The organism is Halogranum roseipondis (assembly GCF_059695585.1).
In genome coordinates this window covers 1-57,671 of sequence record NZ_JBUEED010000005.1, presented here as the reverse complement: position 1 = coordinate 57,671, position 57,671 = coordinate 1, and the positions used below count along the sequence as shown (strand labels likewise).

The 57,671-nt window shown below is 54.7% G+C and carries 45 protein-coding genes, 3 pseudogenes and 1 CRISPR repeat array; of the genes and pseudogenes, 31 read left to right on the top strand and 17 right to left on the bottom strand.

The window, feature by feature from the left end:
* Positions 1-16: 16 nt before the first annotated feature.
* On the top strand, positions 17-304 hold the full coding sequence (locus EOHIBHHM_RS20495) for a winged helix-turn-helix domain-containing protein (protein ID WP_497257773.1): 288 nt from the start codon (positions 17-19) through the stop codon (positions 302-304).
* 7 nt (positions 305-311) lie between these two features.
* Here EOHIBHHM_RS20495 and EOHIBHHM_RS20490 read toward each other — a convergent pair whose 3' ends face one another.
* Complete coding sequence (locus tag EOHIBHHM_RS20490) at positions 312-545, bottom strand: HTH domain-containing protein (protein ID WP_497257771.1); 234 nt, start codon at positions 543-545, stop codon at positions 312-314.
* 192 nt (positions 546-737) lie between these two features.
* On the opposite strand from EOHIBHHM_RS20490, the gene EOHIBHHM_RS20485 reads away from it, so the two are divergent.
* Positions 738-1,043 carry a hypothetical protein gene (locus EOHIBHHM_RS20485; RefSeq protein ID WP_497257769.1) on the top strand — a complete coding sequence of 102 codons (306 nt, stop codon included), beginning with the start codon at positions 738-740 and terminating at the stop codon, positions 1,041-1,043.
* The gene (locus EOHIBHHM_RS20480; RefSeq protein WP_497257767.1) at positions 1,040-1,228 is read left to right on the top strand and encodes a hypothetical protein; all 189 of its coding nucleotides are present in this window, start codon (positions 1,040-1,042) and stop codon (positions 1,226-1,228) included. The genes EOHIBHHM_RS20485 and EOHIBHHM_RS20480 overlap by 4 nt, the downstream gene beginning before the upstream one ends.
* A gap of 85 nt (positions 1,229-1,313) precedes the next feature.
* A CRISPR array of direct repeats spans positions 1,314-3,515; the repeat unit is 30 nt; unit sequence GCTTCAACACCAGCCTGGTACGTCTGAAAC.
* A 97-nt stretch (positions 3,516-3,612) separates the two neighbouring features.
* Here EOHIBHHM_RS20480 and cas2 read toward each other — a convergent pair.
* From cas2 to cas6, 8 genes and pseudogenes are all read right to left on the bottom strand, one after another.
* A complete protein-coding gene (gene cas2, locus EOHIBHHM_RS20475) occupies positions 3,613-3,873 on the bottom strand; it encodes a CRISPR-associated endonuclease Cas2 (protein ID WP_497257765.1) in 261 nt (86 codons plus the stop codon).
* Positions 3,873-4,868: pseudogene (gene cas1b, locus EOHIBHHM_RS20470) on the bottom strand (type I-B CRISPR-associated endonuclease Cas1b). The gene cas2 and the pseudogene cas1b overlap by 1 nt, the downstream one beginning before the upstream one ends.
* Before the next feature lie 3 nt (positions 4,869-4,871).
* Entirely contained in the window at positions 4,872-5,363 is a 492-nt protein-coding gene (gene cas4 / locus EOHIBHHM_RS20465) for a CRISPR-associated protein Cas4 (RefSeq protein ID WP_497257763.1), read from the bottom strand.
* Positions 5,360-7,750 (bottom strand): CRISPR-associated helicase Cas3', encoded by a 2,391-nt coding sequence (cas3, locus tag EOHIBHHM_RS20460; protein ID WP_497257761.1) that lies wholly within the window; start codon positions 7,748-7,750, stop codon positions 5,360-5,362. Before cas3 ends, cas4 begins: the two co-directional genes overlap by 4 nt.
* Entirely contained in the window at positions 7,728-8,456 is a 729-nt protein-coding gene (gene cas5b, locus EOHIBHHM_RS20455; protein ID WP_497257759.1) for a type I-B CRISPR-associated protein Cas5b, read from the bottom strand. Before cas5b ends, cas3 begins: the two co-directional genes overlap by 23 nt.
* Positions 8,449-9,429: a type I-B CRISPR-associated protein Cas7/Csh2 gene (gene cas7b / locus EOHIBHHM_RS20450; protein WP_497257757.1), complete on the bottom strand. Its 981-nt coding sequence runs from the start codon at positions 9,427-9,429 to the stop codon at positions 8,449-8,451. The genes cas5b and cas7b overlap by 8 nt, the downstream gene beginning before the upstream one ends.
* 42 nt (positions 9,430-9,471) lie before the next feature.
* A complete protein-coding gene (locus EOHIBHHM_RS20445; RefSeq protein ID WP_497257755.1) occupies positions 9,472-11,451 on the bottom strand; it encodes a hypothetical protein in 1,980 nt (659 codons plus the stop codon).
* The gene (cas6, locus tag EOHIBHHM_RS20440) at positions 11,451-12,188 is read right to left on the bottom strand and encodes a CRISPR-associated endoribonuclease Cas6 (RefSeq protein WP_497257753.1); all 738 of its coding nucleotides are present in this window, start codon (positions 12,186-12,188) and stop codon (positions 11,451-11,453) included. Before cas6 ends, EOHIBHHM_RS20445 begins: the two co-directional genes overlap by 1 nt.
* A gap of 674 nt (positions 12,189-12,862) precedes the next feature.
* On the opposite strand from cas6, the gene EOHIBHHM_RS20435 reads away from it, so the two are divergent.
* Positions 12,863-13,174, top strand: a complete 312-nt coding sequence (locus tag EOHIBHHM_RS20435) for a hypothetical protein (RefSeq protein ID WP_497257751.1) — start codon at positions 12,863-12,865, stop codon at positions 13,172-13,174.
* Between the two features lie 816 nt (positions 13,175-13,990).
* Here EOHIBHHM_RS20435 and EOHIBHHM_RS20430 read toward each other — a convergent pair.
* Positions 13,991-14,427: pseudogene (locus EOHIBHHM_RS20430) on the bottom strand (VOC family protein).
* A gap of 350 nt (positions 14,428-14,777) precedes the next feature.
* On the opposite strand from EOHIBHHM_RS20430, the gene EOHIBHHM_RS20425 reads away from it, so the two are divergent.
* Complete coding sequence (locus EOHIBHHM_RS20425; protein ID WP_497257868.1) at positions 14,778-15,062, top strand: helix-turn-helix transcriptional regulator; 285 nt, start codon at positions 14,778-14,780, stop codon at positions 15,060-15,062.
* A 2,052-nt stretch (positions 15,063-17,114) separates the two neighbouring features.
* Positions 17,115-17,567: a hypothetical protein gene (locus EOHIBHHM_RS20420; RefSeq protein ID WP_497257749.1), complete on the top strand. Its 453-nt coding sequence runs from the start codon at positions 17,115-17,117 to the stop codon at positions 17,565-17,567.
* Positions 17,568-17,628: 61 nt separating this feature from the next.
* Here the strand turns inward: EOHIBHHM_RS20420 and EOHIBHHM_RS20415 are convergent, their stop codons facing one another.
* Positions 17,629-17,922 (bottom strand): PadR family transcriptional regulator, encoded by a 294-nt coding sequence (locus EOHIBHHM_RS20415; protein ID WP_497257866.1) that lies wholly within the window; start codon positions 17,920-17,922, stop codon positions 17,629-17,631.
* Between the two features lie 393 nt (positions 17,923-18,315).
* On the opposite strand from EOHIBHHM_RS20415, the gene EOHIBHHM_RS20410 reads away from it, so the two are divergent.
* The 6 genes and pseudogenes from EOHIBHHM_RS20410 to EOHIBHHM_RS20385 all read left to right on the top strand — a co-directional run bounded on the left by EOHIBHHM_RS20410 (position 18,316) and on the right by EOHIBHHM_RS20385 (position 24,967).
* The gene (locus tag EOHIBHHM_RS20410; protein WP_497257747.1) at positions 18,316-18,639 is read left to right on the top strand and encodes a hypothetical protein; all 324 of its coding nucleotides are present in this window, start codon (positions 18,316-18,318) and stop codon (positions 18,637-18,639) included.
* Positions 18,640-19,186: 547 nt separating this feature from the next.
* Complete coding sequence (locus EOHIBHHM_RS20405) at positions 19,187-20,191, top strand: DUF4382 domain-containing protein (protein WP_497257745.1); 1,005 nt, start codon at positions 19,187-19,189, stop codon at positions 20,189-20,191.
* Between the two features lie 560 nt (positions 20,192-20,751).
* A complete protein-coding gene (locus tag EOHIBHHM_RS20400; RefSeq protein ID WP_497257743.1) occupies positions 20,752-21,858 on the top strand; it encodes a hypothetical protein in 1,107 nt (368 codons plus the stop codon).
* Between the two features lie 1,147 nt (positions 21,859-23,005).
* Positions 23,006-23,260, top strand: a pseudogene (locus tag EOHIBHHM_RS20395) (DUF7344 domain-containing protein); the annotation flags it as partial.
* Between the two features lie 82 nt (positions 23,261-23,342).
* Positions 23,343-24,641, top strand: coding sequence for an IS4 family transposase (locus tag EOHIBHHM_RS20390; protein WP_497257741.1), 1,299 nt, complete (start codon positions 23,343-23,345; stop codon positions 24,639-24,641).
* On the top strand, positions 24,581-24,967 hold the full coding sequence (locus tag EOHIBHHM_RS20385) for a DUF7344 domain-containing protein (RefSeq protein ID WP_497257864.1): 387 nt from the start codon (positions 24,581-24,583) through the stop codon (positions 24,965-24,967). Before EOHIBHHM_RS20390 ends, EOHIBHHM_RS20385 begins: the two co-directional genes overlap by 61 nt.
* Before the next feature lie 120 nt (positions 24,968-25,087).
* On the opposite strand, the gene EOHIBHHM_RS20380 is transcribed toward EOHIBHHM_RS20385, so the two are convergent.
* The 3 genes from EOHIBHHM_RS20380 to EOHIBHHM_RS20370 all read right to left on the bottom strand — a co-directional run bounded on the left by EOHIBHHM_RS20380 (position 25,088) and on the right by EOHIBHHM_RS20370 (position 29,290).
* A complete protein-coding gene (locus tag EOHIBHHM_RS20380; RefSeq protein WP_497257739.1) occupies positions 25,088-26,233 on the bottom strand; it encodes a hypothetical protein in 1,146 nt (381 codons plus the stop codon).
* 164 nt (positions 26,234-26,397) lie between these two features.
* On the bottom strand, positions 26,398-27,843 hold the full coding sequence (locus EOHIBHHM_RS20375) for a M99 family carboxypeptidase catalytic domain-containing protein (protein ID WP_497257863.1): 1,446 nt from the start codon (positions 27,841-27,843) through the stop codon (positions 26,398-26,400).
* 70 nt (positions 27,844-27,913) lie between these two features.
* A complete protein-coding gene (locus EOHIBHHM_RS20370) occupies positions 27,914-29,290 on the bottom strand; it encodes a right-handed parallel beta-helix repeat-containing protein (RefSeq protein WP_497257737.1) in 1,377 nt (458 codons plus the stop codon).
* 158 nt (positions 29,291-29,448) lie between these two features.
* On the opposite strand from EOHIBHHM_RS20370, the gene EOHIBHHM_RS20365 reads away from it, so the two are divergent.
* The gene (locus EOHIBHHM_RS20365; RefSeq protein WP_497257735.1) at positions 29,449-30,120 is read left to right on the top strand and encodes a winged helix-turn-helix transcriptional regulator; all 672 of its coding nucleotides are present in this window, start codon (positions 29,449-29,451) and stop codon (positions 30,118-30,120) included.
* A gap of 476 nt (positions 30,121-30,596) precedes the next feature.
* Positions 30,597-30,995: a DUF7522 family protein gene (locus EOHIBHHM_RS20360; protein WP_497257861.1), complete on the top strand. Its 399-nt coding sequence runs from the start codon at positions 30,597-30,599 to the stop codon at positions 30,993-30,995.
* A 39-nt stretch (positions 30,996-31,034) separates the two neighbouring features.
* Here the strand turns inward: EOHIBHHM_RS20360 and EOHIBHHM_RS20355 are convergent, their stop codons facing one another.
* The gene (locus tag EOHIBHHM_RS20355; protein WP_497257733.1) at positions 31,035-32,315 is read right to left on the bottom strand and encodes a hypothetical protein; all 1,281 of its coding nucleotides are present in this window, start codon (positions 32,313-32,315) and stop codon (positions 31,035-31,037) included.
* Between the two features lie 367 nt (positions 32,316-32,682).
* On the opposite strand from EOHIBHHM_RS20355, the gene EOHIBHHM_RS20350 reads away from it, so the two are divergent.
* The 3 genes from EOHIBHHM_RS20350 (at position 32,683) to EOHIBHHM_RS20340 (ending at position 35,512) form a co-directional block, all read left to right on the top strand.
* Complete coding sequence (locus EOHIBHHM_RS20350) at positions 32,683-33,642, top strand: transcription initiation factor IIB (RefSeq protein ID WP_497257731.1); 960 nt, start codon at positions 32,683-32,685, stop codon at positions 33,640-33,642.
* A 131-nt stretch (positions 33,643-33,773) separates the two neighbouring features.
* Complete coding sequence (locus tag EOHIBHHM_RS20345; RefSeq protein WP_497257730.1) at positions 33,774-35,225, top strand: lamin tail domain-containing protein; 1,452 nt, start codon at positions 33,774-33,776, stop codon at positions 35,223-35,225.
* Between the two features lie 2 nt (positions 35,226-35,227).
* Positions 35,228-35,512, top strand: a complete 285-nt coding sequence (locus tag EOHIBHHM_RS20340) for a DUF3006 domain-containing protein (RefSeq protein ID WP_497257728.1) — start codon at positions 35,228-35,230, stop codon at positions 35,510-35,512.
* A gap of 390 nt (positions 35,513-35,902) precedes the next feature.
* On the opposite strand, the gene EOHIBHHM_RS20335 is transcribed toward EOHIBHHM_RS20340, so the two are convergent.
* Positions 35,903-36,259 carry a helix-turn-helix transcriptional regulator gene (locus EOHIBHHM_RS20335; RefSeq protein ID WP_497257726.1) on the bottom strand — a complete coding sequence of 119 codons (357 nt, stop codon included), beginning with the start codon at positions 36,257-36,259 and terminating at the stop codon, positions 35,903-35,905.
* Positions 36,260-36,584: 325 nt separating this feature from the next.
* Between EOHIBHHM_RS20335 and EOHIBHHM_RS20330 the strand changes: the two genes are divergently transcribed.
* The 5 genes from EOHIBHHM_RS20330 to EOHIBHHM_RS20310 all read left to right on the top strand — a co-directional run bounded on the left by EOHIBHHM_RS20330 (position 36,585) and on the right by EOHIBHHM_RS20310 (position 42,700).
* Positions 36,585-36,929 carry a hypothetical protein gene (locus EOHIBHHM_RS20330; RefSeq protein WP_497257724.1) on the top strand — a complete coding sequence of 115 codons (345 nt, stop codon included), beginning with the start codon at positions 36,585-36,587 and terminating at the stop codon, positions 36,927-36,929.
* A gap of 60 nt (positions 36,930-36,989) precedes the next feature.
* Positions 36,990-38,798 (top strand): DUF8186 domain-containing protein, encoded by a 1,809-nt coding sequence (locus tag EOHIBHHM_RS20325; protein WP_497257722.1) that lies wholly within the window; start codon positions 36,990-36,992, stop codon positions 38,796-38,798.
* Positions 38,799-38,973: 175 nt separating this feature from the next.
* A complete protein-coding gene (locus EOHIBHHM_RS20320) occupies positions 38,974-40,335 on the top strand; it encodes a TrbL/VirB6 family protein (RefSeq protein WP_497257720.1) in 1,362 nt (453 codons plus the stop codon).
* 51 nt (positions 40,336-40,386) lie between these two features.
* Positions 40,387-41,769 (top strand): ATP-binding protein, encoded by a 1,383-nt coding sequence (locus EOHIBHHM_RS20315; RefSeq protein ID WP_497257718.1) that lies wholly within the window; start codon positions 40,387-40,389, stop codon positions 41,767-41,769.
* Between the two features lie 37 nt (positions 41,770-41,806).
* Positions 41,807-42,700 carry a TRM11 family SAM-dependent methyltransferase gene (locus EOHIBHHM_RS20310; protein WP_497257716.1) on the top strand — a complete coding sequence of 298 codons (894 nt, stop codon included), beginning with the start codon at positions 41,807-41,809 and terminating at the stop codon, positions 42,698-42,700.
* Between the two features lie 12 nt (positions 42,701-42,712).
* On the opposite strand, the gene EOHIBHHM_RS20305 is transcribed toward EOHIBHHM_RS20310, so the two are convergent.
* Complete coding sequence (locus EOHIBHHM_RS20305; RefSeq protein WP_497257714.1) at positions 42,713-45,130, bottom strand: PAS domain-containing sensor histidine kinase; 2,418 nt, start codon at positions 45,128-45,130, stop codon at positions 42,713-42,715.
* Between the two features lie 132 nt (positions 45,131-45,262).
* Between EOHIBHHM_RS20305 and EOHIBHHM_RS20300 the strand changes: the two genes are divergently transcribed.
* The 9 genes from EOHIBHHM_RS20300 (at position 45,263) to EOHIBHHM_RS20260 (ending at position 57,040) form a co-directional block, all read left to right on the top strand.
* On the top strand, positions 45,263-45,457 hold the full coding sequence (locus EOHIBHHM_RS20300; RefSeq protein WP_497257859.1) for a glycerophosphodiester phosphodiesterase family protein: 195 nt from the start codon (positions 45,263-45,265) through the stop codon (positions 45,455-45,457).
* A 199-nt stretch (positions 45,458-45,656) separates the two neighbouring features.
* Positions 45,657-46,196 (top strand): DUF7342 family protein, encoded by a 540-nt coding sequence (locus EOHIBHHM_RS20295; RefSeq protein WP_497257712.1) that lies wholly within the window; start codon positions 45,657-45,659, stop codon positions 46,194-46,196.
* A 147-nt stretch (positions 46,197-46,343) separates the two neighbouring features.
* A complete protein-coding gene (locus EOHIBHHM_RS20290; RefSeq protein WP_497257710.1) occupies positions 46,344-46,697 on the top strand; it encodes a hypothetical protein in 354 nt (117 codons plus the stop codon).
* Between the two features lie 157 nt (positions 46,698-46,854).
* Complete coding sequence (locus EOHIBHHM_RS20285; RefSeq protein ID WP_497257708.1) at positions 46,855-47,241, top strand: hypothetical protein; 387 nt, start codon at positions 46,855-46,857, stop codon at positions 47,239-47,241.
* Between the two features lie 102 nt (positions 47,242-47,343).
* Positions 47,344-48,231, top strand: coding sequence for a TraC-like domain-containing protein (locus EOHIBHHM_RS20280; protein ID WP_497257706.1), 888 nt, complete (start codon positions 47,344-47,346; stop codon positions 48,229-48,231).
* 62 nt (positions 48,232-48,293) lie between these two features.
* Positions 48,294-50,471, top strand: a complete 2,178-nt coding sequence (locus EOHIBHHM_RS20275; RefSeq protein ID WP_497257704.1) for a VirB4 family type IV secretion system protein — start codon at positions 48,294-48,296, stop codon at positions 50,469-50,471.
* 1,216 nt (positions 50,472-51,687) lie between these two features.
* Positions 51,688-54,645: an ATP-binding protein gene (locus EOHIBHHM_RS20270; RefSeq protein ID WP_497257702.1), complete on the top strand. Its 2,958-nt coding sequence runs from the start codon at positions 51,688-51,690 to the stop codon at positions 54,643-54,645.
* Complete coding sequence (locus tag EOHIBHHM_RS20265) at positions 54,642-55,538, top strand: bifunctional DNA primase/polymerase (RefSeq protein WP_497257700.1); 897 nt, start codon at positions 54,642-54,644, stop codon at positions 55,536-55,538. The genes EOHIBHHM_RS20270 and EOHIBHHM_RS20265 overlap by 4 nt, the downstream gene beginning before the upstream one ends.
* Positions 55,535-57,040: a primase-associated protein gene (locus EOHIBHHM_RS20260; protein WP_497257698.1), complete on the top strand. Its 1,506-nt coding sequence runs from the start codon at positions 55,535-55,537 to the stop codon at positions 57,038-57,040. The genes EOHIBHHM_RS20265 and EOHIBHHM_RS20260 overlap by 4 nt, the downstream gene beginning before the upstream one ends.
* The last annotated feature ends 631 nt before the right edge of the window (positions 57,041-57,671 follow it).

The window sequence follows — 57,671 nt, the reverse complement described above, 5'->3', positions numbered from 1 at the left end:
GCAGGCTTTCGAAGTCATGAGACGACCGCACGTAGATTGGATGACCCGTGCGGATGACGCGATACTGGAGTTTTTACTTAACGAGGGAAACCGCCAGCTAATAGCCACACCAAGTGTCATCGAAGTCAATATCGGCTATACACTTTCTACCGTTAACCAGCGACTTCGGAAGCTGAAATCTGCGGGATTGGTCGAATACCACGATGAAGAGCGAGGAATGTATGAGCTGACAAAGAAAGGTAGTGCCTACCTTGCCGGCGAGATTGAAGCAGAAGACCTGACGTTAGAGGATAACTTGAGTTGAAGCACGCTTACTCTCGAATCCACCAAACAACAGCCCTAGCACCCACTTTCTTTTGATCTACTTTTCCCTCCTCCGAGAGCTGAGCTAATTTTCGACCGACTGTATCACGTGAGACCTCTAATTGATCCGCGATCTCTTTTGCTGTCATCACCGGGTCGTCTGATGTTTCGAGTACTTTGAGAACTGCTTCGGCCGTCGTAAGCTCGGTGAACATTCCTTTTTCGTCACGGTTGTGGGTCATACTATTATCTACTAACCCACCTACGTAGCCCTTGCGACACCTGTCTACTGGAGATAACAACTCTGACAAAGCGGTACCTTTTTGACCATAAGACACGTGTCTCATGGTAAGGAAGACGGGTCCCTCTTGGGCGTGAGAATGCCCGCGTGCTGTAACACGCGGGACCGGTCTTCCAAAGGCACCAGAAGACCAATGTCAACTACGAAAGCCCTCGCACAAGAGCGTACCGCATCGTTAGCCAGCCACCTCACCAGCGCCCTCGCTCGCTCGTTCACCCTCGGCGTCGACGCCACCGGGTCGACCCATCACTATTACCGCCCCGCCGACGCCGTTGTCGTTTTCGACGGGCGCGAGTTCGATCACTACCAGCCGCTTGATGGCCGTCCGCTTCGGGAGTGGCGGGAGTTCGTTACCCACGAGCGTGGCTGGGACTCAATTGGGCAGTTTGCACAGCTCGGCCTGCAGGCCGATTTAGAGCGTAAGGAGGCCCACGCATGAGCGTACGCGAAGAGTTACAGATGCATCTCTCGCAGGCACTGTCGCGGACTGAGGATGCGGAGGTGCAAGCGCATTTGCACGCGGCGTTGGAGTCTACTGAGGAGTTACCGCCGACGCCGCTCGTCGAGTGTCCCGTGTGTGGAAAGGTCGGGTTGCCGGAGCGGATTGCAATGCATCAGTGTTGATGAGTTCTGTTCCTGGCGATTCTCAGTCTCTGTCGTGAGCTAGCCTCCATTTGTAGACTTTCGCCATCTCGCCCTCGTCGAGCATGCTTCAACACCAGCCTGGTACGTCTGAAACAAGACGATTGGTCGCTGAAAGACCTCGCCGAAGAGATTGCTTCAACACCAGCCTGGTACGTCTGAAACGGCGCGACGCGACAGCGCCCGGAGGGCCTGTAATGGCTTCAACACCAGCCTGGTACGTCTGAAACTATTTTGAGCTCCTCCTCTGGGAGCGTGAGATCGCCGCTTCAACACCAGCCTGGTACGTCTGAAACCTTCGCGCCGCCCACCACAACGACCACGACCATCCGCTTCAACACCAGCCTGGTACGTCTGAAACGCGATGATCTTCTCCGTGTCTCGAACTTGGCTCAGAAGGCTTCAACACCAGCCTGGTACGTCTGAAACGGCAGAGGACCATCCCGACGAGTTTCGCCGTGGAGGAGCTTCAACACCAGCCTGGTACGTCTGAAACGGTATGTCCGCTCAGGATATGCACGAAACGACCGCGGTGATGGCTTCAACACCAGCCTGGTACGTCTGAAACCAGATCGGTCATTCAGACTGCTGTCTCTGTCTGTCGCTTCAACACCAGCCTGGTACGTCTGAAACAAGCTTCAACGAGGTGTTCTGCAGTGAGTAAGCGGGCTTCAACACCAGCCTGGTACGTCTGAAACTACGACGCTTGGCGGGATCGGACTCACGACAATTGGCTTCAACACCAGCCTGGTACGTCTGAAACAACGCGAGGATATTAACGAGGCGATAGGCGTAATCGCTTCAACACCAGCCTGGTACGTCTGAAACTCCGCGATCGTGTTAAGTCCGTGTCCCGTAGTTAGGCTTCAACACCAGCCTGGTACGTCTGAAACTCGTCGACCGTCTCACGGTGGCTGTAGTACGACATCGCTTCAACACCAGCCTGGTACGTCTGAAACAGGCAGAGGGAGACGGCTATCGAGTCTTCTTCCGTTGCTTCAACACCAGCCTGGTACGTCTGAAACGTGTACGTTTCGTTCGACGAGATGGAGAGCGTGGTGGGCTTCAACACCAGCCTGGTACGTCTGAAACTTGGCGCTGCCGGTCGTGATCCGCGCTTGCTCGGTCGCTTCAACACCAGCCTGGTACGTCTGAAACGTGGGCGATCATGCGCTCGGAAGCATCGACGAGGGCTTCAACACCAGCCTGGTACGTCTGAAACATGATGACATACTGGAGCTGCTCCAGAACGATCGCTTCAACACCAGCCTGGTACGTCTGAAACCGTTCGCTCCCTGTGCCGGTACGCCTAACTCCTTGCTTCAACACCAGCCTGGTACGTCTGAAACACTGCCAAGGCGACGGCTTCCACTTAGCGAGTGATGGCTTCAACACCAGCCTGGTACGTCTGAAACAGGAGAGGCCTTCGAGGACTGAACGATGGATACTCTAGCTTCAACACCAGCCTGGTACGTCTGAAACGATCCTCAAGATGCATCATCAAGTGCCGACTGACGCTTCAACACCAGCCTGGTACGTCTGAAACGCTACCACGTCCCCGACGCCACGACGGTCACGTATGTGCTTCAACACCAGCCTGGTACGTCTGAAACTCGTCGATGTAGGCGGGGATAACCGTGCCACAAATGGCTTCAACACCAGCCTGGTACGTCTGAAACCGTCAACGGCGGCCTGAATCCCTGCCGCCCCATCATGCTTCAACACCAGCCTGGTACGTCTGAAACTATATTGAGCGAGTCCTCTTGCTAACGCTTCAACGCTTCAACACCAGCCTGGTACGTCTGAAACACCAGACACGGGTCCGCACCCCCGGTCTACTGTCGCTTCAACACCAGCCTGGTACGTCTGAAACTGGATTTGGCTCTCTCCTCGCAGGCTTGTTCGCTCGTGCTTCAACACCAGCCTGGTACGTCTGAAACAGAATGATGTTGTTCGTGAAGTTGCGAATCCCGTTGCTTCAACACCAGCCTGGTACGTCTGAAACTGCGTGATCTATCGCAACCCACGCGGGGATATCCTGCTTCAACACCAGCCTGGTACGTCTGAAACTCGGATGCGTGGTAAAAGGACGACCCAAGGTATAGCTTCAACACCAGCCTGGTACGTCTGAAACGAGGTTCCGATTCAAAACGGAGTCACACTCCACGCACGCTTCAACACCAGCCTGGTACGTCTGAAACGATCTACGCAACGGGACAATAGAGTATGTCATCATGTCGCTTCAACACCAGCCTGGTACGTCTGAAACCCCACCGAAAATACTAGTCTAAGACCCAATAAGCCTTGAGATTGAAGAGGGAATCACGTCGACCCCCAATAGCGGGTTCGTTTAAGTAGGTCTGCAGCTAGAGGATTCGATGGTCATCCATGGGATCGTCACCGAATACTTCACGCTCTAACCAATTATCGTCTCGAAGTCGGTAGAGGATAACCGACTCGGTTGGCTTCACTGTTGAGTTGATTTCCTCAGTCAAGGTTACCAACTGTGCCTCTGTCACCTCTCCCTCACACACCGAGTTCTGAACATGGGTAAGGTATCTCCGAAGTAGAGAAAGCATCAGTTGTGTGCGCTCAGCTTCCATGTCATAGACTGCAATTACGTACATTACCACCACCGAGCGAACGGCTCGTATGTTGCATCGCCGAGCATATGCTTGTGTAATTTGAACCCTTCTAACCGGAGTAGGTACTGGTACGATACGTGACGCTTGAGTGTTGGGTGCTTGACCGTCCGTTCTAACACCTCTTCGTACTCTTTGACGAAGAGTTTCCGCGCAGGGTCTTCTAGGAGACAGCCTTCAAGAGACTTATCGAAATCAGTGGCAGAAATCTGCCGGCGATTCAATAGACGGAGGATAAGCCGGTCAACAATGACTGGCTTGAATAGTTCACTCAGATCGAGACACAGCGAGTATCGTCGGTCACCTGGTTCGTGAAGATAGCTTATTGTCGGCTCTAAATGCGTAGAGTAGAGTTCTGTGAGGATAGAACTGTAGAGCAAACTGTTGCCGTAGGAAATGAGCGAATTAATTTCGTTCGGCGGCGGGCGATACTCTCGCGTCCCAAACGAAAGATCGTCTGGTGTAACTCGGTTGAACAATGCGTAATATTCACTTCTGATTGACCCTTCAACACCCAGTAGACGTGCCACACTATCGGCGGACTGAATGTTCTCTATCCGATTTTCGATTGCGTCTTGTATCTGGTCAAGACCGCTGTTCCTTCGGGCGTAATACTTCACATTTGCAAGCATTTCGTGGGCACTTCCTAAGACAAGCTTTCGAGCGATAGGGAGGCGTTTCTCCGAAGAGTCATAGTGAATTGCTTGCGCGACGGTAGATCTCCCCGAAACCAATGATTTCCGCGGCATATAGGTCCCAGCGTAGTAGTCTTACCAGTTGAAAACGTGCAAAACAATTCCGTTCTGGGTGAGAAAATTCAGCGCGCGTGTGTTGAATGTAATCTGCCCATGGCAGTAGATTGCGCCGATGTTCTCAACTGGGAGATAGTGAGGACCAGTGTCCTCTTCAGTAAGAACACGAAGTGTATTCTGGTCACGCTCGAGCCGCCCATTCTTGAATAAGTGGTAGTTCTGTTTCATTAGTTACACCCAACAGAAGTCGTGGTAGGCACACGTCTCACAAATGGGAATCTTCGTCGCATCTGGCGGTGTTTCACGCTCGATAATCCTCTCAATTTCCGGTAGAATTTTCTCCAAGTAGGTTTCATCTTCGTCCGAAAGTGTCACTTTCTCACGCTTTCGCTCGCGGGGGTATGCCATCTCCCCATCTACTACTACTCCCTTTTTGTATTTGAGGTACCAGAGATAGTATTTCAATTGCCAAATACCCGGATCTTCGAGGTTACTGGACAGTTTGACTTCTACGACAGTACCATCTTGTAGAATGTCAAGTGCGATGGCACCATCGATGAAGACACGCTTTTTCGCGTCTTCGTACGAGGTCTCGTCGATGCGTGACCCATGGGAAATCCCCGTGTTCGTCCGGTCCACATCAAGCTGATTCGCGTAGAACCAAAGTTCGCGATGACAGGTGTGGTAGTATTTTACCATCAACCCAGATATCTCACGAGTCATAGAATCCTCGACGTAACGGTAGACTCGGGAAGGCTAAACCCAGTATTTGAATTATACCACTCCCGATATCCGTGACTGTCGGCAGGGAGTCGGTACATATCTATCTCCTCGATATAGGGTAGTTTTCGAAGAGTCTGTGTTCGATCACTATCGGGTGCATACAACGAGACGTTCACTACCCGGTCAAAGAACGCAGGTTTGAGCTTCTGGACGCGTGACTTGCTGTGTGACTGGACTGCATTAAGATACTCCTCAAAGAGTTCGCGATCCGTCTGTGCAGTCTCTGGCCCAACAACGAAGACATCAGCGTCAAACGTCTCTGGAATCAACGTGATACGGGCGTCATCGAACTGCCACCGACGAAGCTCAGCGATAGACTCATCTGTCACTTTCACACGTCTCAGCTCATCGAAGTATTGTTGTACAGCTGTGTTGGTGACCGTCGACTCCGCCAAATCTTCACTGTCAAGAGTCCCGAGTACGCGTCGTGTTGCATCCAATCGAGGGCTGTCGTAAATGAGGGCTGCTGGGTCGTGACCATCGTCGTCAACCATTGAGACAATGTCAACAGTGCCGCCGCCTGACAAGGAGTGCCGATTACATCGCCCAGCCGCTTGAACAATCGAATCCAGCGGGGCAAAGTCTCGGATAACGCGGTCAAAACTGAGGTCAACTCCAGCCTCAACGACCTGAGTACTAATGACAATTCGCTGGGTATCTGTCGATTTGCGGAGGTTGCGGATACGTGACTCTCGGTCCAAGGGACGAACAGCACTCGAGAGATACTCCAGACGTGGCGAACTGTCTTCATGTCTGATCTGCTCTGAAATCTTCTCGAAGACTGACTGGGCAGAGTCAACGGTGTTGCAAATGACGAGGATATCTGGGCGGTCTGGTTCCGTCGCAGTTTCTACAACGCTAGTTGTCAGTTCTGACACGGAGAGTGACTCTCCAGTAACGCTCTGGTCGATAGAAAACCGAACGCGATCGAGTTGTTCGTAGTAGCGAGTGGAATCTTTAAGCAGTGGTTCTGCAGCGTCAAACATCCCTGGCTGCGTCGCCGTCATCGCGATGAACGTACAGTTCCAATCGTTGGCGAGTTGTTCGCAGACCTTCTGTATCACATCCCAGTATTTCACCGGGACTGCCTGTACTTCGTCAAGAATAATAACTGCATCTCGGAGGTTCGGAAGCTTGAGCGATTGACTATTTGATGGGACGATAAGACTCTCAATCAGCTGGACGAACGTTGTAGTCGTAATTTCGCTTTCCCACCGGTCGGTCAACATAAGACTCCGCCAGAAGTCGTCGTCCGTTTCAGTATCGTTCCCCTGTGTGAGATAATCGTTGTTCGACCGATAGTGGTGTTTGAGCAATGTCTCGGGCCCAACAGTAGCACTGTCAGTGCCGTGCTCGAGTACCTTTCTAAACTCGGTGAAGTTCTGGTCGATAATCGCCGTGTACGGGAGCGCATAGATGATCCGTGGTGGATCTGTGGCTTCGGACTGTTTCGTATCTCGAAGCTTGAGTGCGGCGTCGAATCCTGTGAACGTTTTCCCAAGCCCCGTCGAGAGTGTGAGTGAGAATGCCCAGGGGAGACTTTCAATTTCGTCCAGCCGGTCTTGTACTTCGATTCTGGCTTGCTCTCGGAGCTCGTTAATCGTCCCTGGTTCAGGCGCTTCGAACGTTTCTCGAACGTACTTATCGACAGCGTCGCCGTCAAGGCTCCGACGTTCTGGCAGTGTATAGCCCGACGCAACCAACTTGTCTGCAGCGACTAGCTGTGCGAAGAGTTCGATTTCCTCGACAGCAGCGGCAAGCGGTTGGTCAATTCTATCCGTGGATCCCGTGAGGGATTCGGGAACCTCCAGTCCGTAGGTCTTCTCCTCGACCCACTCGCAGAACTCCTTAACATCAAGTGGGACGCCAAGCGCGTCATATATCGCCTGGACAGCCTCTGATCGGGTGGAGATATCTTTTGCTTGCTTGTCATACGCTTCGAGTGGCGCGGTCTGGCCGTAGAACACGCGTCGGAACACACCGTGTTCACCGCTCGTATTGATGAGTGGTGAATGATGTCTGGTTACTGCAAGCCACCCCTGCGCACACTCGCGAGGCGCAAAGCCTGCAGCCTGAAGCGCGTAAAAACACGCAAGCCCAGATATCGAGCTGTGGTTCGTGAGGGTGCTCTGAGAGCGTTCTCCATGAAGGTACTCTTGGAAGTAACTCGTCGCCTTCCCAAAGTCATGGCAAGCACCGACAATGTATCGGAGTTCGCTCGTCTTTGCAGGGGGGCCTCGTGCGGCCTCCTCTGCGACTGCCTGCAGGTGCTCTTTGAGTTGGACGCCGGAGTGAGACAGCAGATCACCCGAAGACAACCGTCTCACCACCGACCCGCGCGTATTCCATGTCTCTGATCTTGAGAGGATCCCCCGACCGTTCGTATGTAACCGTTTGGTAGCCAGTTGATTGGCGACCGTCGTTAGTAGCCTGCATGAACCCCGGGACGCGCTCGGTCACGTAGTTTGCTCTTGGCTCAGGTACAAGGCCAATTTCAGAACCGGGAATCGCTGAGTTGATTTCTCTCTCTCCTGTTTCCCACTCGATAGGGTGACGTCCTCGATAACTCGTCGTAGCGATGTGCTCGCTGAGTCCAAGCGAGAGTGTGTAGTGGGACCGCCCAGCGTCAAGCGTTTGTTCAAGTGCGTCCATTGTTTCTGTATCGTCCAGTGAGACGTAGAACCGATAGGCTGGGTCGCAGAGTGTCTCAAAGACGTTCTGCTGGCGCGGCCCGGTGACGTGGCGTCCTGGGTGAGCGCCTTTCGTCTTCGAGGCACTCCCCTCGGTCGTCAGGATATTGATGGCAAACTGTTGCCGTCGGATAGGATTTAACACGCTGACTGCCACCCGACTGTTGTCGCGTTGGAACCGGTCGTAGTAGGTATCTCGACCGAGACCCAGGATTGCTGCGGTCATTCCTGCAATCGTGGTTCGTGGGGGAATACCGAACGACTGGGCTGGCGACGTCGTCTCTGGCTTTCGGAAGTGCGCGAAGTCGCCTTCAACGTCAAAGACGATACAGGTTTCACTCATACGTGACTGTGACCGAGTCTGCTCCAACAGCATCGCCAAGCGCTTGCTCGAGTAATTCGGGAGAGCTATGCTCGCCATCGTAAGAGACTTGAAGACGGCGGCTTGTGTGAACGGTCACGGACGCAACCCTCTTTTTCTCCCCCGCGAGCGTATCGACGAACTCGTCGATAACAACGTCGAGATCAGAGATATCACGCATTGCTTTCGGGTCCTCGACACGGGGATTGAGCGAAAGTGTCTGATGGAGATCGCCAAGATGGTAACTTTCTTCGGCGTACTCGACACGCGCAAGCAGACGTGGCTCGTGACCACGCTTCGAAGACGTGTTCGTCTCTGCTCTGAGCCCGTGCCAGAGTGCTTCCTCGAGGAGGTCGACGTCGTCCTCAGTCAGGCGAGTATCTTTGGCCGCGTGCTCGTCGATGACGCCATGGAACCGAATGAGTGCATATGCTAAGCGGTGGTCTGCAAACATGTTCCCACCGGCGCCGCCATCGTCACTATCGGCTGAGAGGACGGATGTCTTCCCGTGGGTCGTCTCCAGAACCGGGTGCATCGACCGGCCGAAATTGAACTGAACGGGTCCGGTGTATGACCCTTCGATTGGGGATTCATCGAACGCCATACTATCACCGAACATCCGAATGTCGGCAACCGTATCGAGGAAGTTGGCTTCGAACTCCGCATCGTCTGCGTCGAGGTCGTTGTCCTCGATGATGTGTTGGTAGCGGTCGCCTTTATCATCACGGCCTTCCTCACCGGAGGCTTTCACGAAGATGGTGTGGCCTTTTCGGTCGATGTAGTCCCGAACAAAGCGCTTGAGGCGAACGTCCGTAACCACCGCTTCTTCGGTGTAGTCATCAACACGAGGACGATTCTCTTCTGTAAGCGGGTCCCCGTTCGGATTCGCGTCGACAGCATCGTAGAGATAGACGATTTCTGAGCGATTCGTGACGGTAGGGGTATCTTTGGACATTGAATTTAGTTCTCCGTAGTGGCTTCCGCAATCAGTTCTTCTTCAGGCTGTTCGCCAGTCTCTGCTTCGTAGTTCTCCCGAGCAATCCCTGCAATCCGTGGGCCAACATTGACCCCGAGAATGAAGTGGTACTGGGAGCTCCTCAGTAGTCGCATTCCAGCCCTGCTCTCGACCGTTGAGGACGGCATCGTGGAAATATTCTTCCGCGTCACTCCATGGAATGCCGTAGTTGCCAGCCTGTGCGTTGTACACCTTCCCTTTTTCCCAGACTTCACGCTGCCACCGAGTCAGCTGCTTGGTCGTGAGCTGCTCGACGCTCCGATTCTGGAGGAAGGTTTTGTTGAGTCCACGACGCTGTTGCCAATTCGAGAGTTGGGCCGCCGTCGCACCGAGAATGAATGCTGCCTGTCGACCAGGAGATTCTTCGATGCTCGTATGGGCGTCGATGAACTCGGCGATTCCGTCGCCGAACGATGTGAAATCACCGGTAATTGAGCTTGGGTTCATTTCAAGAGTTGTCTTCGAGTCTGTGAGGATTCCAAGTTCAGCGAGCACACGGATGAGCGCGTATGCTCGCTGGATATGGAATCCATCGTACGGATAATCCTGCAACTGTTCTTCCGAAATGCTCTCTGCGCGGTCTCCTGCGTAGCTTACTGGTGGGCCAGTCACCCGGTCCTGATATCGAGCAACTGCTTCCGCAGTAAGATGGCTCACGAGTGTCTCATACTGGAGTGCTTCATCGGTCAACACTGACTGCGTAATGTCGACCCAGACGTCCTCGTCACCGATGCGTGACCCCTCGTGATCACTGTCTGATGCTCGAGAAAACAAGTCGAACAGCCATACTCCGGTGAATATGGCTTTCTCTGAAGGAGACTTTGGCGTGTTTCCACCAACGAGGAGATTTCGCTGGAAGACGATATCTGAGTTATATAGCTTTGAGTACTGCTCTTCGATGCGATTGAATTGGTCAATCGTGACGCCATCGATCCAGCCAACGCCATGCGCTTTCGCACTATCTCGGATATAGTGAGTGAACGCAAGGCGAAGCAACTGGTCTTCTGCGCCGAAGGTTTCTGTTTTCCCCAGATACCGTTCCCATGCCGCTGAGAGGGGTCGGTTCGAATCTGGCTTGAGCAGGTCGTCTCGCGCAGAGCGGATGAGTCCCCGGAGTTGTTCTTCGGCACCATCGATTGGAAGGGCGTATGGAATTGCACGACACCGAACGCCAGGTGCACCGAACGACTGCCGATTGAGAAACCGGTCTGTTGCGACCTCGATTGCGAGAATACACTCTCCACACAGTGGTCGAGACAGCCAGCCTTTCGAGGCATTGTACTGCGGGAAGGGCCACTGCTTTTTGCTCGTGTACATTTGATCTAGCTTCGCGCCGAGACCATAGACTTCAGTCTCTGTCTCGTCGCAGACGGCACAGACCCCTGTCCCCCGAGATTGTTGAGCACTTTGTGAATCCGTGTGGAGTTCGTCAGAGTAGGCTTGGAACGTCGCTTTCGCGAATGTCTCGATTTCGCCAGGGAACTGCTCTGAACCGTCGGTAGCGATTCGAACCGTAAGCAGCGCCTTGTACTCGACTTGGTCGTCGTATTCTTCGATATCGGCTCTGATTTCGTCTTCTGCCGCTGTCAGGCTGTCATCGAGTGCGCGAATTAGCGGATCATCACGATACTCGCCGAGTCCGTCATTATTCGGCCAATCGAGTAATTGATCAAGTTCCGTTAGCAAGCTACTACTTGCGCGCTGGGTGAGGCTGTGATCATACTGGTTGTAGCGGTTTACATAGCCGTAGGTAACTGCCATTTCACCTGGCTCACTCGGGTCAATGGCCTTCGATCCGGCATATGTGAGTCCGGTTTCGTCGCCTTCGAACTCAAGGACAACCACGCTATGGATTTCTTGATTTCCCGAGAGAGCATCTGCATCTGTACATGCAACGTACGTGTTCGGGAACTCTTGATCGATAATCTCGTCTCCAATCACCTGAAGCGCTTGGAGGAGCATTAGGTGTCCTCCATTCGATTCATGAAGCCGAATCCAAGTCCATTGAGCTCACCCAAGCCAGCATCGAGTACGAGATTCAGGATTCGTCGGTGTGCTGCACTCCGGACTTCGTAGTCGAACTCCCACGTTGTCCCGATGTAGGTGACATCACCATCAGCGTACGAGACTGGCTTAGGGACTACTTTTTGCAGTGAATACCCACTGAAGTACGGTGGATCTGGGGCAGACTCGTCATACTCCAGTTCATATTTTTTCTGCAAATTCGTATAGAGGTGATCAAAGAACAGGTCTATCCCGTGTTCTGGTCGCCAGTACGTTCGATCGTAGTCCGATTCGATTCCGTACTCGGCTGCTGTCTCGGTCCCAAACCGAATCACGATTGGTGTCCCTGTGATGAATGACCCGCTGTCATTCACACTTGGATCGATGGTAAATGCTTTCTCCGCATGAAGTGGCATCTCTCCGATGTTGACTTCCGGTTCTGAGCAGAGTCCATAGGCGACTGATGTGACTATGTCAGGGTCAGTAGCTGCGAAGATAAGCGTTCGTGAGTCACCAGTTTCTGCATCGCGAGGCGGGAAGATGTTCGAGTAACTGAACAGTTTCGGCCCGTCTCCCTGAACATCCTCTATGCCCTGTGCACGGAGGTCGTTGTAGATGCGACCCTGCAGCTTGTGGTTGTATTTGTTGTCATAGGAGAAATCACGGCGGGCAGTCAGGTTAACCAAGGCTCTCATCAGTTATCATGGGTGTTTGCTGAAACTGACATCACATAAATGTTTCTTTGATACTATTATAGATTGGACCTATAGTGTTTGTTTCGAATATGTGAAACTGTATAGCTACCCGTTTGGCCGCACGGTGAATGTGCTGTAACGAGAGCCCAGAGCGCCAACCGTGCGCCTATATTCCCTAGGGTAGACAGGTGGGTATCTCATAGCCGACATTCACAACCCCATCGAACACCGCTACCCTCTCGAAAAACCCTCTAGGCCCCACTCGTCTCCTTGACGGCCATTCACAACCGGCTCAAATCCCTGCCAGAGGATCCGAAAACACAGTTGTGAACTACAACCCGCGTCCTTCCGCTGTCGACCCCACCACCCATTATCAGTACACCCGACAGTCCCAAGAGCAACACTTGGTAGGGATGCAAACAGACGGTTCAGACATGTCGAGCAGTGACACGCTCCGCAGTCGGCTCACACAACTGCTGACGACAGACACCGTCATCCATGAATGTCGCCAATGTGGGACGACGTGCACGGCCACGGACGCTAACTGTCCAGTGTGTAGCGCATCCGAAATCGTCACTTACCGCTTCTAACTCGCATCACTCGTCGACACCTCGTACCCAGTGTGCATCACAACACGTCTCACCCTCATCGTACGACTCACCAGCAACCCACTGATGATGTCGTCGCTCACCACCCGACTCGAGGCGCTTGAAACACGCTCGCCCCAACACTACACCCTCCGACGGCATCTCCCACTCCTCCAGACAGCGCTCGACGACGCCACACGCCCCTACCCAACCGGCCGCCAACTGTACGCCCATCTCGAGGACCCACCCATTCCGACGCGGACCTTCGGCCGCCTGCTCGCCTTACTCGTCGAGCTCGGGATTATCGACATCTACGCCGAGCGTTCGAGCGCGAACCGCTACGATATTCGTGCCTACGACGCGGCTGACCTCGAGGAACTCAAGACACTGCTTGGATAGTCACGTCCTGTAGCACGCTCGCACTCTGAACCATCGTCCCCAATACCGAGTACTTCAACAGGAATTCCGACGACATTCGCAACTACAAGCCAATAGTGCTCGAAGAACTCACAGCACATCTCTCCTCAAATGGGTCTCCGAAGCCGGGTGCAACGAGAAACAGAACAGTCGATGACACAGGTGGACGCAAGTCAACTCTGAGGTGGACAAACAGTGTCCAAGAAGAGAGTCTCAAAATAGGACTGCTAAATTTACAGGCAAAATCGGCCGGTTGTTATAAGTATCTGTAGGAATACCGGACCCTGGGGAGCTCACCAACACATCAGAGGCACTCATCCCTTCCCAGCCGACACCCAAACAGCTCGTGTCGCTGCGGCGTCTCGTTGGTGGTACGCACGTGACTGTCGGATTGTGCTGACCCGGCTCCCCGAGACGTCGCTCGGGTACGCTATCTCACCACGGCGAGACAGACTTCCCAACGCAACTCGCGACGACAGTTGTGAGTCCGATGCGGCAGCCCTCGATGAGTTCGATGACGAGCACGCACCCACAGTGATCACAGTCGCCGCTGGGGTTCCACCAGCGGCAACTGGGATCCGGTACTGCAAAACACTGGATAGGCAAAACGCCTGCCCCAGAGTGTGTGGCATTCCGGTGTGACCCATGTCTCACATGGGCAGATGCTGAATACGTGATCCACTAATATAGAATTAATTACGTGAAGTTGTACAGTATAGCTGGGCGAGACGATATCGGTAGTGGAACCACATGTGCTGCAGCTGGCGACGTGCCGTCACTTGACGCACGGAGTGACAGTCACGGGGATTCAGCGGTGTCCGCACGCTTGAACTCCGGGTTCCACACGACTTCCACAGATGTCCATCTGGATCTTGGAAGTGACCAGAATAACCACCCCAAGCACGGTCTCGCGCCGGATCGGTGATCGTTGCGCCAGCAGTTGCTGCGTGCTGAAGGACGGCATCAACAGCAGCTTTCGATGCGACATTGTGCCCGAGGGTGAATTCTGCAGCGCTTGCGGACGTCCCATCGACGTTCGCAGTAGCTGCAAGCTGCTGCTTCGGATATAGCGCCAGCTGCAGACCGTGATGTAAATCGATGAAGGCGACGTCGCCTCCCTCGAATTCAGTGCCGACGATGCCCTCGGTTGGCCAGCCCAACCCATCCCGTTAGAAGCGAAGTGACGTTTCGAGGTCGGTGACACCGAGTGTGATAACCGTGATGTAGGGGTCCATTCTGTTTCACCGCGTCACTAGTCGACGGGTGCTGCAGCAATAGACCTACACGACCATCTGTGAGCGTCACTGTGGTCGTCTGGAGGCTTGCCATACAACCCGCAGAAGCCACTCGTCGTCAGTGCTCTGCTCGCGCTTTGACAAGAGCCCAGAAACTATCGCTGTACACCACCCACAGCCGTCGCGAAGCCAGGGCAACATGATTTGACGGGTGGAGAGTGACTATAGACAATTAGTAGTTCAATTTCACCATACATATAGAATTTATCCATATTGTTTGATTATATAATACAGAAATGTACAAATGCGCAGGAGACAATCTCTACAGAGAGGCAATTGGAATGAACGGAATGTTTGAGCTGACGGGGTTCCAGCGTGATCTGCTCGTGGTGGCAAGTGGCCTGGAGAACCCATCGGGACAGCAGCTCAAAGACCAAATCGAAGAGGGGATGGGAACTGAAGTGAAAGACGGGCGGCTATACCCGAATCTCGACACCCTCATTGAGCGTGGCCTCCTCGAGAAAGGCCAGCTGGACCGTCGGACAAACTATTACCAAGTCACGGAAACCGGATCGTCGACCATCCAAGAGTACGTGGAGTGGATGCAATCGCAATCTAAAGCACTGCCGGCCTAACACTCGGTTAGAGGTGCGGGTGAGCAGTACACTGTGCCGGTGGCGATCTGTCGCTGAGAACCTGCAGTCGTTTGCTTCGTAGAGATGGTGCTACCGGACGCCACAAGGAAGCGGAATCGCGTGCTTCATCCGCCAGATGCGGGACCGATTCACACATCAAGCCAGTCCAGTGACTGCGCGTCGCTCCTGCCCATTGAAGCCGAGTCGCTGTACACTCCTTGTGAGAGCATGGTGCTGCAGACAATCGTCCTACACACACAGGGAGTCCCATCGTGATTCGAGAAGACGGCTACAGGGAATCACAACCGAATCCAGACAGATGTTCAATGTTCTGCTCGATGAGTGTACTCCTCTTCTAATAAATGCCAAACAATACAGAGATGCTGAATATAAGTCATATTTCAGCATATCTTTTGGACAATCGATGGTTCTATTGGACAGTGACGGATGTGTGTTCATGCCCATGTCGCTTACATGGGCAACACCGGAATGCCACACCCGACGGGTGTGCCTCTGTTGAGGCACTACCCATTCGGGACCCGTGTTGGTCGCCCTGGACCTCGCGATCGCCGCGATGTTCGGTTCGGCTGGCACCGTGGCTTCCGTGTGATTCAACTCGTGAGTTGCATCTGACGGTCTCCTCCTGGCCTCGCGTCGCCGTCTGAATCATTGAGAGGCTATCACGTGTTGGATCGAAGTTTAGACTGGTTCGTATCCGAACCAGTGCATACTAACGGGAGAAGGGTGTAGAAACAGATACAATCCATCAGTCAGTTCCTGACCCGGAGTTGAACGATGGGTTGTGGCATTCCGGTTGACGACGCTCATCCCGAGCGTTCGTCAGCTTTTCCGGACTGACGTCACACTCGCTGGCAGTGACAACGACGCCGACGTTCGCTCTATTCTGTCCACCACGCCAGCAATCGCTACAAGGGTGACACAGACAACGTGCGTTCTTCCTGCGTCATCATCGCTTACCTCATACTGCCACTGCATTCCACTTGGAGTTGGAGTTCCGATCACGCTTGAACAGCCGCACGTGAACGCTTACTCTGCTGGCAGATAGAGCAGATGGGGTGTACGGCGATGGACGGGCTATTCAAGAAAGGCACGAATGCTTGTGGTTGTCGGCGATGCTCTGGGCAGCAGCGCCCGGTGTGTCTGATGAAATGAGAGTAGACGTAGTATATTCAGGGGACAAGTCTATATTCACACCTTGTCAAGCAGTCGTCCCGGGTGAGAAAACGCCCTGGGTCAGAGGGCGTCGTAAGTGCCGGAATGCCTTACACTCCACCCTCCCGGGATCCCCGATTACGGGAGACAGTAGAGTGTACGCGCTCGTTGACGCCTCACTTAATTATACGTGACAGCCAAGTGGGTCAATAGGTCTTCACTGCTGAAATGCTGTGTCCACACTATCCCCCTTCCCTCAGATTCTTGTTCATCGTTCACTGAGCGTCAGCGAGCACCGGACACGTCACAAGTGAGCTCTTGGGGACGCGAGCTCCGATAGAATATTGCTGAGTCTAAGAACAATCACTATACTTATTATTCTGCACAACATAGATATTGTAGGGGAGAGATGGTTGGCAAATTACAGCGCACGATGAAGGTAACCTGCAATGAGTGTACGTTCACACAGGTTCTACACCCCGATGATGAGGAACTGCCATCGGAGATCGTTGTCGAGCATGGGAAGCAGACGGGCCACAAACTCACGGTGACCGCACTCAGAGAGTAACTCATCTAGCGATAATATTGTCTATAATGAACAATACACTTCACTAGATGAAGGGTAATGAAAGGGGAGGGGATGGGGTGGTACCTCTGACATGCGACTCCAGGGAGTGTGGATGTCGCAAACAGGGGTTTCGGCCACTCATACAACACTATTCCGACATATTTGTTGAAGCGAAGATGAGCCTTAGATGAGCACGCACATGCGTGGGAGCAACGTCTGACGGGAGATCGTGTGTGGAATACTCCCCATCGAAACGCCGAACACGGTCTCGTCGATGGGTTTATTTCTTCGACACAGTCATTCCTATCAAGATGACGTTGGGGAACATCGTCTACCTCGAGGAACACGGCCCGGTCCCGGTCGCTGAACTGCCTCACGAGATCACCACACCCCAACGAGTCGAAGGACTCAGTTGTCTCACTCTGTATGCCGGTCGTGGACCAGCCGAGCGAGTGGGTGGCCGTCTCTCACCTATCGCGTATCTCGACGCCGAACACGAGCCTGTGGCAGTCGTCCGCGCACTGATCGAAGCGAATCCGAAGCTCACAGAACACAAGTCCCGCCGTGGGCTCCGACGAGTCCTCGGAAATCAAGGCAAGCAATGGGGCGAGGCTGCTACCAGTGTCCTTGATGAGTACTATGAATCAACCGACCATCACCCTGATCACCAGGAGGCCGCCGAGACACGTGATTGTCCGTTCTGTGGGACAGAAGTCACGAAGGGTGGGCTGCCCGATCATCTCACTAGTTGTCCGGAGACGTAAGCAGCATTTACAGGAAATCGCACGATGCGGCGTCTCACATTCGAACGTGGGCGAGACACATCTAAGAGGATGTGTTTACAGACTCACCGAGGAGTGTCGTTTCCCACTGTCGTCGGTCAACCAACTGTTGGTGACCGAGCGTCGTCAGCTGATAGAAGTTCGTTCGCTGGTCACGCTGCCCCTTTTCGACGTACCCACCGTCAACGAGAACATCCAGGTTCGGGTACAGTCGTCCAGCATTGATTTCCGCACTGAAATCTCGCTCGAATCGTTGTTTAATCGCTTGTCCTGATGGCTTCTCTAGTCCACTGATGACGTACAGGAGGTCACGTTGGAACCCAGTGAGCTCGAACAACATGTCAAATCAATACATTCTCATCTCTGATAAGAGTTATTGGAGTATTTATGTTTAAAGAAATATTATATTAGTAGAATATATTATTTGCAATTATATACGTGAGTGATGTGAACTAGTAAGTTGGTTCATTCCGTACAAAATCGGCAAGTGCACCGAGGTAGCCAGTTGGAGTCGCTCCGCTCCCACCGTGATCCGAAACGGTTCGAGTTGGGAGGCAAGTCCAAAACGAACGGGGAGTGAGAGTGAATACAGCAGCTCCGTATGGACGATTCACGGAGTTCCTCGCTCCCCCGTCAGTACTCGTTCGAGAAACTGAGCACCAGAAGGAGGCCACTACGTCTATTTAGAGGGGAGTGTTCAGTCTACCAGTGACGGAGAGGGACAGACCCCATGCCACCAGATGAACTCCAGTCTCACGTTGAGGCGCTTCGAGACTGTGCGCCCCGCCGGATTCGGCTTCTCGAGGAATATTACCCCGAATTCAAAACAGCGCTCGACAGGACGACGCGGTCTTATCCGACGAGCAGCCAACTCTACGCAGAACTCGAAGACCCAGCCATCTCCGCACACACATTTGGACGGGTGCTTCCCCTGCTGGTCGAGTGTGCCATTATCGACACTCACACTGAACGAAGTAATTCCACCCGCTACGATCTCCGTGAGTACGACCCACAGCAACTCGAGGCATTGGGAGATGTCCTTACGGAGACCTGAGCTGGACTCAGTTCACAGCGGTTCCGGCAGCAACACATGTGGTGGATGCATGATCCGACCATCGAAAAGCCGCCGAGACACGCCACTATCCGTTCTGTGGGGAGATTCTGACAAAGAGTGAGCTACCCGAAGCTCACCGGCTGTTCTGAAACCGCATTGATTGTTCCCTAGTTTTATGCATGAATAGAATAGAGTAATGATTGGTGTCGCAAGACCCACTGTCATCCATCGGGGGAATCGTCTGGTAACTGTCTCAGGCACCCGACGACCGGCGCTTTTCTCGCCGGTCGTTGTTCTCTTGACAGCCCTTGGTGTTTACGAGGGCCCTACCGAAACAGGTGGCTGCTCGTCGAGGATTCTCAAGCCTTACAAATAGATCTCGCAACCATTCGAAAACTGATAGCGATCTTGTGAGCAAAGTATCTCGATCAAGTCACAAAAACACCCTCAGTACCTCTCCAGCCAAAGCAGTTCATAAAGGATACTAAGTAGTTAAATTTTATAATAAATACCCAGTTATATATGTATGGGTCTTATATAACCACCAGTGAGACAGACTCCACTTTTCACAAAGAGTGAACAGAACGATTCGAAAACAGACAGGCACTTTCGACGCCGCCATTTCTTGGCCTTGGGAAGCACTGTTGGTGCAACATTGATCGCCGGTTGCTCCACAGAGACAGAGTCCCCTACCCCTACCGGTAGTAGCACCCCGTCAGATGACTCAAATACCACATCAGGTGGTTCCGAGGGTACAACTGCGACCCCCGGCTCGTTCCGACTACTGATCAGTGACCAACCGGTCGCAATCGACGAGTTCGACGAGCTCAACGTCTCATTCGATCGTGCACGTATTTTCCGTGGCGAGATCGCCGAGGATGACGAGCCGGAGGAAACTACCAACTCTCCGGTGGCTACCGAATCTGAGACTGTAACAGACACGGAGACAACAACTGCCACCGCGACTCCAACGAACACGGCGACACCGACTGTTACTGAAACGACGACTGAAACGGAATCAGAGACCCAAGATGGCGAATCTACTGATGACGATCAACGGGGCTTTTTTATCCTTGATCTCGGTGGCGCAACGGTCGACCTCACGCAGGTCGTCGGTGAGAAGGCTATCAGTGTGTTCGATGGCGAGTTAGCGGAAGGTCGATACACCAAAATCGAGCTCTACGCAGCCAACGTTGAGGGCATCGTGGACGGTGAACCTGCCGAAGTTACGATTCCCAGTGGGAAACTCCAGATCACCAAGCCGTTCGAAATTGTCGCGGATAAAACGCTAAGCTTCGTCTTCGACATCAATGTCGTCAAGAAGGGAAAGACGGGCGAATACAACCTCCTTCCCGTGATTTCGGAGAGTGGCGTTGCTGGCCAGGACGTTGAGGTCGATGAGATCGAGAATGGGAAGTCAAACTCGGGGAGGAACAAAAGATCTGAAACAGAGGAGGGAACCGACCAAGAGGAAACTGGGACATCTGAGAACGAAAATGGGAGCGACAAGAGTGAAGACAACGGTCAATCGGAAGATGCTAACGCAGGGTGATAGAGTGTACGCTCATCTGTAGAAGAGTGTTGATACTGGCCTCTCCACCCGAGTCGGAACAGAAGTTAACAGGCAGGCCCTCCAACGACTCTGTTCCCGGGTCATTGACTGCACTACAGAATCACAAGACGACTCACCATCAATAATGTGCTCCAGATGAATGATCTGTAGAAACGGCCGATGGGAGAGATTCGCCCCGGGGCCGCTCCCATCGGGAGTGGCATTCCGGCGCAGCCTTTCCAATGGCCGCTTAAAACAGGATATTACCATATAACATACCTTTGCTGGTTTCTCGTCGCCTTCAGTCACTGATGAGAGTGATCTTGAGTACTATCCGGAGTGAAGGAGCGAGGATTCTCTTCCGTATTAATCTAGCGAGCTACCATTCGTAGTCGGCTGTTTGCCAGTAATAAACATCCAAACCCATATTCTTTTGATAAGATAAGAATATAATATATACTAGAATGGTTCAGTTACCAGAGAGAATGAATACTACCCGTGCCGTTCTTGTAATCGTCTGCCTCGTCGTGAGTAGCACCGTTCCAGTTGGAGCTACAGCAGTGACCCAGCAAGGTGAAGCGTATGCCGGTACGCACATCGAATTCGAAACAGCTAGCAATGCGATTGTTGATTACTCGGTGAACGGAGATACTATCCTTCAATCAGTGAACGTTCAATCGCAGAGCAATGCACAGAGCCAAGGAGACGTTCGTGCTGGCGTGGGGTTGTCGGCACTCACGGAACTCACGGGAGCTGCACTCTCACTCAGCTCTCAAACGGAAGTCAGTGCGACAGTAACGGCCGAGAGTGGCGCGACAATGCAGGCACACGACAACTCTCGGGGGATCCTCGTTGTCCGCTCCGGCGATAATTCACAGTACGTTACCGTCAACGTTTCTCAGTCCTCCCAAGCTGAAAGCGAGAATGACCAGCGTGTGGTCGTCACCACTGAGGACGGCACGAAAGGGACGTTCATGGTTGTCGGTGACGGCGAGGTTACCGTAAACGAGCAGGGGAACGTATCCGCAAATCTGGGGAGTGATGGCGCGCTCGTCTTCCGGTCGTATCCCGAGGGACGCGACGACAACGACCAGAAACAGGAACAGCTGATCTCCGAGGGGAAGGCCGCTGCTGAAGTGTACGTCATGCAGAAAAGCGAGCAGGGGAGCGAACTCACAGCCGATGTCGTCCAGTACAGCGCGGACACGAATGTGGAGGTAACCCAAAAGAGCGCGGGGACGGTCACAATGACCGCCGAGCGTTCCCAACAACAGGGCACGGTCATTCTCACGTCTCTCTCTGAGCAAGCGATTCGTTCCGTCAAGAATCTCCAAGTAACTGTCGACGGAGAAGCGGCCGCGCAGGCAGCCTCCTATAGCGAACTTGAGAGAGCAGCTAATAATGGTGACACCTCAAGATTCCTTGTCCACCAGCAGTCGAGTGCCGAAGCGAGCGCAGACGTACTCGTTGCCGTCAATCACTTCTCGACTCGTGAAATAACGATGTCGGAGGAAAGCAACGACCCGGATAGATCTACCACCGAAAGTGGCAATGAGAACAACGAGAATCAAGGAACTACGAGTACAGGTGCCTCTGGCTTCGGTTCGATTGTCGCCCTAGTTGCGCTTCTGGTCGCAACAGCAATTGCAGTCTCCCGTCGCGGCTAATCACTATTCTTTTCGTCACTCTCAGCGATCTCGTTCGTGCCGTTTTTATTTACTCTGGTGACTTCCACGTCCCAACTGGGTGTACCATCTTCATTGAGACATGCCCATCCACCTGTAACCGGAATCCCGCTAGCATGCGCTCGCAGGAGGAGTTGGTGCAGTTCGGTTCGAAATACAGTTTCGTCTTCGATCGGCGCGGGACTCTCTGATGTCATGGTGGTTCTTGAGAATAACCTGTGACGAGTTCACTGTAGTTTGGTCAACTTCGTCGCGCCCGATGATTAACAGCCTCTCGTAGAGAGATGCGATTTAGAGGATATAATTATGTTGTTCCAAATGGGATACATCGGTGCACCTCCGTTTTCAGCCGAAGAGTTAGTATGTTCTTGCGAGCAGAAGTGATGCTGCTCTGCTGCTTCAAACATCGACTAAATGCCCTTTTCACCGAGACAAAGGAGGCTAGCCTGGCTGCTGGAGATATGCGCAGCTCAGGTGAGTAGTCGTAGAGTCGCACGGGACCAGCCAGTCACGGTGTCAGAGGCTCATCTAACTGATCCCGTCCGGGAGCAGTCTACTCCATCTGTACTATCGTACGATACATATTTATAGATGTTTATGACTGAAATGAACTTATATTCTGATAGTCAAAATGGAAATTATTAGGCCAAGACCATTTATATTTCACTTGATGGTCAAGTGGGGAATAGAGTGATATAGGCAAGCGTACGACTCTTTTTGTATGGATTATTCTTGGCTCGCTGAATGTGAGTGCTGTGGCCCGCCAGATGAGTCCGTCTGGCGAGAACATGTTGAAGTGATTGGTGCTGACAGTGGCGTTGTCGTGCAGACCACTGGCAATGGCGCACTTCTAACGGTGCTTATCTGTCGTGAATGTGGGACGTATCGCCCTGTCGAGTGATTAGTTATGGCAGAATAGAACTGAGTTGTCGCTATGTCTATTATAACACACGATACCGTGAGTAGCTGTGAACTATTCATAACTTGTAACTGATACTCTCTCTTTTTATTCTGTCCCGCCGTACTATCCATTGTTGAAGGCTAACAGGGTCCACATTCAGATAGACGTCGTTCTAGGGGGTGGCTCGTTGTCCTGCATGTGACACAGCTCTCAACGAGAGGAGGGAAAATGCAACTCCAAACGAGACAACAAGACACCGATTACGAAACGACTGACCTGACACCAACTGCACCAACGCTCTCTAAGGACGAACTCTTCGAGATCCTAAAGAACCAGCGTCGGCGAGATGCGCTTCGTTTCCTCAAAGCGAACGGAGGAAACGTGACCCTCGGCGATATGTCCGAGTACATCGCGGCCAAGGAGAACGGTATCGACGTCAACGCGCTTTCCTCGAGTCAACGGAAGCGTGTATACATCGGGCTCATCTGTGTTCGGTTAAGGAGCGAAACCGACAGACGGTGCTGTCTTGATGAGGTTATCTTCAGAAACCGCGTAGAGAGAGGTTGTGCTAACGAGACTCTCTCCAACACTCATACGACGTCGGTTGACTTCCCTCTTTCCAGCGCATCTTATCGAAGGCATCGCGCGCGAGCGCGATGCTGTCCAACGTCATCGAAAAATCGACATCACGATGCTCGTCTGGGCGCTTATCTTGGGTTTCGCCGTCGACGGCGAAACCCGCTCTATCGCCGCATTTCAACGTGTCTACCAGACCGCCACCAATCAGATCGTCTTCCGCTCCAGTTTCTACGACCGCTTCACTCCACAACTCCGAGACCTCCTGAGCGACCTCCTCGCGCACGCGCTCGAGGAGGTCGCGGTCCCGCACACCATCGCACCTCAGCTTGCTCAGTTCCGCGATGTGATGATCGCCGATGCAACCGTGTTCCGGTTGCATCGGCTCCTTACGGCGTTTCCAGCGACTCACGACGATCAATCCGGAGCACAGCTGTATCTCGTCTACAACGTGACGAAACGGACGCTCGCCCAGTTTAGCCTCACCGACGAACGGACCCACGAAAGCAGCCAGTTCCGCACGGGGAACTGGCTGCGTAACCGACTCTTCCTGTTCGACCTCGGCTTCTACAGCTATCGACGGTTCACGTTGATTGACGAGAACGGTGGCTACTTCGTGAGTCGGCTGAAGAAGAACGCAAATCCGGAGATCGTCGGCGAATGCCGGAAATGGCGCGGGCGCGCCATTTCCTTGACAGGGAGTCATCTCCAAGACCGGCTCTCGAAGCTCAAGCGGAAGTATATCGACGTGACCGGGAAGTTCGAGTTCAAGCGACGGCAGTATGCTGGAAAGCACTCAGGAGACGCCGTCGAGTTTCGCGTCGTCGGTGTCCGCAACGAGGACACCGACGACTACCACCTCTACGTGACGAACCTTCCGGAAGAGTTCACACCAGAGCAAGTAGCTGCGCTGTATAGCCTGCGGTGGAAGGTGGAATTGTTGTTCCGTGAGTTGAAATCGCGCTACGGTCTGGAGAAGTTCGAGACAAGCGATCCAGTGATTGTCGAGTTGCTGGTGATTGCGGCTCTGCTGACGCTGGTGGTCAGCAGAGCCGTGTTAGGGGTGTTTCAAGAGGCTGATCCTGGCGTGGAGTATCCAGAAGAACGCTGGGCGACGACCTTTCGGTCGGTCGCCCAGCCAGTTCTTGCAGACCTGGCCCTTGCGCTGGGTCATCCTCCACCAAATCTTCCGGAAGTAGTACGTCATGAGGCACGTCAACCAGAGAGATCACGCCTCACCCTGAACAAACGAGTGGCTCAAGCCTTCTGCACGGGGGTCTGGTCTTAACCGAACACGAATGCATCGGGCTCTACCAGTGTCATCTCCCAAAGATGGCCACTTTCGGTATTATCGACTACGACCAAAATCGTGGAACGATCGAACTCCTGCCGGCTGCGGAACTGCTTGAGCCATATCTTGAGGACGACATTGCTGCCTCCGAGTCCAACTCAACTGTCGAACTCCGCATAGGTATGGCAACAATCGTTGCCGTGCTCGTCGTAGCTGGGCTTGCAGGTGTGCCCGTCCTGTCTGTGCTTTCCGCTGCAGAATGGGCAGTCGTGAGCACTGCTGTCCTTCTCATGTTCGCTGCGAGTGATGCGCTCGGTATCTAACACCCGCTACCCGAACAGAGACGCTGTTTTGAACGTCTTGCGTATTGTTTAAAAATGGACGTATTCCGTTAACGACGTAAGCGGCGGGGGTTCTTTGTCTGAGTCAAGCCAGCCTTCCGATCACGCAGTCAGATCTAAGAGGTCAATCTTCGACACAAATCCGTCACTCCCGTCGTCTCGTTCTGCTGAATCCGTGTATCCACACACAGCGACGTATCCGTCGTCCGTGGTCGTGATCGCGTGTGGGATTTCGGGGCGCTCTGTCCCGAACGAGTAGGTCCAGACTCTGTCACCGCTTTCATCGAGTCCACCCAGCCACAGCAGTGGCCCAATGACGTCGGCACTTCGCGTCCCAACAAAGGCGTACCCAGTTTCGGTTGCTGTGATTCCATCTGCAGTGTACTCCTCACCCTCCTTTCCGTATGTTTGGGTCCAGACTGTGTTTCCACGCAGATCAGTCCGGACGAAGAAGGCATCCGTCGTGAAGGCATCTGCTGACAGCGTTGTCCCCGCAAGGACGTATCCATCGTTAATCGGGATGCACTCAGTCAGATGATTGTCCTCACCTGCTGCATATGTCTGTCGCCATCGCTCTTGTCCCGTTGTGTCTGTTTTGAGGAGCAGAAACTCACGAGTACTGTCGCTGTTTGTGACCGTTCCACCGAGGATGTAGCCACCGTCCGTTTCTATGATCGAGACCGCTTCGACAGCCTGACCGCCGCTGTAGGTGTTCGTCCATTCTATTTTACCCTCCGAGTTAAGCTTTGCAACCGCTGCTTGGTCGGTGGTGATACCAGCAGTCGCATACCCGCCATCAGTCGTTTGCACGATATCGTTTGCCTGACTATCCATACACCCTCTCACGTGGAAGCGTTGGGTCCAGTGTTCCTCACCACGAGGGCCTGTTTCAACGACGTAAAATCGGTCGTATGCTTCCGTGGCGCTTTGGGTCCGACCACAGAGTGCATATCCACCCGTTGCCGTTCGTGTGCCAGCAACTGCACTATCGAGCCTGGCATCCCCCTGTAGTGCCGTCCACTTTCTATCGCCGGCTGAACTCCACCCATACTGCCATGCTTCTGTACTCTCAGCATCAGCGGCGAGGCCGATTGTCGTGACTCCACCGTCGGTTGTCCCAATCGTATCACGGAACTTCTCACGCCCGTCGCTGTCGCCGGTTCGGTACCAGAGGACGCTGCCCTCTCCTCCGAGAATCGGTGAAGATGGTGCGCTAGTTCCTTCAGGAGATGCCGCTGTCTCACCCATGGTGCCTGTCGCTGCTAACAGTCCCATAATGCTCACCCCCCGAACGACATCTCTTCGACTCACTCGATGCTCAGAATCCGTCGCCGTCTCGTCGTCGTTGTATTTCTCCATCAGTCTATTTTGTTGTGTTGTTGATCAGTCAGGTTCTTGCAGCGTCTGGTCCACTATCCATCCATTACGAGGTACGAGACGGTCTCGGTGGCGTGGCCGGTTTCTGTATCGTCGCTCTGGTCTTCTTCGAGATGGATGTCGACGCCGGACGTCGTCAGATTCTTCCACCGGACGGTAACGGTATTCCACCCGTTGTACGACATGACGTCGGCGAGGAAGACAGGGCGGCTCTCGTAGGACCGCGTGAAGTCGACGTGCGTCCACGAGTCGTCCGCCGTGACAGTCCGAGCTTCGTAGTTGCGACCGTCGAACGAATCACGACCTCGTTCGAACGACATCCAGCTCGTCATCTCGTCGTAGTGGTATTCGGTGGCGTGGCCATCGTCCTCCTCTTGGAGTCGGTACTGAAAGCCATCCGAAGTAGCGTTCCGGATACGCGCAATCACTGGGTCGACACCGACGGTCGACTGCGGCATCGCGAACACCACTGGCGTCGTCGAGAAGTCGGTGTCGAACGAGACGCTGTGCCACTGATGATTGACGTGTTTTCGTCCGACTTCGACGTTGTTTCCGCCGTCTGCGGAGTACGCTCCGGGATTGGCCATGAGGAATCCGGCGCGTTCTGCGTAGTGGCGGTCGTTCAGGTACGGCCACTCCTCGACGCGTGCGTCGAAGGAGTTGCCGGTCAGTCCCTCGATGCGAACGTGAGCGGGGTCGTCGCCGACGTGCGACAACGCGGGGGCGATGACAGCGGGATGCGAGTAGCGGTTGCCGACGGAGAACGTCTTCCAGTAATCCTCTAACCAAACCATCCCCGCGTCGAACTCGAACTGTGGCTTGCGAGCCTTCCGTCGCTGGCCGTACTGGTTCATCACGTGCTCGACACAGTAGAGATGCCACTGGATCTGTTCGCTTGTCGTCGTTCCTTTTCGCGTCGTCTCACAGAGGAGCCCCGGCACGTCGAGGAGTCCCGCAACGCGGTGCATGAGCATGTCGCGGTCTGCGTCGAGCGTATTACCCATCCGATAGGCGGGCGTTCCCGTGAGACCGAACTCGCTGTTCAGGTCTCCGATAGCTCGTTCTCCGGACGACCGAGCAGGCGAGCTCCACGTCGGGAACAGCGCCTGGCCGACGCTGCCGTCGCCGGACTTGTAGATGCCACGTGCCGAATGCAAATCGAACACCCAGTCGGGGTCGTGTCTGACGACTTCGTCCCAGATCGCTCTGGCGAGCGGCGTTCGCGGGGTTCCGGATCGAGGTGGAAACTGCCGGTTCAGGTCGCCGTTGTCGTTGTACCGGCTATTGTGTCTTATCGCGACTTCGTTGGCACGCGGGACGACAATCAACTCTCCTCGATCGACCTGCCACGATGCCATTTGTCCTGCTGCACGGTATCCCGACGGCTCGTTTCCGTGGACACCACCGACGACAACCGTTGTCGGTCCGCTTCGATCGGACTTATAGACGTGGACGTCTGTTTCGTACTCCGTTCCGTTCATCAGCGAGTATCGATTGACGCTTGCCATTATATGATAATTATATATTTTTTATTGGGGAATATTTGGAACTTTATAGTACCATTGGCTCCATGACGCTGATCCACTCGCGGCCGTTCCAGACGGCCGGTCCCCAGAGTCCCTCACCGTCGCCGTTGTGGATTCCCATGTCGCCACGATAGCGGCCGTCCGTCTCTCGGAGGTCGGTCTCTTGGACTACCCCGTCACTCCGAAGGCGGGTGAACTGGCTGGCGTCGCTGATGAGCGATGTGTCGTCGTAGGCATCATGTGACGGCCGGTGAATGTCCAAGTCGTGGGCACCACGCCCGTAGAGGAACGCGTCGGTGTAGTTGCGGTAGGTGGCATTTCGGATGTCAACCCCCGTGGTGTTGATAACGGCAATCGCGCGGTAGGCATCATCCAACCCGTTTCGGCCGTCGCGAGCGAAGTGACCGTTGAAATAACAGTTATCGACACTGAGACCAGGCGATTTGTTGATGTAGACCGCATGCGGATACTCCGAACTCGTTCCGTTCCCCTCGAAGTATGTCCCGTAGATGGTCTGCGACCCGCCGGAACGAGCATCGATCCCGTAGCTGCCGTTGTTCTGGACGGTTCCGCCGTTCCACCGCGAGGAGTAACCTCTGAGGAGGACACCCGGATCGTTGTTCCCGTCGTAGTAGCCGTTCCACAGAGCGTGACAGCCGTAGAACGTCGTACTGTGTGGTCTCGCCTCGGTACTAAGTCGGAACCCGACACCCCGACACGACCACGCGACACAACTGCGGAAGTTGATGCCGAACGAGCCTTTGAACGCGTTAGTCGCGTCGGTGTACGGTTCAACGGAGACCCCGTGGGAGTTCGTCTGGAAGAAGACGAGGTCCTTGTAAGTCGAGTATGGTGCTGCTCGGATGCGGAGACCAATGTTTCCGCCTCGAATCTTCAACTTCTGGACGATCGCCTTGTTCCGATAGTCGTTTTGCCCTCGGCCGAGCACCTCGATGACGTTCGTATCTGGAGCATGTCGAGCGTCGATGACCGATCCCGAGGGATGCCCACCGGTGAGAATGATCTCCTTTTCTGACTGGTCGATGACGATCGGAAACTCCTCGCCCGCGGTCTGGGCGTCGTACGACCCGTGGACGAAGACGACGTCACCGCTGTTGGCATCGTCGTACGCGGCTTGTATCGTATCGTATCCGTAGTCGCCGCTGGCGACGATGCGACGTCCTCCGAGGTTCAGTTCTGCTCCGATCTGAAGCGCTGTTGTGCTCGTATCCTGTATCTGGCTCGTTCCTTGAGAGACATCACGAGGGGTCGCTTCCTCCTCTCTTGCTTGGACACAGCCTGCCGATCCAAGTAGTGACCCAACAGCGGTAGTCTCAAGAAATGTTCGCCGTGACCAACGATTCTGGTTTAGTTTATTATTTCCAGATTGTTTTTCATCCATAGATTACGCTGTAAATTATATCTATGAAGACAATGAAAACACCGCACCAGTTTGGTAACGACGTAGTTACTAAGCATACACTAATTAGAATTATATAAATTTTGTAATAAAAACATATTTATTATAACATAAAAAAGTAGAATATAGAATCTAATAGTATGGATTTAAATAATGTTATGTTGGTTGATATACGTGAAATCGCCGATTTACTCTCGAAGAAGTGGCGAGCAAGAGTTCTCTACACCATCCGAAGCGGCGGCCCCTACCGATTTCACGAGTTAAAACAGCAGTTTGAGATTTCCTCAAAGGTGCTGACGACGTCTCTCAATGAGCTTACCGAGGTAGGAGTCATAGAACGACGGGCCCAAAACGAGTCACATGTCACGTATTCGCTCACCGAAGCAGGTGTGCGTTTGTTAGCTCTTACAGATGAACTCAATGCGTGGGTAGTGCAGTATTCATCACACTCTGTCTCACGCATTCTTGTAATAAATAGCGATCCGCGCCTCGCTCAACTCTTTACAGATTGGCTGACTCCGAGGTACGATGTGATGCAAGTGACCCAGAGTCACCAGCTGGACGATGACCTGCTGGATGAAGCCGATATCGTCGTGTTTCACTACCATCCACTGGGAGAGATTGATCCGCGATTACTCCGAAACTCTGGGAGCCTCAGTTGCGATAGTAGTCTCGTCGTTATTGCACCGAGTAAGCGAAAGCTCGCCGAAAGTGGAATACAGTACTGTGCCTCTTTGACAGTTCCAATACGGACAGAAGAACTTCATCTGTGCATTGAAACTGTTCTTGATGCTCGTGATAGTGAGCGATGACGAGAAGGGTCGTGGGGGAACGCCCTGAAAGTACAGTTAACACGTCTCCTCGATCGGCACATGCGAGCCTTTCTTCGCCGAAATCCAAGCAGTAGTTCCCTTTCGGAGAGGATCGAACAAGATCACCTCGTCGGCGTCGAACACGGCATCGATTCCACGGATGTGACTACCGAACGCACATTTAACAGTAAAGTGAGGCCATTCTTTTGTCGCCGTCTCTCGCGTTTCATCACTACTCTTCATCTATTTCTTCTTCGTTCGCGCCAGCAGGATTGGAGGGCCACACATCTTGTTTGTCTCATGGTTAAGATTTCTGAATTACAGTATATATTGTATTGTAATATAGCCTAACTAACAAAAGCGTGGCTGCTCGGGGTCACTGTTCAGTAACTCCTCACTGTCTCAGAGTGTGTCTGCAATCACTCTTCTCGTGAGGTTCATTTCTATCTATTCAATTGATTAATATATAATGTGTAATTGGTAGTAATATAGCGACCATTACGGAGGGTTCTCAGCTTGGCGAGTTTTTACTGGGCCACGTTGATGAAGACCTCCAGAATGTGATCACGTATTGGGGCCGTGGAAAGGCCGAGCTCGTCTACGTGCGCGATGATTTAGACACAAGCATCCACGTCTCGACCCGGGAAGAGCAAATCACAGAACTCCTCATGGAGTCGATTGCAAAAGATGAGCGAGAACAGTCCTTCGAGAACGAGCCACTGTATTGTATGGTCCGCCATTTCAGAGACGCAACGGTCCTTCATTTCGCACTTGCCGAACGAACCGGTGTGGCTGCCAGTCTTGAACCACAGACAGGAGTTGTTGATGATCTGTTTATTGGGCAGTGTCGTGACGTCATGAGGCTTGAGAACTGAGCCCCATCTGACGAGGCGAGTCAAAGGCGTTCATCGAGATCATAACCCGATAAAAAGCGGCCATACAAGGACGCAAACCCACATTACGAACCCGATTTTCGTTGACTGGGACCATTGGTTCTCGGATGTCTGATTCGACGCGCTTGCTGCAACGAATCCGATGACGCCGAGCACGACGAGCCGATGCAAGACGACTGCGATCGGTAAGACTTCGATACCGATCGATTGGTAATCGAGGACGAAGCCAAGTCCTAAGCCGAGAATCGCAATGCCAGCCCAGTCGAACGGTTCACCATCGTGCGGAAAAAGAATAGCAGCGACCGGAATCCCGACAGCAAAAACGAGATAGCCCGTTCCAGCGACGAGTTTCACCGGGACGTTCGGAACCGTTGACTCTACGAAAATACTGGCGCTACGGACGACAAGTGGTAACGACAACAGCGATACCAACAAGAGCGCACTCCGTTGGCGAACTTCATCGGAGAACCACGCCGATACCTGTTCGACTGTCGTCTGCCAAGTGTTTCGCCCGTGGATAGATCCCACGAGCAGAAGTCCAGCTGAGAGCATACCCACGGTGGAGAGCGGTCGCAGGTCGATAACTGATACCCAGCCGTCGGCGTCGGAGGGGCCGCCGTTCGCAAATCGTTCACGACTGATGTCGGCCGTGTACGATGCGCCGAGATATTCAGTTTCGAGATGATGCTGCGCTAGCGATAGCGACCCGACCGTGTGTCGCAGCCGAAACCAGTCCCAGTGTTCATGATGGGCTTGAATCGCAGTCCACTGTTCGCTTTCACTGCCTCCTTCGTAGAGACGGAGGTGGTGGCGCGAACCGAAGTACGTTCCGTCGTGGAGCTGGGCTGTTTCGGTCATCCAGCCGCCTGCGGAGCCAGGTGCTGCAATATAGGTATATCGAGTCGCACCAGTTGTCTCTCGCCACTTGATGTCTCCTCCGTTGACCACAACGGGCTCGCTTTCATCACCGACTCCTTGCCAGTCGGTAGTCATCGGTTCTAATTCGCTGTCGCCGCGCTCACGAAGCTGTGTGATCACGCGTGAACTCTCACCGCGGACAACCGCGTTGATTGGCAATGTGAGTGACTCGAAAGTCTGCTGTCGACTTGTGAACGGCCACAATTTGATATCGCTCTCTTCGGAGAGAGAGACAAGTTTCACATCGTCCGGCCCTTTTGCGTCCAACTTCTCTGTAGAAGTGGGCGCAACGAGGTTCGGGTTGACGGTGAGAAGAGCGAGAAGGACGACGACGGCACTGATAATGGCTAAGCGACGACGAGAGCGAGGACGCGAACCGTGCATCTCTGATATATATTTCCATCTCTAGTATATTAATTTAATGTTGAATGGGTGTATACTGGATAGTGTTAGTAATCCGTGGCTTTTCAGCAGGTGCCGAAGTAGTTCACCCGTCGTCCGTAACGCATCGACAGATGATCCATGTAACCGAGGCGAAACAACTGTCTCGTACTTCTTCGCTGCTGGACAACCTCTGAATTTGGTGTGTCTCATGCTTGTTGAGCAGCGAGTGCCTGCCGATCATCCAGTATTGATGGACTGTCTCTTCAAGAGAGACAGCAGAGAAGGCAGCGGCTGACCCGAGCATAGTAAATGAAGATTTGTTTTCACTAGAAAATTTTTTATTTTTGGATTGTATAGTGAGTATTTAATGGCTAACTTTCCGTCACAGCGTATCTCACCTCAAGACGCTACAGAAACAACGCAGGAGTCACGCGGCACAACACAGATGTGCCCGGAATGTAGGTCGGATTCGATAATTCAAGACGGCGATGAACGGGTTTGTGAAGGCTGTGGACTTGTTCTCGATGAACAGGCAATCGACCATGGGCCAGAGTGGCGAGCCTTCAACGCATCGGAGCGTGACTCGAAGTCCCGTGTTGGAGCACCGATCACGCAGACGATGCACGATAAGGGGTTGACGACGACCATCGATTGGCAGAACAAAGATGCCTCTGGGAATACGCTGTCGTCGAAAAAGCGCCGGCAGATGAGTCGATTGCGAACGTGGCAAGAGCGTGTCCGGACGAAGAACGCTGGCGAGCGCAATCTGCAGTTTGCCCTCTCTGAAATGGACCGGATGGCCTCGGCACTCGGCGTGCCACGCTCAACGCGTGAAGTCGCTTCGGTTACCTACCGGCGTGCACTCAACGAGGATTTGATCCGTGGGCGCTCGATTGAAGGTGTGTCGACAGGGTGTTTGTATGCTGCCTGTCGACAAGAGGGAATTCCACGCAGTCTCGATGAAGTCGCCGACGTCTCACGTGTTTCATACAAAGAAATCGGTCGTACCTACCGCTATATCGCCCATGAGTTGAGTCTTGAGATGCGCCCCGTCGATCCCAAAGAGTACGTTCCGCGATTTGCATCTGCGTTGGACGTCCCTGAAGCAGTTGAGCGACGGGCGAACGAGATTATCGACACGACCGCTGAGCAGGGGTTGTTATCAGGCAAGTCTCCGACAGGATTTGCGGCGGCGGCGCTCTACGCTGCAGGCCTCCTCTGCAATAATGAACGGACACAACAAGAAGTTGCTGACGTGGCCCGAGTGACAGAGGTGACAATCCGAAATCGGTACCAAGAGCAACTCGAAGCGATGGACATCCTGTGAGCAGTGGAGCACGCGTTCTGGGAGATCCAGATCCGTGAGCGAGCATTGCTGCAGCGGATTGCAATCCACCCGAACGCGAGTCCAGCAAAATCATCCAGAACTACTAACCCATGGCTGAACCACGTCCAAGTATGTCTACCCGACGACTCATCGCTATTTTTGCAGTTCTGGGGGTGGTTCTTCTAGCCGGATGCACTGGTGGAATCAGCGATCTCGGATCGGAACCAACCGCGACTGGAGACGAACAAGCAACGACAGCAACCGCGGCGACTGGGAGCGCAGCGCCTGCGGGAGAGCTGTCCGTTCATGTGTTGAACGTCGGGCAAGGATCGAGTACACTGGTGATCGGACCCAAGGGCGAAACGATTCTCATCGATACCGGCGATTGGACTGATGACGGGGAGGATGTCATTGCGTCTCTCGAAGCACGTGGGGTGACGCGAATTGACCACCTCGTGACGTCCCACCCTGATGCGGATCATATCGGTGGGCATGCGGCCGTGATTGAGCACTTCGAGACCAATGGCGACGGCGTCGGGGCAGTGTACGACCCCGGTATCGCATCAAGTTCTGCAACCTACGAGTCATACCTTGATGCGATCGAAGCACACAACGTGACTCTGTACCGGGCGCAGGCTGGGGATTCGATCCAAATGAGCGAGGTTGATGCACGAATTCTCGCCCCACCGGAAGGATATCTTGCGAACGAAGACCGAAACGAGAACAGTCTCGTGGTGCACCTCCAGTTCGGTGCATCAAGCTTCTTGCTTACTGGTGATGGAGAAACAGCGAGCGAGGAGTATCTCGTTGAGACCTACGGTGACAGCCTCGATTCGACAGTGCTTGCTGTTGGGCATCACGGCAGTCAATCAAGTACGAGCGACGCATTCCTTGATGCAGTCTCACCGCAAGCAGCCGTGGTTTCGAGTGCGTATGATTCCCAGTACGGACACCCACACGAAGCGGTGTTATCACGGCTTGCTACGCGCTCGATCCCGACGTACTGGACTGCAACACATGGGACCGTTCGATTCACGAGTAATGGATCAGCAGTCACGGTCGCCACTCAGCAAGACGCTCCCACGACTGCGACTAACCTCCGAACTGGAGAGCCGATTGCCCCCGGAAGTGGTGATTCGGTTACCGACCGGTGCGTGATCCATGCGGATGGCTCCGGGACGACCCCGATCACGGAACCAACCGAGACACCAACTGACCCGACAACTCCCACGCCGACAGAGACGAGCGAGCGCGCTGGCCTCGAACTTGTCGAAATCAACGCTGATGCAGACGGCGATGACGCCGAGAATCTCAATGGCGAGTACGTTACCTTCGAGAAGACGGGGACGTCGTCGCTCAATCTCTCCGGATGGGAACTCGCCGACGCGGCCGGGCACTCGTATACGATCCCTGAGGGGAACGTACTCGAAGCTGGCGACCAAATCACAATCTACACGGGGAGTGGCACAGATACAGAGACCGAACTATACTGGGGCCAATCAACCCCGGTCTGGAACAACAACGGCGACACCGTCATCCTTCGAGATGACACCGGTACGATCGTGATCGAGGAGACCTACTGACGATGGTTACCGAACAGTTCACTGGCGTTATCGACCGCTTTGAGGACGACCTTGCAGTCATCTTGCTCGAGGCAAATGGGGAGGTGGTTGATGAGCTCGTGCTTGAACGGGAGGCGCTCCCGACTGAGGCGGCACATCCGGATGCAGTGCTTGAGGTGACGCTCGTCGATGGCGAGGTAACCGACCTTTCGTATGATGCTGCTGAGACGACAGATCGAAAGGACCGAGCGCAATCACGCTTCGATCAGCTTGCTGGACGACCACCCAGTGAGGACGACTCAGAGTAAACGACATACCCGCTGCCTGGTGCATACCCTGACCGACAGAGGCTAGGGAGGTTTCTCTTTCTGTGGGCGTTCGGAACTCAATGTGCGAATACAGCCCTCTCAGGCACATACAACAGGAAATCAGTAGATCGAACTGCTCCCATTCTCGAAGCGATTGCCCAGCTCCAAACGCATGGCAAAGCCCTCGTTCGTTCGAAAGTCATCGAACGAAGAGTAGCCGGAGAGTGGCTCTACCATCGCTTGAACATACGAAATGTACTCTCTCACTGCTGGCATCTACGGGCCTCAATCTCAGAGTTGAACATACGAAATGTACTCTCTACTGGCGACGTCAACAATAAACGCAGTGTGGGTCACACAGCGATGGGTCACCGTCCCCACTCTGCCAACTCAGGCACTGACCATCTCCTCGACGAACTGTGCGTACTCATCGACAACCCACTCCCCACGCCCGGTGAGCGTGTATTCCTTGTATCGCTTGTCCGTGGCTTTCGTCTGCTTGCTGACCAATCCCGCATCGACCAACCGATCAAGACTTGGATAGAGACGACCATGGTTGATTGGCTCTGGATACAGCGCCTCAAGTGCAGATTGCAAAACCGCCCCATCTGTAATATCAAAGCGATAGATCAGACACAAGAGATACGTCTGAAACGCCGTCAGGTCCGTTGGGAGATTGTAGTCATCAAAATCAACTGCGTCGTCTACACCGTCCTCTATCCCCTCATTCGAATTCGAATCAGCCATGCCATATTCTTCCAATATCGCCCCTAATAATTCCATCTACAACCCATAGCAGAGAAAGAATAGTGTGACGAATTTCCGAGACATCCATGTCCACACGTTGGAGGAGTCACGATCAGCGATATACCGAATACCATCCGGGAGCAAGCCACGACGTCAACTGAATAGTTGATCTTCACGCACAGGAGTGAACAGCACTTAGGACACCGACACTCTTCACCAGTACACCTTAGTCATTTGATTAATTGTCTATAATCACACCTTAGCTAGTGTGATTTATCAATACTTCTCACTAAAGCTTTTAGCACTCGAAGTTATGGAATATTATATGCGTCTGAGACAACGCGTGTCACGACTGCTGGTCACAGTCGTCACACTCAGCGCCACCGCCGGCGTTGCCGCCGCCCAGCAAAGTGAGATCAACAGCTCGCTCACCCAAATCGAGGAGTTTGTTGCGACAACCCTTGGCCAACTCGGCGTCATCGTGTTCCTTGTCGGGGCCGCACTGTGGTTCGTCTCCCGACGAAGTGCTGACCGAGCGCAATGGGGGTGGCGAGCCATGTGGGGTGGAGCAGGCATGATCGTACTGTCAGTCAGCTACGGCGTGTTCGTGGGGCTCTTCGAGAATCTCGCACCCGGCATGCTGATTCCTGGGCTGCCGCTGCTACCCTGAGACGGCAGTGATAGTCACGCCAGCCGCACCGCACGCTTCCCACCCATACGCTGTCCCTACATGCCCAGCCGCCTGCTCGTGACACTGCTGCTCGTCTGTTTGCTCGCCGTGCCCGTCGGCACTGCTGTGACGACGTCCCAGCCGAGTGCCCCCAACAGTGCTGTTCGGGCGTTCATCGCTGATGACCCGGACCCCGAGCAGGGCGCGATACCGCCGTTCGTGCTTTCGGGACTGGCGGATGCCATCGCTATAGAGAACCTCTCCGTCCGTGAGGCTAGTCGGATACGCGATTTTAGCTATAACACGACGACCCCACAGTACCGCGTCGGCGACGACCAACAGACGCTTCGTGAGTATCGGCTCGCACAACTGCAGTCGATCGATCGGAATCAGTCGACAAGTCTCTGGGTGGCCGACTCCGAACGCTCGAACGGCACAGTCGTCAAAGACGCCCACGTGACGATGCTCGGCACTGAATCGGGTCTGACGAGTCGCTTCAGCGCAACACAATCCGGAGAAAACGACAACCGTCTACAGTACATCTCCCGGAATGGGACCGTCTTTGCCCAACTCGATTACGCAACAGTGCTGCCCGAGCAAACGTGTACCGTCGCTGGCGAGACGAAGACCTGTCTCAGCTACCGCTTGCTCGACCAGCGTGTCAATCGCACTCTTCGGATTGGCGCACAGGAGTGGCGCGCTACAGAGGATCCACCGCGACAGCTCACCTACAGTGGAGCCAGAGCGACCGACCCAACGACGATGCAGGTCGAGGCAACGATCGAAACCACCGTCGCCGTCCAAACGAAAATTTACACTCGCGACGGTGGTGAGTGGAAGGTGGCGAATACGAGTCTGAGCGAGCCGACCGTGTTCTCAGAGACCGTCAAAGACAGCGCTCGCGTGGTCGTGACGACAAACCAACCGCTGACGGTCACCCAGACGGTTGTCGAATCCGAAACTGGCGACGCCCGACTCATCCTGCAGTTCGACGGCCCACAGTCGATGGCTGACCGCCGCCTGTGGAGCACTGCTCAGTTCGAGGGAAGCAACACGCGGTTGCAGAACGTCTGGGGCGTCTACTCACAGCGACAGTATCCGAACGCGACACACGGGACTCAACGCATCGTCAAAACAAACATCACAGTGGACGATAACGGTGCGAGGGCGTCGCTGTCGCAGTCGGTCACGACGGCGGACACCGAGACCGTTGGGTTCCCGAACGTCCTTGAGCTCCAACTGCTTGCCCAGAGTCCCTCACCTACGATCCAGCGCGGTCCGAACACTGGTATCCTCGCCGCCCCTGAAATCACCTCGATAAACGGGTTCACACTCACAGAGCAGCCAGCTCCACTCGACAAACGGGTCAATCTCACCTCGGTGCCAGCGCGAGGAACACAGACCATCGTCATCATGAACGCCGACGAACCGATCACCGGCCTCCGCGATATCCACGGGGACCCGATCCCGATCGAGACACAGCGAACACGCGAGCACCAGACGAATCTCTCGACGACGAAACTCAACGACACGCACGCCCGCGTTCACTTGACTGACGCTGAGACCGGCCAGCCGCTTGCTGGACAGCCACTGTGGCTCAGTGGTGCTGCCGAGCCGACCGTCCGAACAAATGCACATGGGAGTGTCATCATCGAGCGGCGTGATCTGTATGTCACGACCCGATTCCGCGGGACGATCGCTGCCTCGGCAGACGTCTATTATAGTGCCACTCAGACACAACTCGCCTTCAGCCCCGATCCCTTCGACATCTATGAACTGCTCGTGAGCCTTACTGGGGCGCTTGTCTCGATTGCGGCGTTTCTCGTCTTCTATCTCCCCATCGCGTACATGCGAGGTGGAACCAGTTAGAGATCGTGAATAAACTATTTGATTATCGGCTGTAGAGATTAACACACCAGGTCGCTTAAAATAAGACAGAACTTCCGATACGATGACCTTATCGAGACCCCGACTCCCCGTCGACGTCGCCACTGACCGACTGAGCCACAGCACGATTGAATTCATCAACGTCGCCGCCAGAGTAGTGCCGCTGGATAGTGTGACACTGCTCGCCGCCGGTTACACCGAGTGGGTTGCAAACATGTTCATCTACGCCACAACCGGCATCCTGGGCTTCATAGGGACGCTGGTCGCTGATGGTATCCACACCTTCATCATCTTCGACAGTCCCTACTCGGATCCGGCGTTGCAGTCGGCGTTCCAGCACAATCTCGATATCTTTCCGCAGCTGTTGGTGGTGATAGTCATGGCTGGGGTTGCCACCAAGCCCTTCGCAGATCAAGAAGAAGTGACGAACTTCATGCTCGCGTGGAAAGCACTGAAAGTGATTATCTTCGTCGCTGTCGGTCGCCAGCTCATGCATTTCGGGCTGTTGTTGACGAACGCGATCATCGGTCATATCTTCACCGCCGACTACGGGACGTCGTTCGGCCCCGAGATTCTCCAATCAAGTCTCGAGGGGGCGGCTGCCTCGAGTGCTGGCGTCGTGCTTGGGGCGTTCATCCTGAGTCTGGTGTCTATCGCTGGTATCGTCCTCGCACTCGGGGTCTTTGTCCTCCGGGAGTTCCTCTTCAATGCGACGTTCATCCTCCTGCCCGTGCTTGGAGCAATGTTGTTCTTGGACTTCGGTCCACTGCGCTCGAGTGCTGAACTCGCAAAGACCGCACTGCGGGTAACCACGTACATGCTGCTGGTCGGGATCGTGATGGCCGGGCTCTTACAGACCGGCGCCGCTGCGGCCGGTGCGTACGCCGACCTTGGTGGGCAAGCAGCCGCCCAGTCACAGCAAGCCGCCAGTGACCCAGCCTTCGGGGAGGTGCTAGAAGCGTACCTCTTCTGGTTAATCGGCCTCGTTGCACCGGCGCTCGCCGGCATCAAGGCCGCGGCGATGTCCGGGTTGTCCCCACGGAAGATTTCCGGGCGTGACGGCGGGAAGAGTCGGAGTTCAGGGTCGTCGACGAGACGGTCCGGAGAGAAGTCGACACGGACCGCGCTGATGGAGCAGGCGAAATACGGGTCGGCGAAGGGACTCCGAAATGTTGACAAACACATCGCTCGCGGAGCTGGCAGTAGTGCCGCGGGAAAGGTTGGGTCGGTAACCAGTCGGGCCAAAGGTGCAGTCGGAGGCGCTGTCGCAAACAATCTCTCAGAAGGAAAGAGGGACCTGAGTAAAAGAGCCATGAAGGGAGGCAAAAATACAGGAAAGCGTGCTGTCGATGATGCTGTGGCGGGGACGGACTACGCAACTCGAAATCTTCACCAATCTCCGCTTGATTGGGCCGAAGCAGGTCTTGAACGTTACCGCGAAGATCCCGTCGTTGACACATCAAATGAAAGTGAGCCAAGTCAGCAGGACGGAATCTCAGATAAGAGTCATTCAGAGTAGCATTTTGAGGGGAAATATACATACAAAAGGAGGATAGAACTTAAATCAGCCATGGACGGTCAAGAAAACACTACGTCCAAGCGAACCAAAAAAACAACGTCGCGGCGAGGAATTCAGACTGCTCAAGATATTATTATTCTCTCTGTTTCGACTGTTGTCTTTTCTGCGTGCTATGCACTCGTCCCATTAGGAGTGGTCCTCTCAGCGGACGTGTTAACCCAGTCTGTTGGAATACTCATTTCGGTGATTTTTGGTATAATTGGAATCTTCTCTCTTCCACTGGTTGCTGGGATTATTGTAAGCGGTATCATTGAACTTCTGTCTGGTCAGGACGAGAAAGAGATTGCTAGAGGCTGGTTCTTCGGGATTATTATCGGCTCAACCATTCTGACTGCAGTGTGGTTTCTCCCTTTCTGGGAGAACACCTGGCCAGAGTTTGCAGAGATACTCTCACCACTCCACGTAGAAGGCCTGTTAAGCGAGATTTGGCTCGCGGGAATTGGTTGGCTAGTAAGTATACCTTTGATGGCATATTCTCATCTTTACGGACTAACTGCTTATGATGACAGTGTTGCAGACACAAATCAAAATCCCACTCGTTCAAGTACTTCTTCAGGTTCGAGGAATCTCCCTGAGCAGGATATGGAAAGTGACAAAGACAACTTAGAGCAGGGGGTTCAAGACCTCGAATATCACTGGAAACCAGCCCCAGATACCCGCTTCACCGACATCGGGGGGATGGACAACCTCAAAACCGATATCGAACGCTCAGTCCTGCGCCCACTCACCCGCATCGACGACGCCTACAAGCGCTTCAACATCTCCCCACCGAACGGTATCCTCCTCCATGGCCCGCCCGGTACCGGGAAAACTCATTTTGCACGCGCCATCGCTGGTGAACTTGGTCATCCCTATCTCGAGCTCAGCGCCGGCGACATCAAATCACGCTGGATCAACGAATCCACGGAGAAGGTCAACCAGCTCTTCGGCGAAGCCTCACAGTTCGATCGCTGTGTCATCTTCATCGACGAGATCGATGCGCTGCTGGCTGGGCGTGACAGTGACCTCCATCGGGAACACGCTCAGGTCGTCAACGAGTTTCTGGCGCACTTGGATGACGAGGACCCAAACTTCCTGGTGATTGCCGCCACGAACCGTGTGGACTTGCTGGATGAGGCCGCCACCCGTCGCGGCCGGTTCGACCAGCAGTACGAAGTCGGCCTCCCGGATGAAGCTGCACGCGAGGCGATTTTCCGGGTACGATTGCAAGACCTTCCAACCGACCTCGATGAGGCAGACTATGCAACACTCGCGGCACAAACAGAAGGCCACTCCGCCGCCGATGTCGTCGGCATCATCGAGGATGCAGCGATGGACGCTGCAGAGCGTGATGCGCAGGTACTCACGCGGGAGGACCTTCTCGCTCGTGTGTGACCGTTCCACAGACGGCTTCGCGGCCATCTGTTCACGGATGGAGGACAACGCGTTGATTGCAGCAGAGTGCCGCAACCTTACTGGTGGGATACCGGATGGAGCCGGGGTCGCGCTCTGTGAGACTGTCGAACAGGTCCCCGACGCCGCATATGTACACACGGGACTCCAGCTCCTCGCACGCGGTGCAACGTTGGATGGCCTCGTGAGGGCCGTCGACGAGACTAACATTGCAGCGGACGATTTTCGCATCGAGATCCATGCGTCCGCCGACGGATACTACAATTCTCGCCAAACAACCATTGTCGCACTCGCCGACGTACTCCCTGCATATCCCGACCTTGACGATCCACAACACCGGTTTCTGATGTTCGCTCACAAGAATGAGCTCTGGTTTGGGGAAATCGTCACCGAGTGTGACCACACCTATGTACGCCACGACGCCAAACCCTGTCGAACGTCATTTTCACTGTCCAGTCGCCTCTCACGGGGACTCGTTAATCTTGTCACGCCTGCAGAGACACTGCTTGACCCCTGTTGTGGAACGGGCTCGATTTTGCTTGAAGCCCAGTCACGCGGTATTCAGGCGTATGGGGCAGACTGGAACCAAGCGATGGTACAGATGGCCCATGAAAATCTATCGCACTTTGGGTATGACGAGCGAGTCGAACACGCTGACGCCCGCAGCTACTCACAACCCGTCGATGCGATTGTGACCGATCTACCCTACGGGCAGTTCTTACAGACAGATGCAGCGGTCATTCGTGCGATTCTCGAACACGGGGCGAGACTTGCGCCAGTCGCCGTCTACGTTGCTGGGGCGCTTATGACCGAGTGGCTGGAAACTGCTGGGTATCACGATATCAGGGTGTACCCAGTGGTCAAACGTGCTGGGTTCGTCCGTTATGTGCATGTTGCACGAAGCGACTGTTGAGCCAAGCTCTGCTCACCTCAAGTTACCAGATGACGGTTGCGATTCAGTGCGGTCAGTCTCGACGGTGTCGCACGGTGGTAGTGTGAAGACGAACGTTGTCCCCTCGCCGAGTTCGGAGTCGACCCAGATTTTCCCTCCGTGCTGTTCGACAACTTTCCGACAGATGGATAACCCGACTCCGCTTCCATCTGAGTCCCCAAGCGATGTGAAGAGATTAAAAATCTCGTCATGAGAGTCCGGAGGGATACCAGGGCCGTCGTCTGTAACGGCAATACGCCACCACTCGTCGGGTTGGCGAGTGGCACTGACGTGAATGGTCGCAGAGCCAGCGTTACTGTATTTGATGGCGTTGCTGATGAGATTCTGAAAGAGCTTCACGAGTTGCGAACGATTTCCTGCGACCGTTGGCAGGTCTTCGATCGTAATCGTAGCGGCATCTACATCAGGAAGCGACAGAAGGACGTCCTTGACAACCTGCTCACAATCAACCTGGTTGTACTCGGTGTCGTCGCGCCCGACGCGAGAGTAGGTCAACAGATCGTCGATCATCTGTCGCATGCGGTCTGCCCCATCAACCGCGTACCCGATGAATTCCTCGGCGTCCTCATCGAGTGCGTTCGCGTACCGATGTTCTAACAGCTGAAGGTAGCTTGTCACCATTCGGAGTGGTTCTTTGAGGTCGTGTGAGACCACATATGCGAACTGTTCGAGTTCGGCGTTCGAACGTTCAAGTTCGTCTACGATCTCTGAGAGCTCTTCGCGGCGTCGCTCGATCTCCTGCTTGCGTTCTTCCTGTTCGGTAATATCCCGAATGATGCCCGTAAACAGATGATCGCCGTCGACACTAATGTCGCCGAATGACAGCCCAAGTTGGATTTCGTGTCCCGCTTTGTGTTGTCCCGGGAGTTCGATCCACTCCCAATCAAGATGGCGGTTGCCAGTCTCGAGATAGCGCCTGAGGGCTGCTTCGTGTTTCGGCGCCAGCTCGTCAGCCATCAGTCTCGTCACCAATGTCCCGACCAATGTGTCCGGGTTGTATCCAAAAATGTCTTCAATCGTTTCGTTCGCGTATCGAATGGTACTCGAGCTGTCGATTGAAATGACGGCGAACGAAGAGTTCTTTGTGAGCGCCTCGAAGCGAGTCTCCGTTATTTTGAGTTTGCGGTTCGTTCGCCGAAGCGTGTCGACGGTCTGTTCGAGTTCCTGTCGTGTCTCGTGGAGTCGTCGTTCTCGCTTTTTTAATTCAGTAATGTCCTGTCCTGTGGTAATCACTTGCTCGATATCGCCGTTGGCATCGAACAGTGGAACACTGTTCATGGAAACATGGACGCGACTGCCGTCTGATCGCTCGATGAGGACCTCACGATCAAACATCGGCTCGCCGCTTGCGAGGACCTGCTGGGTCGGATAGTCCTGCTCGTCCAGTGGTGTTCCGTCCGGAGTGTAGTAGCTCACCTCGTTTTGGTTCTCGACTGACTGGTCGTCGTTCGAGGGGGTGATCTGTAGAATGTCTCGGGCACGGGCGTTCATCCGGCGTCGAGTTCCGTCAGCTCCGTGAATCGCGATAGCGACGGGGGCAGTGCTCAGAATGCGCGTGGTCAGTTCGTGTTCCCGACGAAGTTGTTCTTCCCATTGTTGTTGCTCGGTCAGATCGCGTGTGAACATCGCAAATTGTCGGAGTTCCATGGACTGGTCGTAGTGTGGAATGAGAACCACTTCCGCCCAGAACCGTGAGCCATTCTTGCGCACACACCAGCCCCTAGTTGTAGCATGTCCGTCGACACATGCCTTCGCCAAAAGGTCGCTTGACACTCCCCGTTCAAGCATGTCTCTCGGGGAGAAAATGGAGTGATGTTCCCTGATGATTTCATCTCTCGTGTAGCCCATGATGTTCTCCGCTCCCCTGTTCCAGGAGGCAATTCGGCCGTCATCGTCGAGCAAAAAGACAGCGTAGTCGTCGATGGATTCAGCGAGCGTTTGCATCTCACCGAGTTTCGAGGACTGCTCACGTCTCGATTGCTCCCAGAGGAGTGCTTCGACGCTGTCTGTTAACTCGCTTATAGAGTCCGTTTCCGATTTTTGAACGTACTCAGAGACACCGGCTGTGATGGCTCGACTAGCGAGAGTTTCGCTCCCAGCGTCGGTATACAAAATAAATGGAATCTCATCATCTCTGATACGGATCGCTTCGAGGAGGCGGAGTCCGTCGCCGCCGGGTAAACGGTATTCACTGATGAGACAGTCGATCGACTGTTCGTTGAGAACTGAGAGTGCCTCAGTACCGGTCGAAACGACAGTCACCGCCACGTCCTCAAAGGCGTCTGCCACCCGTCTGCCCGCTTCTTCGTCGGGGTCGACGTACAAAATCTCAGCTGCCGACAGCTGTGGAGGCGAATATCGCCGCCCAATAGTCCAATCTGTGGAAGTCATAGCGCCCCTACTCATATTTGGGCATCCCTTTAGCATCAAATATGCTTACACCCCTATTTAAGTTTGCTACTAAAAAGACAGTAATAATTACTATAGGTGTTTTTAGAATATATAATTATTCTATGATTATATATTGGTGCCAAGGCAGTCAATCCATCGACGGGCGTACTTGACAAGGATCTCGTCGAAACTGTCCACGCAGAAGGTCGCGAGGTGAACGTCTGGACGATCGATAGCTGGCGGGAGGCACAGACCCCTCTTAAGTTAGGTGTTGATGGGCTGGTCGCAGACTACTCACAGATGGAAGTCTTTGGGACTACGACCTGAATCGCCGTGTTCCCGGGACTGCAGCCGCCTGCTCCTTCAGCAGCGGAAGTCACTTAAGTACAAGCTGGCAGCCATTTTCTCAAAGGGTGTCCCTGCTAGCAGCTATCTCCTTGTGATGTACCCCCACCCGATTGAGTGGCTCAATTAATTGAGTCACACAAAATTATTTGAGTACAGAGGCCGTCCTGTGAACTACACCATGACTGATCCGAACGCAGAGGCGTGGACAGAGGAATACAGCGGGCGAGAACGCGTCCGGATGGTCGTCGAGACACTCAACGAGCCGGCAACCGTCACAGAAATCGCAAATCAGGCAGACGTTGCATGGGCAACAGCCGATAGTGAGTTAGATACCCTCGTCGCTGCAAACAAAGTGCAGACACGGAGTGCCGACGGCAAGACGCTGTATGCGCTCAATCCAGTTCAGTTGCTCTTCGAGGAAGTGTTAGACCTCATCAACGAGCACAGTCGCGACGAACTCGAATCGAAGCTCGTCGAGTACCAATCGCAACTTGAGTCACTCCAGGCGGAGTACAGCGTTGAAACCTTGACCGAACTTCGCGACACGCTCGTCCACGAAGAGTTGTCTGCCAAGGAGATGCAGGACATTAGAAACGCTGCATCAACGTGGGACGCGCTGGAAACTGAGCTTCGGCTTACGAAACACGCTCTCCAGTTCTATGAGGACGTTACCCAATTCTCTCGCTCCGATGGCGACGAACGGCTCTCGGTCGCGTAGCTTAGCATGATTTTTCTCGCAAATAGAGACGGACTCCGGAACAAGCGTCTGCACCGACGAATCAAGAATCGCTTCCAGAGCGCCACAGCGTTCAGTGCGGTGCAACTCAGAGTCGCAACGCACCGTGAGCCAGGGCCGTATCGCGTTGTGGCCGAGACAGACCCTAAAATGCTCTTCGACGAGTCCGATTATCCGACACAGGAGGCACGACTCGAAATCGGATTTGATGTGGAGGGTGCGACTGACTATGATTTCTATTGGTTCAATTGGGTCGAATCGGAACGGAGTCTCCTCTTAGGATGGCATCAAGACGACGACCATCCGGAACTCGGCCCGGTGCATGTTCAGGTGAACGGGTCCAGTACTGTCGTTGATCGCAAGCCCGCTGAGTTCATCGACGAGCATCCAATGGCTGTCGTCGAAGCCCGACTTGCCCAACTGCCGGATGCAGTTGACGCAATTCGATGGCAAGATAGGTCCGTTTTCGAACTTGTGTGGTAGTCTTGAATAAGTCGCTTGCCAGCGATCACTCCCCTGTTACTCAACTACCCAACTACAGTCACCACGAATGACACATATACCTTAGCTATCTAGAAGTAAATTCATGTCCTTTCGCCAGAAAAAGCATTAAGTTGTGTTATGTGGTAACAAAGAGTACATGGAGACCTTTCCGATCGCAGGTCGGATAATTAACACAAAGCTCGTTTTCGGTCTCACCGCCCGCGAAGTCGGTGAAGTCCTCCTCATCCCCTTTCTGGCGCTCGGCATCGCCCAGAGCCTCGGCTACACCGGGACGGTGTTGCTGGTGGCTGGGGGGACTGGGCTCGCACTCGGGATACTCATCCTGTTGGTCACTCCCGCTGGCCAGCGTCCGATCAACTACGCCCGGGCAGCGACTGAGTACTATCTCACGTCAAACACGTCCTACAATCGCCGAACGCGACCGGCAGAGGAAACGCCAGTTGTGCAGGACGTCGTCGGTGTTCGACAGGAGGGACTCGACATCGAGACGATCGAAGCAGAACGCGACGCCGACACGAAGTGACTATCTATGGGTTCGGCTACTTCAACAGACGACCGACCAGACGCACCGGAGCGTGACGACACAGCGGACGACGATTCGTCAGAGGGCTCACGGACACACGACGTGGGGACTGACAACGAGATAGCCCCGAGCTACAACGGAGATGACTCAGCCCCAACATCCGACCTCAAGGTTCTCCGACAACTCGACAAGTTTCTCGACGATATCGACACGGACCTGCCGACGGCCCGCGAGCGAGCCCGCGCTCGCGATCACTTCGAGCTCGAGGACAAACTCGGCGGCAAGCGAACGACCCAAGACAAACTCGGGTTCGACTACGTTCGTGACGATGGCATTGCCGTCGACGGCGACAGCTACATCGGCCTACTGAAGGTCTACCCCCAGAACTGGCTCTCGCTCAGCGAGGAGGCCAAACGCGACACCATGAGCGCCTATATGTCGTTTCTGATGTCGCTCGAATCGAGCGTGGCTGTCCCCTGTTATCCGAAGACGTTCGACTTGACCGGCCATCTTGAGCGCTTCTACACGGCCGGGGCGAACATGGCCTCACGCGGCCAGACCCCCATCTTGCAGTACGGACGGAAGTTCTACATCCAGTGGGCAAACACGAACATCGAAGAGGAGGACCTCAAACAACGGGATTTCTACGTCGTCACCCGTGTCGAGGCCGAACAGGTCCACAAGAACCTCGATACTGGAAGTGCACTCAGCCAGATTGAATCGATTCCGCTCGTTGGAGCGGTCAGTTCGTGGGCCGCCGGATGGCTCCCCGGCGTCGACACTCATGAGGACGCACGAACTGAGTTGTGTATCCGCGAAGTCCAACAGCGCCAACGCCGTATCCTCAACAAACTCGGCCGAACGGACGTCTCGATCAGCCGCGTCACCGACCGCCAGGAAACGATGGAGATTCTGTATCACTACTATAATCACGTCGACCCGCAGTTCGAGCGCTTCGACCACGCGACAAGCACGGCGGGTGATCTCTGATGAGGTCGGACCGGTTCAGCTGGCTCCGATCGGTATTACCGTGGGCGGAGTCGCCGCCATCGTTGAACGACATCGACGACGAGACGTTCGATCGGGCAGCGGCCGTCCTCGAAGCGAACGGCGACGAGCTCACGAAAGAGAACATTCGCGAACAGGCCGAATACCTGCTCGAACTGGAAGAGGCCGACGATGGCGACCTCCGACTTGGCGTCGTCCAAGACGCCACCGAACGCTCGCTTTCGGACCGCGACATCATCGCCCCACGACAGCTCACCGAACAGTCGGAACTGTTCGAGTCGGGATACATGGTTCGCAACGACAAGTACGTCCGGACGTTGACGATCCACGGCTTCCCCGAGCGTGTCCCGCTTGGGTGGCTTGAGGATTTGTACACGACGAACGACCACATCCGTGTCACCCAGCATATCGAACCCCGTGATACGGGGACGGTCCTTCGGAAACTGCAGAAGCGACTCACCCAACTCCGAGCCCGTCTCACGAAGAAACAACAGAAGAACCGGACTGACACGCATGAAGCCGAGGCTGACCGCGAGATGGTGAAAGACCTCATCTGGGATATCATCCTCGGGGAGACCAAACTGTTCGATTTTGCTATCTACATTGAGGTCGTTACCGACTCGAAACAGGAACTCAACGAAGCAACCGAGCGCGTCGTCGACTCTCTCAGTACGGCCAACGCCAAGGCAGTCACCCTCGAAAAACGGCAGGTCGAATCCCAGGACGCGATGGCACCCTACGGGACGGACCCGATCAAGTCGACCCAACTGATGCAGGAGACCGCCATCGCGACGATGTTCCCCTTTATCGAGCCGACAGTGGCCGACGCTGATGGCATCTTCTATGGGTTCGATGGGACCAACACACCCGTTATCCTCGACCGGTATAACCTCTCGTCGTACTCGAAGGCGATTGCAGGCAAGATGGGGTCGGGCAAGACGTTCGCCGAGAAACACGAGATGTACCATCGTCTGATGATGGACCCCGAGATCGAGATGCTCGTCTTGGACCCACTGGGGGACTTCGTCGACTTCGCCGAAGACCTCGGTGGGCAGGTGATTCGCTTCGGTGGGCAGAACACGGTCAACCCACTGGAGATTCGGCGTGGCATCGACGACGTGGCTGACGACCCGTTCAAGAAGAAATTTCGTTCGGTGATGGAACTGTTCCGGACCCATTTCTCGGCAGTCGCCGATCAATCGCTCACCAAGGAGCAGGAGGGCATCCTCCGGCGAACGGTGAGACTCGCCTATCTCAAATACGGCATCACTGCCGACCCGGCGACCCACGAAAACACGAGCCCGACGATGCAGGATATCCTCGAGATGCTGCATGCGCTTGCCGATGGGAAACAGCCCAGCGAGTTTTTCGAGTTCCACGAGGAGGCCGACGCCGAGCGCCTCCAGCCAGAGGTCGAACAACTCGAGCTACGGTTCAAAGAGGCCGATGAGAAGTACGCCTACCAGCTCTTGCTCGGGCTGGAAGCGTTCCAACACGGTGGGGAGAACGACAATCTGAACGGCCAGACGAACGTCGAACTCGACAATCGCCTCGTCGTCATCGATATGTCGATGTTCGCCGACACGGGACAAGCCCCGCTGTTCATGCATGTGATGTTCGACTGGATCTACCAGCGGGCCCAAAGCAGCGACCGCCGCACGCAGGTCACCATCGACGAGGCGCACTATCTGTTGCGGCGGGCCGCGACGACAGATATGATCGACCTGTTCATCCGGCACAGTCGACACTTCAACACCGCCATCACCCTCATTTCACAGACGGTCGATGAGTTCATCGCGAACACAAACAAGAAATCCGACGAGGCCACGGAGAAGGCGCGCAACGTCTACAACCTCTGTGATATCAAGCAGATCTTCCACCACGAGTCGGTCAGCGACGAGATGGTCGACTTTCACGACCTGACCCCCGCAGAGCAGAATTTCATCGCGACGGCCCAGACCGGCGAGGACGGCTCGTACTCGGAGTGTCTGCTCACGGTCAACGACTGGTCGAAGTCACTCGCGTTGCACGTCAACGACTACGAGGTGCATGTGCTGGATGACGACTTGGATCCGTGGAAATACCTCATCGATCAGCGGTATCTCGATGTCGACGACGTCCAGTATCTTGCATCCGAGGATCGCATCGACGACTACGACATCCCTGACTCGCTCCTGCAGAAAGCGGGAGTCCAGACTGCACCCCAAGAGGCCGATGACTGAGCTCCGACGCTACATCCGGATCGAACCCGCTCGCGAACGCGTCGACCACACGGATCTCGTCTCTCGCCTTGCTGGACTTCGGAAGCTCCGGACGGGCTGGAAGGTCAAGTACGACCCTCGAAAGAGTCCACCCACCTTCGAGTTTCTCGTCCTCACACAGGGGGATGGGGCACCAGTCCGGTTCTACCTCGGCGTCGACGATGAAGACCTGCTACCGACGCTCCTGTCCGAACTACAGACGGCCTACCCGTCGAGCTACGACCTCGCTGAAGAGACGGTCGACGTGGAGGCAGAACTCTGTGGGCGTGGTGGTCAACAGGAAGTGGACTCGGACACGGACGAAGTGATTGACGACGACGCCGAGATGCAGCAGGCGTCACTCTCCGAGCGAACGCCACTCGCCGCGCGGTGGAACGGCGTGGGTGAACGGAGCCGCGATTGGATGACGCCACTCAAACAATATTCACAGCTCCAAGACAGGACAACAGGGCCTGGAGATCCGGCTCGAGCACCACTTGCGACGGCCGTTGACCGGCTTGCTGAAGCGACGACCCCCTCCGCGTTGCAAGTGTTGTTCACGCGGTACAGCAGCTGGCAGAAGCTTGCGGAAGGCCGCAAAAAGCAGATCGAGACCAAACACGACGGGGCCATCCAATCGGCGAAAACCAGCTTCACCGATATGCTCGTCGGCGCGGATGAAGAACGGATTCGTGACCGGCGACGCGGGCGTGACCCACCGCACGTCGGAGAGAGTACACGGCAGACGACGAGTGCGGCCAGCGGGGAAGTCGCCTCACGACAGGCGCTCATCGACCAGAAAGGGCCTTCGCAGACGTTCTTGGTGAACATGCGAGCGGTTGCTACCCTGCCAGCCGATCCGGACGATGCGGTCAGTGCACAGGCGAGAAACAACATCGAGACGCTCGCGAACGCGTTCAATCATCTGGACGGCTACTTCTATCACCTCGATGGGAGTCGCGTCACAAATGGACTGACGAACGTTCGTGATCCTGCCCGCAAGGAACTCAGACGGCTGCTCAGTCGTTCGATCAACCACTCGTCACTGGGGAAACGCCGCCCGCAGCTCATCTTGAACGCAGACGAACTCGCGAACTTCGTGGCCGTCCCCAGTGCACAGACACTGACGACCGAAGGGTCGCGGGGAGCACGGGGGAAAGAGCGCTTGCGCCAGCCACTGTCGTTGCCGGATCCGGATATGCTCGAGGAGTTCGGCGGCCCAGGGATGGCGGTCGGCAAGCCACTCCGGAATCGCAACGACCCGCTGGACGAACCGATTCGGATTCCCCCGAAGCTGTTGACGACCAGTTACATTCGAGCGGGAGCGACCGGGAGCGGGAAGTCGAAAGCCACGCAGAACGAAATGCTCTCGCTCCACGAGGACGTTCTCGGACCGACCGTCCTCTTGGAAGGGAAGGGCGACGGGATGGCTGAGAACTATCTGCACGCCCACTATGCGAAATACGGGACGCTCGAAGACGTCTACTACTTCAACGCCCCAGAAATGCTGCCGGCGGTCTCGTTTTTCGATATTCGGCCAGCCCTCGCCGCCGGACGAAACCGAAAGGACGCCGTCCAAGACAAGGTTGAGCACTTCCACGAGGTCATGCGGTTGATTCTCGGTGAGGAGCGTCACGACCGGGCGTACGTCGCCAACGAGATTCTGACGTTCCTCATCAAGGCATTGTTCGACCGCGAATACGGGCAGGACGCGTTCAATCTCACGGACCTGATTCACGCCGTGTTCCAGATGAGTCGTGACCAGACGCTCCCTGAACTGTGTGAGGCGAACGCTCATATCGAACGATCGCTCGTCCAGAAGTGCCAGGTCGACGAGCGGCAGTTCCAACAGACGATGGGCGCAGCCGCGAACCGCCTCGACAAATTCGTCGAACACGAGCATCTCTATCAGATGTTCACTCACGTCCCTGAGTGGGATACAGCGGCCGAGGAGTACGTCGGCAACGCCTTCGATTTCCGCGAGTTCCTCTCGAAAGACGCAGTCGTTCTCTTCGATATCGGGGACCTCCGAACGGAATCCCAACGCGCGTTGACGATGGTGCTGTTGAGCAATCTCTGGGATGCCGTGCAGGGGCGGCGCGGCCGAGGGAGGACGTTGACTGGGGGAGATACGCAGCCCACTGAAGCCGACGATACGATTGTGAACATGATCATCGAGGAGGCCGCCGCAGTGGCAACCTCATCGCTGGTCTACGAGCAGTTCATCCCCCAAGGACGGGCCTTCGGGGTGAGTCTCGGCTTGATCATGCAGTATCCTGAGCAAGTCGCTTTGCACAGTACCTCAGACCGACCATACACGGAAATCCTGAACAACGTCAAGACGAAGTTCATCGGCAATATCGCGACGGACGCGAAGCTCGCCGAATCGATGGCCCACGAGAATCTGAGTACGAGCGAGTTGCGCAATCGTGTAGGGCGCTTACCAGATGGCGAGTGGATTGCGCAATTGCCGAGTCCGGGCTTCGGGAAGACCGGACCAGCCCCGTTCTCGCTCGCGTCACTGCCGATTCCCGAGGGACATCCGGAGAGTGAGAACCCCCTCTCTGGGGATGACCGACATCTGTTCGAGGAGATGTCGGTTCCCCGGGTCATGCAACGAACCAAGCAGGAGTGCAGTCTTCCCGGTTCTGAGAGTAGTCTTCCACGGAAAGATGCACGAGACACGCTCGAGAAGGTGGGTGACGACGCTAACACGGAGGCAGAAGCAACGAACACCGACACAGTCGCTGCAAGTAGTGACGCATCGGAGACGACCTTCTTCGGTGCCAGCGGTGAGAGCGACGATATGCAGGCGTCTACAGCAGATGATGCAGCACCGACTCCACCGAACAAGGCGTCGAGTACGGAACGAGATATCGGGGACTCACCTGCGTTCGGCAGTACGGATGCCACGAGCCCATCTGAGGAGCCAGCAGAGGCCACGGTTTCAGAGCAATCAGCATCAGTACCCCCAGATGAGCACACTGCCGCTGTAACGACCACCGCAGAGTCGGCGACGACCCAGGAAACGGCAGAATCTCATTCAGACGTCACACTTCCCGATCACATACACTTCGACGCGACTGCCGAGCACTACGTCTGTGAGTGCTGTGGTGCTGTGTATGCAGAGGCTGAAAAGCGGAAGGCCAGTGCCTGTTGTCAGTTTGCCTCGAAAGACGACGTTGATGCCGCTGTCCACCGTGCTCGTGACACGGCTGCATCACCCGGTGAACTCTTCACACGACTCGGCAATATCACTGAACGCGCTGAGGAGTACGGCATCGAAGTGACGGTTCAGGACTTCGCGTCACTCGAGACGGCCGCTAACGAGTCTGCTGTGACTTCCAACGGTGAGTCAGAACTACCTGAGACGACACAGAGTCAGCACGAATCGACGTCGGACTCTCCTCGGTTCAGAGAAGCTACCACGGATATTCCGGATGACACGCTTCGTGCAGAGGGTGTGACGCGGGATGAGGCAGCCTTCCTCGGCCTCGTGCTTGACGCAATGAACCACCAGCTCGAGGAGTATTCGCTGCTGGAGAGCATGACCGCACTTGAAGAGCCGTTCTCCAATCTCGATGTCGAGGTGCTCAAAGAGAAGGGGTTCATCGAAGAGCATCGGTCGTTCTGGCAAACGTACTATTCGGTCTTGCCTGCAGGCCGCACGTTCCTTGATCGATCACTGAACGTCAATCCAGGTATCGGCGATCTCGGTGAGAAAACCCCCCACAAGGCCGGTGTTATCTTCCTCGAGGCGTGGCTCTCTCAACAAGAAGAGGTCACCCGAACAGAGATCTACTACCAGCATACGGCGGAAACGGTCTTTGATGTTGCTGGATTTGACGCTGCAGACGACCTCATCTGGGTTGGTGAAGTCGAAACCCCGAGTCACAACGACGACGCACTGCTTTCGGACTACGAGAAGCTCGCAAGCGTCGACGCGGCGGCTGTCTGGGCGTGTGAAAACAAGGAGTTCCTGCTGGAAGTAATCGAAACGCTCACTAATGCTGGGAAACTCAACGTGTCGCTGACGTCCACCCAAACGCGGACGATTAGCTCACTCCGGGCTGCGATTGGCAATTATGATGTGGCGGGCATGGCGGCACTGCACACGTTCCGGAGTCTCAAAACAGAGGTTGAGACAGACCCATGACCTCGACGTGGCGAAGCGCAACCCGTGAGGAACTGCACACCTACTACACGGAGACGTTTCCAGCCCGACTCGACGACCTGCCGTCGTACATTACCGTCGATGGCCCGAAGGAGTACGCAATTGCGCTCCGTGAGGCCTACCCGATACGGAAACAAGGTGCGCCTGACCGCTCGTTCATCCGTCGCGGCACCTGGCGAACCAATGGGACCGGCGACCGCAGTGTCCGACAGTTCGACTCGACGGACGACCTTGTGGCGTTCCTCCAGTACCCGGCTCGGTACGACCCGATCCAAGGGAGTGACTATGCACTGGTCGACCCAGACCTCTGTGATCAACCTGAGCCACGCCCCGACGCCGTCTACTACGCGTTAGATCACTGGGAACGGCCGTGGGTGCTCACCGTCGATATCGACGCGAAAGACATCGCGGCACAGCGTGCGGCCCGTGAGAGCACGACTGTTGACTCACCTGACGACGTCGGGACTGAGCAGCTTCGAGAGACGGGTATCTTTGACAGCCCACCCGAGGGGTATCCCTATGGGTTCGCAGATATCGAGCAGACACTCGAATACGGGTTCACTGTCAAGAAAATCTTCGAGGATGACTTCGCGGCTGAGGAAACCATGGTCGTCTACTCGGGACAGGGCTGTCACGTGTACCTGCTCGATACCGATCTTGAACACCGCTACGACGAGCAGAGTCGCGAAGTGATTAACGACCTGCTGCTCGAAGCGTATGAGATTCCCATCGACCCTGTTGTGACGGCTGATCGCAGTCGGGTGATGCGGCTGCCATACTCGTTGCACGCCGATGTCTCACGCGTTGTCCAGCCTATCGAGAGCCCTGAGTTTGACTTCCGTACCGACGCAATCCCCCCGTTTCTGGAAGCATGAGTCGAGACACTCCCCTGAACGACGAGTATACGGCGTACCGAGTCGCAGCCCTCCCCCGAGACAAAGACGAGTTCCAGCTCACACAACTGTTCGAACGTGGCTACCAGCAGTGGACTGTCGACGATACCCAGCAGACCGAGAAGTTGCTCGCCGACGTCGAGCGGTTCACCTGTGACGCATTTGCACCGAGTACGCGGAAAAAGGCAGCCGAGCGTCCCTATGTCGATGATCCAGGGATGCTAGCAGTCCTGACAACGCTCGGGGCGGTCTGCATCATGAACCATCCCAAACTCAAGGACACGCCACCACGACGTCTTGCCCTCATTGGCGATCTCCGCCAACTCTACGTCAACAACATTGCTTCACTGGTTCGTGAATACGAAGACTGGTCGCTCCATCAGGAGATCGCTGAAACTCTCTATGCGAAAGCACCTGGTGGGGATGGCGTCCATCCGGGTCGTGTCTGTACGGATATCACGACCAAGCCCGAGTTTGGTGAGGGGTACTATCTCGAGATTCCACTCGTCGCTGCCTCACGAAACTGTCTCGCTCGTGTAGATGGCGACGAGGGTCAACAGGGTGAGATTCAAGCACACGTCGCGGACAACCACCTCTACGTCCCCGCCTCGAATTTTATGACAAAGTACCGTGAGTACGCAGAAGATGCGTTCGGCCGCCTACTCGCTGTCCAAGAAACGGTGCTAACTGCAGAACAACGGAGCTGGCTCACCGCAAACGAATCGGCAATCACCGACCGCATCGACCGGTTCTTCCAAGCCGGACAGACCCACCGCGTGTGGAAGAACTGGAGCCAGCAGAAGCGTGATCTGTTGACGGTCATTAACGCAGTCAAAGCCGCGGACGATGATATCGCCCAACTCGGCGAGACGCAGACTGCAAGCAACCTTTTCAAGGCGCTTGACGTGTACGAGCCAGAGCGAGCGTGGGAGCAACGTATCTGTGAGTCCATTTCCTCGCCGCGAAGTCTCGGGACCGTTCTCTCACGTAACCGCGATCACACAAGCGTCACAGTTGAGAACGCACGTCTGAATCGGTACACACTCACCGAATACAGCGACGGTGCTCAACCGCTCCCCATCAGTGACCTTAAAGATTTATTCGAGCTCCCCTGTATGGCGGCGATGGATGAGCGCCTGCAAGAGAAGAAACCCGTCCGGAAAGACCTCTTCAATCTGGTGCGGATGGCGTGGTGGCTCCCCCAGTATCGAGACGAGAGTACAGAAGAGTTTATCAGTGATCTGAAAGACCTGTTTTCCCGGTGGCCCTGGTACGACGAAGAAGAGACGGAGTACCAGATTCGGTATGAACTCGACAACAATATCAACGGTGAAATCCCGCTCCCAATGAACTGTTCGAATGATGATATACAGCGATACTGTATCGGGCGAGACCAGTGTCCATACTCGATTTATGGGAGTCTCCCATTCCCCGAGGAGATGTACGAGCAGATCGATGATCAAGGGGAATCCCTCTCTCAGTAACTGAGCCAAACGAGCAGACACGGTTATATTTGACAGTTCAAGAACCCATTCACCCGCGGTATTTCGCGATCGTTCAAGACTGCGGTTTGCAAATACGAATGAGGGCTTCTACGTGAGTAATTGAGCAGTCTTAGTGGTTCCACCCCTCGATTTTCATTTATCATCTGAACCCACTTTCATATAGGATGAGTAACTTCATCTCCCAATTTCTCGATTTGCCAGAATGTAGCTGGTAGCGGCCGTCACACGTTACATATATCAACGAAGGCCACTTGACTCACTTTCATATACCAAATAACGCACTCAAATTAGTCCTCCGCCATCCTATGCAATTCTGCAGCCGTTATTTTGACATTCGAACCTCCAAAACCGTCCAAAGGGAGGGTGGGGTACGAGTGTGCATCCGGTGTGTCGCAAGGAGGGGATTCAGGGAACGTTGGAGCAGAGCAAGATTTGGGGAACTATCAGTTATAGATAACACAGTCTGTATCGTAGTCGAGTGGTGAGATGAAGGGGGATAGAGAGTTACGAGTCAATGATGCACAGGCAGAGGTGAACCGCATAGAGTAGATTGAGATAAGACGATGGGTCCTTCAAATTTTATATCAGCATTCATATAGACCTGAGATAG

What these genes read in the sequence shown, in the direction of transcription:
- cas4 (WP_497257763.1), bottom strand. Translation starts at nt 5,363, where the DNA reads ATGACTCGTGAGATATCTGGGTTGATGGTAAAATACTACCACACCTGT.
- EOHIBHHM_RS20375 (WP_497257863.1), bottom strand. Translation starts at nt 27,843, where the DNA reads ATGAACGGAACGGAGTACGAAACAGACGTCCACGTCTATAAGTCCGAT.
- EOHIBHHM_RS20445 (WP_497257755.1), bottom strand. Translation starts at nt 11,451, where the DNA reads ATGCTCCTCCAAGCGCTTCAGGTGATTGGAGACGAGATTATCGATCAA.
- EOHIBHHM_RS20350 (WP_497257731.1), top strand. Translation starts at nt 32,683, where the DNA reads ATGGCTAACTTTCCGTCACAGCGTATCTCACCTCAAGACGCTACAGAA.
- EOHIBHHM_RS20285 (WP_497257708.1), top strand. Translation starts at nt 46,855, where the DNA reads ATGGAGACCTTTCCGATCGCAGGTCGGATAATTAACACAAAGCTCGTT.
- EOHIBHHM_RS20335 (WP_497257726.1), bottom strand. Translation starts at nt 36,259, where the DNA reads ATGGCTGATTCGAATTCGAATGAGGGGATAGAGGACGGTGTAGACGAC.
- EOHIBHHM_RS20365 (WP_497257735.1), top strand. Translation starts at nt 29,449, where the DNA reads ATGGATTTAAATAATGTTATGTTGGTTGATATACGTGAAATCGCCGAT.
- EOHIBHHM_RS20260 (WP_497257698.1), top strand. Translation starts at nt 55,535, where the DNA reads ATGAGTCGAGACACTCCCCTGAACGACGAGTATACGGCGTACCGAGTC.
- EOHIBHHM_RS20425 (WP_497257868.1), top strand. Translation starts at nt 14,778, where the DNA reads ATGTTTGAGCTGACGGGGTTCCAGCGTGATCTGCTCGTGGTGGCAAGT.
- cas7b (WP_497257757.1), bottom strand. Translation starts at nt 9,429, where the DNA reads ATGTCCAAAGATACCCCTACCGTCACGAATCGCTCAGAAATCGTCTAT.
- EOHIBHHM_RS20370 (WP_497257737.1), bottom strand. Translation starts at nt 29,290, where the DNA reads ATGGATGAAAAACAATCTGGAAATAATAAACTAAACCAGAATCGTTGG.
- EOHIBHHM_RS20490 (WP_497257771.1), bottom strand. Translation starts at nt 545, where the DNA reads ATGACCCACAACCGTGACGAAAAAGGAATGTTCACCGAGCTTACGACG.
- EOHIBHHM_RS20435 (WP_497257751.1), top strand. Translation starts at nt 12,863, where the DNA reads ATGATGTCGTCGCTCACCACCCGACTCGAGGCGCTTGAAACACGCTCG.
- cas2 (WP_497257765.1), bottom strand. Translation starts at nt 3,873, where the DNA reads ATGTACGTAATTGCAGTCTATGACATGGAAGCTGAGCGCACACAACTG.
- EOHIBHHM_RS20345 (WP_497257730.1), top strand. Translation starts at nt 33,774, where the DNA reads ATGTCTACCCGACGACTCATCGCTATTTTTGCAGTTCTGGGGGTGGTT.
- EOHIBHHM_RS20340 (WP_497257728.1), top strand. Translation starts at nt 35,228, where the DNA reads ATGGTTACCGAACAGTTCACTGGCGTTATCGACCGCTTTGAGGACGAC.
- EOHIBHHM_RS20355 (WP_497257733.1), bottom strand. Translation starts at nt 32,315, where the DNA reads ATGCACGGTTCGCGTCCTCGCTCTCGTCGTCGCTTAGCCATTATCAGT.
- EOHIBHHM_RS20495 (WP_497257773.1), top strand. Translation starts at nt 17, where the DNA reads ATGAGACGACCGCACGTAGATTGGATGACCCGTGCGGATGACGCGATA.
- EOHIBHHM_RS20310 (WP_497257716.1), top strand. Translation starts at nt 41,807, where the DNA reads ATGGAGGACAACGCGTTGATTGCAGCAGAGTGCCGCAACCTTACTGGT.
- EOHIBHHM_RS20295 (WP_497257712.1), top strand. Translation starts at nt 45,657, where the DNA reads ATGACTGATCCGAACGCAGAGGCGTGGACAGAGGAATACAGCGGGCGA.
- EOHIBHHM_RS20305 (WP_497257714.1), bottom strand. Translation starts at nt 45,130, where the DNA reads ATGACTTCCACAGATTGGACTATTGGGCGGCGATATTCGCCTCCACAG.
- EOHIBHHM_RS20330 (WP_497257724.1), top strand. Translation starts at nt 36,585, where the DNA reads ATGCGTCTGAGACAACGCGTGTCACGACTGCTGGTCACAGTCGTCACA.
- EOHIBHHM_RS20410 (WP_497257747.1), top strand. Translation starts at nt 18,316, where the DNA reads ATGCCACCAGATGAACTCCAGTCTCACGTTGAGGCGCTTCGAGACTGT.
- EOHIBHHM_RS20265 (WP_497257700.1), top strand. Translation starts at nt 54,642, where the DNA reads ATGACCTCGACGTGGCGAAGCGCAACCCGTGAGGAACTGCACACCTAC.
- EOHIBHHM_RS20325 (WP_497257722.1), top strand. Translation starts at nt 36,990, where the DNA reads ATGCCCAGCCGCCTGCTCGTGACACTGCTGCTCGTCTGTTTGCTCGCC.
- EOHIBHHM_RS20380 (WP_497257739.1), bottom strand. Translation starts at nt 26,233, where the DNA reads ATGGGTGAGACAGCGGCATCTCCTGAAGGAACTAGCGCACCATCTTCA.
- cas5b (WP_497257759.1), bottom strand. Translation starts at nt 8,456, where the DNA reads ATGAGTGAAACCTGTATCGTCTTTGACGTTGAAGGCGACTTCGCGCAC.
- EOHIBHHM_RS20270 (WP_497257702.1), top strand. Translation starts at nt 51,688, where the DNA reads ATGCTCGAGGAGTTCGGCGGCCCAGGGATGGCGGTCGGCAAGCCACTC.
- EOHIBHHM_RS20485 (WP_497257769.1), top strand. Translation starts at nt 738, where the DNA reads ATGTCAACTACGAAAGCCCTCGCACAAGAGCGTACCGCATCGTTAGCC.
- EOHIBHHM_RS20420 (WP_497257749.1), top strand. Translation starts at nt 17,115, where the DNA reads ATGACGTTGGGGAACATCGTCTACCTCGAGGAACACGGCCCGGTCCCG.
- EOHIBHHM_RS20315 (WP_497257718.1), top strand. Translation starts at nt 40,387, where the DNA reads ATGGACGGTCAAGAAAACACTACGTCCAAGCGAACCAAAAAAACAACG.
- EOHIBHHM_RS20480 (WP_497257767.1), top strand. Translation starts at nt 1,040, where the DNA reads ATGAGCGTACGCGAAGAGTTACAGATGCATCTCTCGCAGGCACTGTCG.
- cas6 (WP_497257753.1), bottom strand. Translation starts at nt 12,188, where the DNA reads ATGAGAGCCTTGGTTAACCTGACTGCCCGCCGTGATTTCTCCTATGAC.